The following is a 57671-nucleotide window of genomic DNA, read 5'->3' on the forward strand; positions in this document are numbered from 1 at the left end:
TCCGACCGTCTTCGCCCGGATCGGTTTCCCCTTGTTCGTCGTGAAAACGACGCGGCCATAATGTTCGAGCAGTTCTTCCCCTTTGCCGATCTTAATATGTTGGATGACACTGATCGCATCGCCCTCGTTCAACCGTGCACCTTGTTTAACGAGTTGTTGCAACGTTCTGATCACACTTTTCGTCAATTCGAGCGTCTCCACGCTATCGGCTTGGATGATCAGCTCTTCGCCACGAGGCGTAAGCGCGACGGCAAGCTCGGCCTCGATCGCATGGAACACCTCGTCTTTCGGTCCGAGGAGTGCCTGCGCTTCGCTCGCATGTTCCATGACGAACGGTATCTTATCTGTCGTAATCAATGGACGTTTCTCCCCCTCATCTATAGATTGTTCCTTCTTTACTTTAGCACTATCATGCCGTTCGTGAAAGAAAGACCGTTATCTCAAGCCACAAAAAAAGCAGTGACATCGAGTCACTGCTAAAAAATTACCGACGGCGGCGTTTCGAGACCGGCGGCTGAAGAATCTCACTCCAGACGATGGCTTGACGCGCTTCCTTCATCGAAATGCGCGTTTGCGCTTTCTGTCGTGAATCGGTCGCTTCCGATATCGGAGGGATTTTGACTGCCTGTTCGAACGCAGCGCTCACTTTCGGGAGCGGCTCACGTGACTTTGGTGCGTGTCGATTTGGGTCAAACTCGTGCCGGTCTGAATTTTCGACCGGAATCGCGACACGACGACGAACTTTTTGCGGTACTTTGCTCTGCCGCTCATCTCGCGGATCGTTCAGTTGCCCATCGACTTCTTTCATCATGTCACCGACCGTATCAAGATACCGCTTCAAATCCGTGCTCGGCGGCTTTTCTCCGGTAGATGACGATTTCTCGAGTCGCTTCATGACCGCAGAAGCGATCCCGAAGGCGGCTAATAGTAAGATCCATAATCCATCCATATCGATTACTCTCTATCAGATTCGACTGGATGACCGATCGCATTACGCATTTGCGTATCCGCTTGGACGTTCAAGTAGTTGACGTAATCCATGACCCCAAGCTTGCCGTTACGGAGCGCATCTGCCATCGCGAGCGGTACTTCCGCCTCGGCCGCGACGACTTTGGCGCGCATTTCTTCGACCGACGACTTCATCTCTTGCTCGCGGGCGATCGCCATTGCGCGACGTTCCTCGGCTTTCGCCTGCGCAATTTTCTTATCTGCCTCGGCTTGGTCGGTTTGGAGCACCGCGCCGATGTTTTTACCGATATCAATGTCGGCGATGTCGATCGACAAGATTTCAAACGCCGTCCCTGAATCGAGACCTTTCGTCAATACGGTACGTGAAATCATATCCGGGTTCTCAAGCACGTGCTTATGATTATGTTGCGAACCGATCGTCGAAACGACCCCTTCACCGACACGGGCGATGATCGTTTCTTCACCGGCACCCCCGACGAGGCGGTCGATGTTGGCACGAACCGTGATCCGGGCTTTCGCTTTCACTTCAATCCCATCCATCGCCACACCCGCGATGAACGGTGTCTCGATGACTTTCGGGTTAACCGACATCTGAACGGCTTCTAACACGTTCCGGCCGGCAAGGTCGATAGCAGCGGCACGTTCGAACGATAACTCAATATCGGCACGGTGCGCCGCGATCAAAGCGTTGACGACACGATCGACGTTACCACCGGCTAAAAAGTGACTCTCGAGCTGGTTCGTGTTCAAACCGATACCCGCTTTGACGGCTTTGATGAGTGGGTTGATAATTTTAGACGGGACGACACGACGAAGTCGCATCCCGATCAATGTGAAGATGGAGACGTGGACGCCTGAAGCAAACGAGCTAATCCACAGGCCGACCGGTACAAACGTGAAGAACACGGCGAGCGCGATCAATCCCCCACCTGTGATGAGTAACGTGCTTAATAGTTCTGGTGTCATTCTGTTACATCCTCCTTCGGTTCTACAAAGCGTCGGACGACAACGCGTCCTGAGTCGACTTTATACACCTCAATTTTTGTTTGTTCATCGAGATAGCTACCTTCTGCCACGACGTCGATTCGTTCGCCTTCAATCTCAGCAGTACCTGCTGGACGAAGCGGCGTCAATGTGACACCGACTTTCCCAAGCAACCGTTTCCGGTCGTCATGAGACAAATACCCCTTATCAGTCGACGTCGAATCAGTCAAAATCAAGCCTTTATACATGAGTGAGCGATTCGACTGCAGTCGACGGTACGCCCAAAACCCGAGTCCCGCAACAAGCGCCGTCGCTAAACCAAGTGACAGCCAAAGCTGCCCGATCGTGGCACCTGCCATAATCAAACTCGCCACGACGGCGCCTATCCCGAGGACCCCGAACAATCCAAAACCGGCAACGAACACTTCAATTCCAAGAAGGACAATCCCGACGAAAAACACCGTCAGAATCACTCCGAGACCAAATGTCATCGTATTGCTACCCCCTTCCAAATCCAAAGCTACCTCTTATCTCTAGTGTATACGAAACAAGATTGAATGTGGTTTCATAATACGCAAAAAAAGGCAGAAACTTTTGGATTTCTCCAAAGTTCCCTGCCTTTTATCATTAATTCGTCAATTGTTGTTTGACAATTCGGTTCACAAGACCACCGTCAGCCTTGCCTTTAACTTGTGGCATGACGACGCCCATCACCTTACCCATATCGGACGGACCCGCAGCGTTCGTCTCGGCAATTGCCGCCTCGACGATTGCTGTGACTTCATCTTCAGAGAGTTGCTTAGGCATGTAGACCTCTAGTACGACAATTTCATCAGCTACTTTAGAAGCAAGGTCTTCACGACCAGCGCTTTCGAATTCTCGGAGGGAGTCTCTGCGCTGTTTCATCTCTCGGTTGAGCACCGTGAGCTCCTCTTCCTCAGTAAGATCTTGTCGACCAAGTTTGATGGCCTCGTTCTGGAGCGACGCTTTGACCATCCGGATCGTCGTGAGACGATCTTTCTGTTTAGCGCGCATGGCTTGCTTCATGTCGTCCGTCAAGCGTTCTTGTAGACTCATGAGCCAACACCCTCTCTACAAAAGAAACTTCAATCAGAATTTCTTGTTCTTGCGAGCAGCTTCTGATTTCAATTTACGTTTTACGCTTGGCTTTTCGTAGTGACGACGTTTGCGAACTTCGGCAAGAGTGCCATCTTTCGCAACACCGCGTTTGAAACGACGAAGAGCGTCTTCAAGCGATTCGTTTTTACGGACACGAGTTTCCACTAGTTTTCCCTCCCTCCGAATTACACGACTAAGGAAACGTGTTTCACACGTCATACCACATTATAGTGAAATTAAGTCGTGTGGTCAACTACTACTTCAATTAATAATCGCTGTCCGAACGCCCGCCTGTGACGATGGCAATTCCTGCAGAAGCGCCAATGCGCGTTGCACCCGCATCGATCATCGCTTGTGCGCCTGCGAAATCACGGACGCCGCCCGATGCTTTGACGCCAAGATCCGGTCCGACCGTCTCACGCATGAGTCGGATGTCTTCGACGGTAGCGCCGCCAGTTGAGAATCCAGTCGACGTTTTCACGAAGTCTGCACCCGCTTTGACTGACAGCTCAGCCGCTTTTTTGATTTCTTCTTTAGTAAGCAAGCACGTTTCAAAGATGACTTTGACGAGCGTCCCGTTCGCTGCTTCGACGACGGCACGGATGTCGCGTTCGACGAGATCGAAATCGCCGTCTTTCATCGCGCTGATGTTGATGACCATGTCGACTTCGTCTGCGCCGTTAGCAATCGCATCTTTCGTTTCGAACGCTTTCACTTCAGGTGTGTTCGCACCGAGCGGGAATCCGATGACCGTACAAACTTTGACGTCCTCATCTAATTTAAGTTGCTCGGCAGCGTAAGCGACCCATGTCGGGTTGACACAAACGCTCGCGAATTTGTACTCAAGTGCCTCTGCACATAGTTTTGTGACTTGATCTTTCGTTGTTTCTGCCTTCAAGGCCGTGTGGTCGATATAACGTGCTAATTCCATAATAAATTCCTCCTCTGACATATAGGTCTGACATCTAACATATTATCATGTTTTTGAGAAATGTAACAGCTTTCACTTCATGCAAGTTGACGGCGTTTTCGCGTTTGGACCCAGCTGTTCCAACTGAAGAAAAAGATGGCGATCCAGATGCACGTGAACGCGAAGATATGATACGTCGTGAACGGTTCGTCGTACAAGATGACACCGATCGCCAGACTGAGCGTCGGGGCGATGAACTGTAAAAAACCGACGAGCGTGAACGGGATATGTTGCGCCCCGTAACCGAACAACAGGAGCGGCAACGCCGTCATGACGCCCGTGCCTAAGAGCGCGGCCCAAACAATCGGTTCGCCCGTCATCGTGAGCCCGCCGCGCGACGTTTCGAAAGCGAGGAAGATGACCGCGACCGGAACGACCGCGAGCGTCTCGATGCCTAGACTGACCGTCGACGCAAGCGGCCGCCGTTTTTTGACCATCCCGTAAAACCCGAACGTACTCGCCAATATGAAAGCGATCCACGGAAACGACCCATAACCGAACGTCAAGACGAGCACCCCGATCGTCGCGACACCGACCGCGAGCCATTGGACTCGATTTAATGATTCCCGAAAAACGAGGACACCTAACACCATGCTGACGAGCGGATTGATATAATATCCGAGCGATGCCTCGATGATATAGCCGTGATTGACCGCCCATATGTAGACAAACCAGTTCGCACTGACGATAAAGCCGTTCAACATAAAGGCGTTCCGCGTCGCCCGATGTCTGAGCGCATAATTGAATTCAGTCCACTGTTTCGTCCATTTCAAGACGAGTAAAATGAATAGAAACGACCAGACGATACGGTGGGCGAGGATTTGACTGCTCGGTATTTCCTGTAGAAATTTCCAATAGATCGGCAGGATGCCCCACATGACGTACGCACCGATTGTGGGCATGACTCCTTTATTCAATCCGTTCACCCGCTCTCTTCATCAATTATCGTCAGTTTAGTCGATGCGTTTCGGACATTCAAGCGATTTTTTCTAGCACCCTACACGACAAAAGAGGCGCGCTCTGAGAGCGCACCTCGTGTCACACGTTCATTCAGCTCGTGATTGTCGTCAAGGCCGCAAGTGCTTGCTCCAAGTCTTCAATCAAATCGTTCACGTCTTCAAGTCCGACAGAGATACGGACGAGCCCGTCCGTGATGCCGAGTTCTGCCCGACGTTCGGCCGGAATCGAGGCATGTGTCATCCGTGCCGGCACGCTGATCAAGCTCTCGACCGCACCGAGACTTTCAGCGAGCGTGAAGTAGTTCGTTTTCGCAACGACTGTCTCTGCCGCTTCGGCCGATCCGACGTCAAAAGCGATCATCCCGCCAAACCCACGGGCTTGCGACAGATGGACTTGTTTCGCCGTCTCGCTGGCAATGCTCGGGTGCAACACCCGGCTGATCGCCTCGTGAGACGTCAAGAACTCGACGAGTGCGAGCGCGTTCGTCTCGATCTCTTCCATCCGAACGGCGAGTGTCTTGATGCCGCGCACGACGAGGAAGCTGTCTTGCGGCCCGAGCACGGCTCCGACCGAGTTTTGCAGGAACGCCAAGCGTTCCCCAAGTTCTTCGGTCCGGGCGACGACAAGACCGGCGACGACGTCACTGTGTCCACCTAAATATTTCGTGGCGCTATGCAAGACGTAGTCCGCACCGAACTCAATCGGATTTTGGAAATATGGTGTCATGAACGTGTTGTCAACGACGAACAAGACGTCGGCCTCGGTCGCAATGTCACGCACACTGCGCATGTCCGTGACGTTCAAGAGCGGATTCGTCGGCGTTTCGACGTAAATCATTTTCGTGTTCGGTTGAACGGCTTCGCGGACTGCCGCCGCGTCAGACGTATCGACAAAAGATGCTTCCAAGCCAAGTGATTGAAATACTCGATTGAATACACGGTACGTTCCCCCATATACGTCAGAACCGACGATGACGTGGTCCCCTGATTTCATTAACATGAGAATCGTCGAGATGGCCGCCATCCCTGAAGCGAACGCAAAACCACGCGCCCCGCCTTCGATGTCGGCGATCAGCGTCTCAAGCGCCGTCCGCGTCGGATTGGCCGTCCGCGAATACTCATACCCGTCCCGCAAATTGCCGATTCCATCTTGTTTATAAGTACTCGTTTGGTAGATGGCCGGTGTCACGGCACCGGTCAATGGATCTGTTGTCTTACCGCCGTGAATGAGTGCTGTTTTTGTACGCATGGTCTGCCTCCTTGACTATTCCTTGACTTAAATAACGTTCGACACTGTCTGGTAAAATCGTGACGATGACACCTTCGGTCATCCGATTTGCTTCTTGCACACAGGCGGCGATGGCCGCGCCTGATGAACTTCCGACGAGCAGTCCTTCTTGCTTCGCCAAATGAGCGACGTAGTAAAACGCGTCATCGTCAGAGATCGTATAGATCCCGTCGACAAGTTCGCGATCTAAAAACGGAGGCCACTTCTCGACACCGATTCCTTCTGTTTTATGGGGACCTGGTTGCCCGCCATTCAAGATGGACCCTTCAGGCTCGACAACGACGTTGCGTGTGCCGTGTTTTTTTAAAACCGCGGCGACCCCGGTGAACGTGCCACCCGAGCCCGCGCCGGCGATGAAGACATCGATGTTCGGCACGTCGCGGAGCAACTCTTGCGCGAGTGAGTCCACGTACGTACCAGGATTATCGGGGTTTGAAAACTGTTCAGGTAAGTAGGCGTTATGTTCAACCGCCAACTCTTTGGCCCGCTCGATCGCACCATGCATCCCGAGTTCCGTCGGCGTGTTGATGACAGTCGCGCCGAGCAATGACATGAGCGCTTGCTTTTCTTGACTAAACTTTTCAGGCGTGACCGTCATCAAGTTCACCCCATATCGCTGACAGGCGAGGGCGAGTCCGATACCAGTATTTCCGGCCGTCGGCTCAACGACCGTACCGCCTCGTTCAAGTTGGCCGCGTTCAAGCGCTTGTTCAATCAAATGAAGCCCGAGCCGGTCTTTCACACTCCCGCCTGGATTCATCATCTCGAGCTTGCCGTATATTTTAACGCCTTTGGGGACAGGCAACGTCCGTAACTCAAGCAGCGGCGTGTCCCCAATCAGTTCATAGACGTTATTGACGAGCATATTACGCTTCGTCCTTAAAGATGATGTGCCACTCGTCACGTTTCGCGAGCATATCAGCCGCTAGTTTTTTAGCGCCCTCGAAGTCGTGGTGGTTGGCACTTCCGCATTGGATCGGGTTTTGCGCCGGCAACTCTTCAGCAGCGACCGCATCACGCAACGTCGCTTCGACGAGGCTGAGCATCGCTTCGTAGTCTCCATCGTTCAACATCGTCCAGTAAAAACCAGTCTGGCAACCCATCGGCGAGACGTCGACGATTTGCTCCGAGTGACTGCGGCTATTTTCAGCGATCAAGTGTTCGAGCGAGTGGACGGCCCGCATCGGCATGAGTCCCTCGTTCGGTTGGATGAAGCGAATGTCGTATTTATAGATCGTATCGGCCGTCCCTTTTTTCACACCCGCTAAACGGACGTAAGGAGCTTGTACTTTTGTATGGTCCAAATTAAAACTTTCGACTTTGTAACTTTTCATGGTTGAGTTCCTCCAGATTGTTTCGTGGCCACGACGAGCCAGACGAATTTATTTTTTTGTGTCAGCGAGACCGTATAGCCGTTCGCTTCGAGCATTGCTTGGATTGTTTGCGTGTAAGGATAAAACTCACGGTTCAAGTCTTCGATTAAATCGTCGTAACCGTTCACGCTCGCCCAGTCGAGAATGTCTCGCTTCGCCTTTTGCGAGGCGAACATCGTGTCGAGTAAGACGAATCGCGGTGAATCGAGCTGCTCGACGTAACCTTGAATCGCTGTCCGTTTCTCTTCATCCGTCAGATGGTGAAACGCGTACGACGACACGATCGTATCTATCTGCTCTGTCGTCGGGTAGTTTAAAAAGTCACCGTCGATAATATCAATCTCAAGTTTCTCGGCGGCGACTGCCCTCATCTCCGGTGACGGTTCGACCGCAACCAGCTCGTGACGTTCTAAAATCTTCATACTTAAGTTCCCGGTCCCGACTCCGAACTCCATGACCTTCCCTTCGAGATGATCCACGACTTCGCTCAACATCTCCTCATAACCTGCGAACACTTCTTTATATTGCTCGTCATGTCCGGCCACGGTCGTGTCGTATTGCGTTGCCCATTCCTTAAAAATGTCCATGAACTGTAATCCCATTGCTCCACCCCATCACTTTATTCCGACTATGTCGATAAGTTTTATATGTTTTATCTATTCAGACCATATCAACTTTTAAAAAAAATCTCAAGTGAATTGTTTCGATTGCTCGACTCTATCTCATCTCATTCAATCAAATAATTAAAATCTGAGTGGAACCGATGAGAATAGGCCCAATATGGTTCACGGAATATAGGTCAAAGGTAATTGTCAGAATTTTTAAATTTGTTCAAATTTATTACCCTTATTTTTAAAAAAACTAGGGAGTTTTACGTTAGTCTTCGTTATCATTCTCTTTAATCGTTACTTTTTTACATTTTTAAACAATCGAGGAGGAAATTTTGTCATGTCACGACTGAAACTTTATACGAACGTCTCCCTTGCCGCCTGTTTGGCACTTACCCCCGGGCTCATCGGTCTCAGTGCCGCTCCGGTGTCTGCTGAATCGCCTGCTAAACCAAAGATGGTCACGGAGAAGAAACAGAAAAAAGTCCGTGTCGTCGTCGAACTCGTCGGGGAACCGGCAATTGTGAAAGCAGAACAGAAAGGAAAAAAATTTAACGAGCTGTCTAAATCTGAGCAAGACGGGGCGCAACGACTCGTCAAGTCCGAGCAAGCCAAAGCTAAATCCGCAATCAAAGACGAAGGCGTCAGCGCCACACCAATTGAAGAGTTCACAACCGTTTACAACGGCTTCAGTACATTTTTGTCTCCGGCAGACATTCGTACAGTCGAAGCCCTCCCAGAGGTCGCTAGCGTCCATATTGTCAACGAGTATGATCGACCTGAAGTAAAACCAGATATGGTCACAAGTAATGATATGGTCCAGTCCCAACAGACATGGGGCGATTATGGATATACCGGTGAAGGGACGATCGTTGCCGTCATTGATAGCGGAATCGACGCGACACATCGTGACTTCAAATTAAGTGAACAAGACAAGGCAGAGTTGTCTAAGAGCGAAGTCGACACAGTCGTTCAAACTTTCGGCCTTCCTGGTGCATACATAAATGATAAAGTCCCATACGCATATAACTACTTTGATGAAAACTCAGACATCCGAGACGACTCACCCGGGGCCTCGATGCACGGCATGCACGTATCCGGCACGGTCGCGGCCAACGGTGACGAGACGACTGGCGGTCTAAAAGGAGTCGCCCCTGAAGCGCAAGTTCTCGGTATGAAAGTATTCAGCAACGACCCGAACTATGCGTCTACTTATGGCGACATTTATATTAAAGCAATTGACGACGCCATCAAGCTCGGCGCGGATGTCATCAATATGAGTTTGGGCTCCACTGCAGGCTTTGTCGATGCAGAATCACCTGAACAACAAGCAGTCCAACGCGCGGTCGACAACGGTATTTTCATGTCAATCTCTGCAGGAAACTCGGCTTATTTCGGGAGCGGGTTTGACTTACCGCATGCTTCGAATCCTGATACAGGTGTTGTCGGTGCGCCAAGTGTCAGTCCGGCTTCGACTTCTGTCGCTTCACTTGAAAACGACCAAATCCAATTGGACGCTTTCACACTGGGCGCAGGCGATGACGCCAAAAAAATCGGCTGGAAAAAACAAGACGGTCCCGCTTTCAAGCAAGGAGAATTTGAGATTGTGTCTGTAGGAGACGGTCAACCTGCGAACTATGAGGGCAAAGATGTGAAAGGAAAACTCGTTTTCGCGGTCCGCGATGGAGGATACTTCTATTCGAACATTCAAAAGACAGCCGAAGCAAATGGTGCCGCAGGCGTCATCGTCCGTGGCGCTGTCGGTCATGGGGATTACGTCAGTATGGCGCTTGATAATCCGTCCCTCCCGATGGCTTCGCTTAGCATTAAAGATGGCAATGATTTAAAAGAGCGGTTAGACGCTGCCACTTCGCTGTCTGTCCATTTCAAAGGTGACCGGATCAGCGTCGCCAATCGTTCAGCCGGCGCCTTATCTGCTTTCACGTCTTGGGGTGTGACACCAAACTTAGACTTCAAACCTGAACTGTCGGCCCCGGGCGGACAAATCTTCTCGACGCTCAACGACGACCAGTACGGATTGATGAGCGGGACATCGATGGCCGCCCCGCACGTCGCCGGTGGCGCGGCGCTAGTTTTGCAACGTGTCGATCAAGAGTTTAATCTGAGCGGAAAACAACGGGTGACGATGGCCAAAAACCTGTTGTTGAATACGTCTAAATCGATCACCGACATCGGACCTTACAACTTACAACTCAAACAGTCGCTTCCTTACTCGCCTCGCCGCGGCGGAGCCGGGCTCATGCAACTTCATGCGGCAGTGTCCTCGCCGGCCGTCGCCTATGAGAAGGATTCAAAAGAAGCAAAAGTCGCCTTGAAAGAACTCGATCGAAGCAAGGCCACATTTAAAATCGTCGTCGAGAATCTGTCTACTAAGCCCGTATCCTACAATGTGGCCTCATCATTGCAAACAGACTTAGCGGTCGAAAACGCGGACGGAGTCGTACAAAATGCGATGGAAGCACAAGCTCTGCAAGAGGCCATATTGACGATCAATGGGAAAAAGACAAACAAAGTTAATTTGAAGGCAAAACAGAAAATTGAATTGACCATCAAACTTGACGTCTCAAAAGCAAAAGTACTCGATCCTCAAACGTTAGAGGGGCTCGTGGCAGCGAACAGCGTCTTCACAAACGGGTACTTCGTCGATGGCTTCATTCGCTTGACTGATAGCACGAGCCAAGAGGGCAACCCTGCGCTCGTCGTTCCTTTCGTAGGATTTGAAGGCGATTGGGGACAAGCACCGATTTTTGACGAAACGATTTATGTAGACGGATCTTTCTACGACGTGGCAGGACTGGTCGATCAGACCGGTAACTATCTTGGTCTGAACTTAGATGAATCGATTGATGCGGACGCTGTCGCCTTCTCACCGGATGCGGACGGCTCAAAAGATGTCGTTGCACCTGTCTTCTCGCTATTACGCAACGCCAAAGACATCAAGTTCCGAATTGTGAATGAAAACGGTGACGTCGTCCGCACACTCCGTCTTGATGAGGAACTGCGCAAGAACTTCTTTGATGGCGGGAGCGATAACCCGTACTACTACTCTGCAGATTATGCATGGGATGGAAACATTAATGGACAACCTGCCCCTGCCGGCAAATACTTCTATGAAATCGAGGCTGGTATCGACTATGCGAAAAAACAAGCGCAAGCGCTACGAATTCCGGTCAAAGTCGATTATACGGACCCGGCGTTCAACTCACGCTGGAATGAGGATCAATTAACGGTCCAGGCGACCGACGACTTCTCTGGTATTTATTCGATCGAATACTTCCTCAATGGTAACTCAATGGGTAAACAAGGCGGTCAAGCCGCAACGTTTGCATTGGAGGCGCCGCTGAGCGATACAGATGAAGTGAGTGTTCGTGTGACCGACCAAGCAGGTAACAGCCAAACCCGTATCATCCCGACTACGAATGATGCAAACAAACCAGGTGTGTTCGTTGACGCCCCGCTCGCGCTGACGCCTTACAACACGTCAGTCATTCCGATCAACGGATCGGTTGATGATCAATCGGCGATTCAATCGTTCACTGTCGACAACATCGATGTACCGCTCACATGGAACGCGGAGACGAAGCGATACGTCTTCAACACGACGCGTACGTACACGGACGGCGTCCATAAAGTTCGGTTTGTCGCCGAAGACGCTGCCGGCAATGTTACGAACTTCCAACGGGTCATCTTCGTCGATGCGACGCCTGCCACATTGAGCATCGGGAAACTGCCTAAGAAAATCACTAAAAAGCAAAAGACAGTCTCCTTCGATGTGACCGTGAAAGATAATTTTGACGACCTTAAGTTATTCTTAAATGGTGATCTCCTCCATAGCCAAGCGCTCAAAGAGCCTTATGAGATGAGAGCATCATCAAAAACTGTAAGCGTGACAGTACCTGTCTCATCCGGCCAAAACTCGTTTACGATTGAAGCGGTTGACTTAGCAGGCAACGTCACTAAAAAAATAGTCACGTTGACTAAGCCATAAAATAAGGCCGTTACCCAAACAATCGGGTAACGGCCTTATTTTATGGCGTCAGTTCTAGTGCATAAGAGATTGCCGCTAACGCATATAGCGGCGCCGTCTCGGTGCGCAAAATCCGGGGGCCGAACGCACACGGACGCGCACCTCGATTCGTCCAGGCGTCTACTTCCTGCTCGTCAAATCCGCCTTCCGGACCGACAATCAACAAAAGACGCTGCCCGCGCTCAAGTGATTGGAAGACAGCCGCGAGGCCAGCTTGTTCCCCTTGCTTCGCCGACTCTTCATAAGCGATGACGACCGCATCGTAATTAGAAAAGTCGTCTAGCAGGTCACGCGACGAGACGTACGCGCACGTCGGGACGACGGCCCGGTACGACTGTTCGGCCGCTTCTTGCATGATTTTCTGTAGCCGTTCAACTTTCTTAGGGGCTTTTTTTGCGTCCCATTTCGCGACCGATCGTTTCGACTCGAACAACTTCAAATGATGCAACCCGAGCTCGGTCGCTTTTTGAGCGACGAGCTCGACTTTATCACCTTTCGGCAGTGCGTAGGCGAGCGTCACATCAACGGGCAGTTCAGTCGTCGCCTGCCGCGCTTCGAGTACTTTTGCCGTCCCCGATTTTTTTTCGAGCGCAATCACCTCACAGACGTACTCGACACCTGTACCGTCTAACAACACCATCTGATAACCCGGTCCCGCCCGCAACACCGTCCCGATATGATGGACGACGTCTTGCGGCAATGCGACCGTGTCTGTTTTAAACGCATCACGTTGTAAGAAATAGCGTTGCATGGCTTACCCCTTCTTCGCGATGATGGCGACCCAGTCTTCCATGACTCGCGTCTCTTCGATCGAGAATCCAGCCGCCTTGAGCGCTGCCGTCACTTCATCTCGTTTTTGGCCGATGATACCCGACGTGATGAAATAGCCGCCTGGTTTGACGCGCACGTAAGCATCGTCAACGAACAGCATGATGACGTCGGCTAAAATATTGGCGACGATCAAGTCATACTCACCGCTCATCCCTTTCAACAAATCACCCGTCTTGACGTCGACGACGTCTAGAACGCCGTTCGTCTCGACGTTTTGGCGGGCCGATTCGACCGCGACCGCATCCAAATCGAGCGCCTCGACTCGTTCCGCGCCAAGCTTCGCCGCCGCGATGGCAAGTACGCCTGAGCCCGTCCCGACATCGATCAAGCGGTCACCCGGTTGAATATAGTTCTCGATTGCTTGAATGCACAGCATCGTCGTCGGGTGCGTCCCGGTCCCGAACGCCATACCCGGGTCGAGCAAGATCACGTTCTCTTCCGGTTGTGGCACGTATTCTTCCCACAGCGGCACGATCGTGAGATGTTGCGAGATCTTGACCGGTTTATAGTACTGCTTCCACGAGTGGGCCCAGTCCTCCTCATCCATCTCGAGCGCCGTCACGGTACCAGCGCCGACTTCAAAGATATTTCGCAGCCGTTCAATTTCTTTTTTCAGTGTCGAGAGCGTGTCCGGTAGGTCGCCTGAGACAGGAACGTACGCTTTCACGTGGACACCCGACGTTGGATACGTATCGCGGCCGGATTCGTCCCAAATCTCTCCGAAATGATCTTCTGCCATCATCCGGTCGTAGTCTTCGACGTCCTCGATGACGACACCTTGTGCCCCCACTTCATGTAGTAAATTTGATACGGCTTCGACTGCCTGCTGTGTCGTGTGGACACAAATTTCAGACCATTTCATCGCTTGTACACGCTCCTTTTACTGGCTAAAAAACTTTTTCATCTTTTGGAAGAGGCCGTGCTGTTCTTCCACGCCCGCTTCTCCGCTGATCTCTTCAAACTCGCGGAGCAATTCTTTTTGACGATCTGTCATGTTCGTCGGTGTCATGATGACGATATTGACGTACTGGTCGCCGTTGCCGCCGCCGCGAACGCTCGGCATCCCTTTTCCACGCAAACGGAATTTCGATCCGGTCTGTGTTCCGGCTGGCACTTTCAAGCTGACCTTGCCGTGCACGGTCGGGACTTCGAGTTCGGCGCCGAGTGCTGCTTGCGCGAACGTGACCGGCATCTCCATCGAGATGTGCTGGTCGACACGCTCGAAGATTTCGTGCGCCCGAACGCGGACGACGATGTAAAGATCGCCGGCCGGGCCACCGTTAGCGCCAGGACCACCTTTGCCGGACATGCGGATCTGTTGGCCGTTATCGATACCGGCCGGAATTTTGACTTCGACTTGCTGTGTCTTCTTGACGTGACCAGAGCCATGGCACGTTGTACATTTCTCTTTGATCGTCTTGCCTGTCCCATGACATTGGCTACACGTCCGCTGATTGACCATGCGACCGAGCACCGTGTTCTGTTCGACCGTTTCGACACCGCTACCGCCACAACGGCCGCACGTCTCTGGTTTCGTCCCCGGCTTGGCACCACTGCCCATACACGTGTCACATTCGACTTCAATCTCAAGGTCGATCGTTTCCGTTTTACCGGTCACGCTCTCCATGAAGTCGAGGTCGACGACGTATTGATAGTCTTCTCCGCGTCGCGGTGCGTTTGGGTCTTGACGACGTCCGCCGCCGCCGAAGAACATGTCGAAGATGTCGCCGAATCCGCCTTGGAAGTCACCGCCGCCTCCGAACTGGCTCGCTCCTTCAAATCCGAAGCGGTCATACTGGGCCCGTTTCTGCTCGTCTGACAGCACTTCATACGCCTCACCGAGCTCTTTAAATTTATCGGCCGCATCCGGCTCTTGGTTGATGTCTGGGTGGTACTCTCGTGCCAATTTGCGGTAGGCCCGTTTGATGTCTTGCGCCGAGGCCGATTTGTCTAGGCCAAGCACTTCATAATAATCTCGTTTCGCCACGTTACTCTCTCCTCTTTACTGTTTCAAGTTCGATTTTACCGATTCTACCTTAACATGGAAAGAGCCAAAGCAGAAACCTGCTTTGGCGCCATCCAATCTATCGGTTGCCTTATTTACGATCGTCGAGATCTTCAAACTCCGCGTCGACGACGTTATCGTCTTTCGCTTCTGTTTGTGTCTCAGCGCCTTCAGCACCTTGCTGTTCAGCCATGTTCGCATATACTTTTTGCGTCAATTCTTGTACGACTTCAGATAGCTCATCTTTCGCCGTACGGATTGCTTCGAGGTCTGTACCTTCAAGTGCTGATTTTGCTTTTTCTTTCGCTGCTTCGGCTTTGTCTTTATCCGTTGCGTCGACTTTATCTCCAAGGTCTTTGATCGCCTTGTCCGTCGCGAAGACGAGTTGGTCCGTTTCGTTACGGAGCTCTGCTTCTTCTTTACGCTGTTTGTCTGCTTCCGCGTTCGCTTCCGCTTCTTTCACCATGCGCTCGATTTCAGCCTCGTCGATACCTGAAGACGACTGGATCGTGATCGACTGCTCTTTGTTCGTACCGAGGTCTTTCGCCGATACGTGAACGATTCCGTTCGCATCGATGTCAAACTTGACTTCGACTTGCGGGACACCGCGTGGTGCCGGCGGGATGTCCGTCAACTGGAAACGACCGAGCGTCTTGTTGTCAGGCGCCATCGGGCGTTCACCTTGCAAGACGTGGATGTCAACGGCTGGCTGGTTGTCTGCCGCTGTCGAAAAGACTTGTGATTTCGATGTCGGAATCGTCGTGTTGCGATCGATCAACTTCGTCATCACGCCACCCATCGTCTCGATACCGAGCGAAAGCGGAGTCACGTCGAGAAGGACGACGTCTTTTACGTCACCGGCAAGGACACCGCCTTGGATCGCTGCGCCGAGGGCAACGACTTCGTCCGGGTTAACGCCTTTGAACGGCTCTTTCTTCGTGAAATCGTGAATCGCTTTTTGGACCGCAGGGATACGTGTCGAACCACCGACGAGGATGATCTTGTCGAGGTCAGACGGCGTGAGGCCTGAGTCTTTCAACGCGCGGCGAGTCGGTTCCATCGTGCGCTCGACGAGGTCTGCTGTCAATTCATCGAATTTCGCACGTGTGAGTGTTGTTTCAAGGTGAAGCGGGCCAGCTGCTCCTGCTGTGATGAACGGGAGGCTGATGTGCGCGCTTGTCACGCCTGAAAGGTCTTTCTTCGCTTTCTCGGCTGCATCTTTCAAACGTTGGAGCGCCATCTTGTCTTGCGCGAGGTCGATGCCGTTCTCTTTTTTGAATTCAGACACGAGATAATCGATGACTTTCTGGTCAAAGTCGTCTCCGCCGAGTCGGTTGTCTCCTGCTGTCGCGACGACTTCAAACACACCGTCTCCGAGCTCGAGAATCGAGACGTCGAACGTACCGCCACCGAGGTCATAGATCAAGATCGTGTGGTCTTCACCTTTGTCGAGGCCGTAAGCGAGCGCCGCTGCCGTAGGTTCATTGATGATTCGTTTGACATCGAGACCGGCAATTTTCCCGGCGTCTTTCGTCGCTTGACGCTCAGCGTCGTTAAAGTAGGCAGGAACTGTGATGACCGCTTCAGTTACTGACTCACCAAGATAGTCTTCTGCATCTTTTTTAAGTTTTTGCAAAATGATGGCCGAAATTTCTTGTGGCGTGAATTTCTTACCGTCGACTTCGACCGTATGTGACGTTCCCATATGACGCTTGATCGATTGGATCGTATTCGGGTTCGTGATCGCTTGACGCTTCGCGACTTCACCGACTTGACGCTCTTCCCCTTTGAATGCGACGACAGACGGTGTCGTACGGTTCCCTTCTGCGTTTGAGATGACGACAGCTTCGCCACCCTCCATAACTGCTACACAAGAGTTCGTTGTTCCTAAGTCAATTCCGATAATTTTAGCCATTGTCTATTCCTCCATCTAGTTAAGTAATTTTATTCTGAAACTTTTACCATGCTTGGACGAATGACGCGTCCGTGCAACGTGTACCCTTTTTGAAGCTCCATCGTTACAATCCCAGACTCGAACTCATCGCTCGGTTCTTGCATGACCGCTTGATGATAATTCGGGTCGAACGGCTGACCGACCGCTTCGATCACTTCAACGTTCTCGGCGTTTAACACGTCAAGCAATTGACGGTGGATCATATCGACGCCAGCTTGAATGTTCTTCGCATCGTCTGAAGACGCTTCGACTTGAAGCGCACGCTCAAAGTTATCGATGAGCGGAATCAGTTTCTCGATAACGGCTTGCGAAGCGAACTTGACGCGTTTCGCGTTCTCTTCGTTTGTTCGGCGACGGAAGTTGTCAAAATCAGCGCGAATCCGAAGCTCGCTCGCTTTGAGCGCTTCGATTTCTTGTTGCAAATCTGGTCCCTCAGAACTTTCTTCCACTATTTCAGCATTTGAAACCTCGTCAGCGTCCGCAGTCTCTGACTGCAACGCGTCGAAATCTTTCTCTTCGAGCACTTCTTCTTGGTCTGGCCCGTTTTGATTTTCAGTAGTCATATTGAGGCTCCTTTCGTTCACTCTTCTAGTTTCGTTCGCCTTAACGCTTCAATGATCTGTCCCATCATCCGTACCCCGTGCCGATAGTCCATCCGGGTCGGACCGATCATCGCGATCGTCCCGAACGTCTTGCCATCGAGCGTATAGTCCGAGGTGATGACGCTACAATTTTGAAGCGCAAGAATCCCATTCTCGCTCCCAATGCTCACATAAATCTCGCGATTTGGCAACGATTCGAGCCAGTCGGTCAACCGTTCTTGCTCGTCGATCCACTCTAGGAACGGACGTAACGTATCGAGCGTTTGAAACTCGGGTTGGTTGAAAATATTTTTCTTTCCACCAAGATACAGCGAGGTCGGATGATGCACCCCGACGGTCGCTTGAATGAGTTGCATCATTGATTCATATTGTTGTTGATGAGCGAGGCGAAGGTTTGACACTTCTTCTCCGATACGGAACTTCAGTTGACCGAGCGGAGTTCCTTTTAGACGATCGTTTAAAAATCGGATTGTTTGTTCGACCATATCCGGCGCCATCGGCGATTCGAACACGACCGTTCGATGTTCGACGTGCCCTTGATCCGTTACAATCAAGACGACACCGCGCCGTTCATCGAGCGGCATCAAATCGATCCGTGCCAGCCGGTTCATCTGACTGCTCGGGCCGAGCGCTACCGTCGTATAATTGGTCAAGTCAGAGAGTAGGTCAGCGGCTTGACGAATGAGGACTTCTGACTCTTGGGCGGACGCCCGCAAGCGCTCTCCGAGTCGATACGTTTCCCGCTCGTCGATGAGTTTCGTCTCGACAAGGTGATCGACGTAATAACGATACCCGACTTCAGACGGGATTCGTCCTGCTGAAGTGTGCGGTTTTTCAATCAAGCCCATGTCTTCTAAATCCGCCATGTCGTTTCGGATCGTCGCCGAACTGAACGACAAATCATCCCGTTTCGAAAGCGTCCGAGAACCGACGGGCTGGGCTGTCTGAATGTAATCATCAATGATCGCTCGTAAAATGAGCAATTGTCTCTCTGTCAGCACAACATCACTCCTCTCTGAAGGATTGGCCTCACTTTTACTAGCACTCATATTTGCTGAGTGCTAATCACACTTCAAATTCTATCACGTTCTCCTTATTTGTCAATTCAAATGCATCATTTTTCCGTTGATTGAAAGTCATTCGAAATGCATCTTCCGCGCACTTTCGGTATGATACGAATTGAGGTGATCATATGTTTACAACTAAACAATTTAACGTGTTTACGCAAGACGGGCTCGACGCCCGCATGTCAGGTATTCGCGCGGATATTCAACCGCTGTTCCATCGCATCTATGACGAGGTCGGTCCACAACTTGAAGCCGACGTCGGCATCCCGCTCTATCTCCACGTCGCCAAGCACGCCCGCCGGACGGTCAATCCGCCGAAAGATACGTGGATGGCAATCTGCCACGACAAGCGCGGCTATAAAAAGCATCCCCATTTCCAAGTCGGTCTGTTTGACGACCGGGTGTTCGTCTGGCTCGCGTTCATCTACGAGATGCCAAACAAAGAAGCAATCGGCAAACGACTCATGACAATCGACTTTAAACATGAATTTCCCGACTTCCATCTCGCCGGCGATCATATGAAAAAAGAGGCGTTCTTGATCGAAGAGACGTCCTCTGCGTCAATCGATGCCATCGTCGAGCGCTTCGCGACCGTCAAAAAAGCCGACTTCTTGATCGGTCGTCAACTTTCGGCCGATGCCTCGATCCTCCAAAACGAAGCGGCGTTCCTCGCCCTTGTCGAGGACACGTTCGGACGGCTCATGCCGATCTACCGCGAGCTCGTTCTCTAACTAAAACAGGCGAATCCGACATCGGATTCGCCTGTTTTTACGTTGTCACATCATTTAATCGTGCCTCACCGATGAATGCCGCGAACGCCTCGTTGGCGAGCGGGAGTCCCGACTCGGTCAACCGGACGTGCGTGTCCGTCGTTTCAATCAACTGTTTCGCTTTCAGTTCGGACAAGACGTGCCCGAACACCGACTCCATCGAGACACCGTACTTCGTTTCGAACGTCTCGAACGACACACCGCTACGCATCCGGAGTCCGAGAAACAACTCTTCTTCCATCCGCTCGAACGTCTCGAGTGTCGTCGTACTTCGAACCGGTAAACCTTCCGCCTTGATATAGTGCGGGATCGGCGCGACGTTCGCCCGGCGCTCGCCGTTCAAGTAACTGTGAGCCCCGGCTCCGAAGCCGTAATACTCCTCGTTCCGCCAATACACTTGGTTGTGACGGCTCTCCCGTCCCTCGACACTGTAGTTCGAGATCTCGTACTGCTTGAGCCCACGGCGTTCGAGCGTCTCCATGACTTTCAAGTACATGGCGACTTCGATGTCCTCACCCGGCAGACGAAGCTTGCCTTTGCGGTCTTGGATCGCGAAGACGGTGTGCGGTTCGAGGATCAAGGAATAGGACGAGACGTGTTGGATCGGCAGTTTGAACGCCAAGTCGAGGTCCCGTTCGATCTGTTCGAGCGTTTGCTCCGGTAGTCCGAACATGAGGTCGATCGAGATGTTGTCGAACCGTTTCGCCGCCTCCGTTACCGTCGCGAACACGTCATCCGCCCGATGCGTGCGCCCGATCCGTTCAAGCCCGCCGTCGTCGAACGTCTGGACGCCGAAACTGACGCGGTTGACACCGCCTCGTTTCATCGTATCGAGCTTTTCGGCGCTCACAAAGTTCGGATTCGCCTCGACCGAGTATTCTATATTCTTTGTAGCGAGCGGGAGCAAGTGCCGCTCGACCATGTCCATGAGACGTTTCATCTGCACCTCATCGAGCGCGGTCGGCGTTCCTCCGCCGATAAAGATCGTCTCGATCTCATCTGTCGGATATTGTTCAAGCGATAGGACGATCTCTCGTTCTAACGCATCTAAATAGTCATCAACCGGTTGGTTCTTTAAGAACACCTTGTTGAAATCGCAGTAATAACAAATATGTTCACAAAATGGAATGTGAAGATATACGGCTTTAGCCATGGCGGCCACCCCTTTCTTCTCCTTCCATTTATAACGCTTTTTACGTCTTCACGCCACTGTCTGCATTCAATCGAAACGATGGATGAACAATCCGCTCTTCAGTTTCGGCTCGAACCAAGTCGATTTCGGTGGCATCTGTCCGGATTCATCGGCGACCTGCATCAACTCTCCCATCGCCGTAGCATGACATGTCAACACGACGACATCCGGTCGTTCGGCCAACCGTTCTAGTTGTTCGACGGCGTCTGAGCCGCCGACGAAGTCAATCCGTTTATCGGTCCGGACATCGTCCACTCGGAAGTACGGTTCGAGAATATCCCTTTGTAGCGTGGCAACGTCGAGAGCCGTGGTCGACTGTCGTTTCGTCAACGCATACTGTTTGCCGCGGTAAGACAATCCGAACGAACCGCGCGCTTGCGGAACGATGAGGCCGTCAGTCGACAGCACTTCGTACGAGAACGAAATCCCGTCCAATAAAGCCGCGACTTCTTCAGGCGTAACATCGGTCAACAGCCGATGGTACGGCAAGATCGTCAACTCGTCGCTCGGGAAGAGCACGCCTAAAAAGTGATCGCGTTCTAGTTTCGATTCACCTTCAGGCAGTTCTCGCGCCGCGACGACAGCCGCCGCTTTGGCCCGATGATGCCCGTCGGCGATATAGATGGACGGGATCGTCGCCCCGATCATAATGACACGCGCCTGGTCTTTCGGCGGCACCGCATAGCCTTCGTGCAAGACACCTTGACTGTCCGTGAAGGAAAACAGAGGTCGTTCGTTCGTTGCGGCTTCAAGGATGCGCCGTAACGCCTCGTCCGGCTCATGGCTCAGTAAAATCGGTCCGGTGTGCGCTTTCGTCGCCGCCACATGTTCGACCCGTTCCCGCTCTTTCACTTCTCGTGTATGTTCATGGATTTTGATCCGGCCCGCCTCATAATCTGCGACCGAAAACGTCGCCACGAGACCGGTTTGACGCCGCCCTTGACTCGTCAGCCGATACACGTAAAAGCCGTTTGCCTGTTCTGTCAGTTCAGTCTCGTACAATCGTTCCAACTCGGCCCTCGCACGACGCCCCCACGCTTCGAGTGACAGGTCAGCGACAAACAGTTCCGGCTTATCGACCGAGAGAAATGAGTTCGGACGTCGCTCGACGTCTCCTCGTGCCTGTTCGACGTTCACGACGTCGTACGGGTCGGCCGCCACAGCTTCAGGATGGGCCGGCATATACGGTTTAAACGGTTTAAATATGACCATATTGATCCCTCCTTAAAATTCACGGACGCGCATGACGCCCTCGATGTCGTACAAAGCATGCACGGACAGTTCTTCTTGTTTATGGTTATCGATGTCGATCATCGTGTAGGCCACATCGTTCCGGCTGCGATTCACCATGTTATCAATGTTGATCCCGTTCTCGGCGAGCCGGCTCGCGATTTGACCGACCATGTTCGGGACGTTCAAGTGCAGCACCGCCAAGCGTCGCTTGCCGACGTAAGGAAGTTCAGTGTCCGGGAAGTTAGCGGAATTCCGGATGTTTCCGGTCTCTAAATATAGTTTCAGCGTATCGACGGCTTGAATCGCGCAATTCACTTCGGATTCTCGTGTCGAAGCCCCAAGATGCGGAAAAGCGACGACTTGCGGGTGGCCGAGTAACGCCTGTTGCGGGAAGTCTGTAATGTACGTCGCCACTTTATCTTGTAACGCCTCAATCAAGTCAGCGTCGTTCACGAGCTCGCCGCGGGCGAAGTTCAATAACGTCACCCCAGGCTTCATCCGTTTGAACCAACTGGCGTCGATCAAGTTGCGTGTGTCGTCCGTCAGCGGCATATGGATCGAGAGCAAATCGACGTCTCTAAGCAAGTCGTCTAAATGCTTGGCTCGTTTTACTTGCTTTGATACGTTCCACGCCCCATCGACCGATAAATGCGGGTCGTACCCGACGACGTCGACACCGAGCTGGAGCAGGTCGTTCGCGAGCGACGCCCCGATCGCGCCGAGACCGACGATGCCGACCTTCTTGCCTCGTAATTCAGAGCCTACGAAACGGCGCTTCTCGTCTTCCATCGCCCGCTCAAGTAACGCTTGGCTCGGGAACGTTTGCTCGTTCACCCAACGCGCGCCTTCAAGGATCGGCCGGACCGATAAAAGCATGCTCGCGAGTACGAGTTCTTTGACCGCGTTCGCGTTCGCCCCTGGTGTATGGAACACGACGACGCCTTGACGCGCCAAGCGCTCAAGCGGGATGTTGTTCACCCCAGCCCCGGCCCGGGCGATCGCGAGCAAGTACGGGGGAATCTCGGCGTCGTGAACGTCATGGCTCCGAATGACCCAGGCATCGGCCTGCTCCACTGCGTTGACGGCGTATTCTCTCGGCTCAAAACGCTCTAGCCCAGCTGATGCGATTTGATTATATGTTTTGATGTGGAACATCGTATCCCTCCTGTTCAAATGCTTGCATCACTTCAATTAAACGAATGACCCCTTCGAGCGGCATCGCGTTGTAAAGACTGGCTCGCAGCCCTCCGACCGAGCGGTGGCCACCAAGTTCGATCAATCCACGTTCCTCGGCAAACTGTTGAAACGCTTGATCCGTCTCGTCCCGTCCCGTCGTGAACGGAATATTCGTCAATGAACGGATATCTCCTGTGACGAGCGACCGGAACAACGTTGAGCCGTCTAAATAAGCATACAATCGCGCGCTCTTCTCACGGTTGCGCCGTTCCATCTCGACGACGCCACCCGTCCGTTCGACCCAGGCGAGAACCCGTTCGGCGACATACATGCTAAACGTCGCCGGTGTGTTCAAAACGGTGTCGGTGTGACGGGCGTAGTTCAAATAACTTGGCAAATCACGGTCGACAATCAAGTCGCGACGAATGATGACGACGCTTAACCCGGCCGGTCCGATGTTTTTTTGGGCGCCTGCGTATAGCAGACCGTAGCGGCTCACGTCGATCGATTCTGCCAAAATATTGGAGGACACGTCCGCGACAAGCGGGATGCCTGTATCCGGAAGCGTCGTATAACGTGTCCCTTCGATTGTATTGTTCAACGTCAAATGGAGATAATCGGCGGTCTCGCCATCCCCTTCATAGTCAGGCAGTTCCCGATAGTTCGAACTCGCCGAACTGCCGACGACGGCGACGTCCCCATAGTGACGGGCATCAGTGATTGCTTTTTTCGACCACGTGCCGCTGTCGAGATAAGCGAAACGCCCTGTCGTACGCAAGTTCATCGGAATCATCGAGAATTGGAGCGTCGCCCCGCCTTGCAGCCAAAGGACGGCGTAATCGTCTGAGATGTCCATCAACCTCCGCAGCCTCGCTTCGAGCGCCTCGGTAATCGCAATGAAGCGCTCCGAACGGTGGCTCATCTCGACGATCGAGACACCCGTTTTTTGATAAGACAGAAACTCGTCTTGCACTTCTTGTAGTACCGATTTTGGCAAAACGCTCGGCCCTGCTGAAAAATTATAGACGGTCACCGCTACTCCTCCTCTATTTTTCTGTAAGTGGGTACTATTCCGTACCGGACGTCACGAATCCTGCCAAATGAAAAAAATCGCCCTTATCCATGGATAAGGGCGACCACTCATTCTTCGTCCATCGACAAGACGGACATGAACGCTTCTTGCGGCACTTCGACGGATCCAACCATCTTCATGCGTTTTTTACCTTCTTTTTGTTTCTCGAGAAGTTTACGTTTCCGCGAGATGTCACCGCCGTAACATTTGGCAAGGACGTTTTTACGCAACGCCTTGATCGTCGACCGGGCGACAATTTTCGTGCTGACCGCTGCTTGGATCGGCACTTCGAACTGCATCCGTGGGATGAGCGCCTTTAACTTTTCAACGATGACTTTCCCACGTTCGTAGGCGAAGTCGCGGTGAACGATAAAGCTGAGCGCATCGACGAGCTCGTTGTTGAGGAGAATATCCATCTTGACGAGGCGTGACGGACGATACCCGATCAAATCATAGTCCAGTGAGGCATAGCCTTTCGTACTTGATTTCAATTGATCAAAGAAGTCGTAGACGATTTCACTGAGCGGAATATCGTACGTGATTTTAACACGGGTCGTATCGATGTACTCCATATCGATAAAACTGCCACGTTTCTTCTGACAAAGTTCCATGATCGAGCCGACGTAATCGTTCGGTGTCATGATCGCCGCTTTGACGTATGGCTCTTCGATCAATTCAACTTTTTGTTGCTCAGGCATCTTCGACGGGTTGTCGACGTGGATGACGTCTCCTGACGTCGTCGTGACGTGATAGATAACCGACGGTGCCGTCGTGATCAAGTCGATTCCAAACTCGCGCTCGATCCGCTCTTGAATGATTTCCATATGAAGCATACCGAGGAATCCGCTACGGAAACCAAATCCGAGCGCTTGTGACGTCTCGGGCTCGAACTCGAGTGCCGCATCAGACAACTGGAGCCGTTCAAGCGCTTCACGCAAATCGTTATACTTGGCCGCATCAATCGGATAAAGACCGCAGTATACCATCGGGTTCATCTTACGGTAACCAGGAAGTTGCTCGGTCGATGGGTTTTTAGCTAGCGTGATCGTATCACCGACACGAACGTCGCCAACCGTTTTAATCGATGCCGAGAGCGTACCAACGTCTCCGACATTCAACTCTTTCACAGATAACGGTTTCGGTGTCGAGACACCAAGATCCGTCACTTCGAACGATTTACCGGTCGACATCATTTGAACTTTATCCCCGACTTTGACCGAACCGTTGACGACTCGGATCGAGGCGACGACGCCACGATACGCATCGTAATACGAGTCGAAGATCAAAGCCTGAAGCGGTGCTGACGGATCTCCCGTCGGCGGCGGCACAAGCTCTACGATCTGTTCAAGAATTTCTTCAATCCCGATTCCTGCCTTGGCAGAAGCCGGCACCGCATCACTGGCGTCCAGTCCGATCACGTCCTCGATCTCTTGACGGACGCGTTCGACGTCAGCCGACGGTAAGTCGATCTTGTTGATGACCGGGATGATCTCGAGGTCGTTGTCGAGTGCGAGGTAGACGTTTGCGAGCGTCTGCGCCTCGATCCCTTGGGCGGCATCAACGACGAGGACCGCACCTTCACACGCCGCGAGTGAGCGCGAGACTTCATACGTGAAGTCGACGTGTCCAGGCGTGTCGATCAAATGAAGGATGTACTCAACTCCATCTTTTGCGGTATAGTTCAATTTAACAGCGTTCAATTTGATCGTGATGCCACGTTCCCGTTCGAGATCCATCGCGTCAAGCGTCTGTTCTTTCATTTCACGCGCCGTAAGCGCACCAGTTCTCTCGAGAATCCGGTCAGCTAGCGTCGACTTGCCATGATCGATGTGGGCGATGATGGAAAAGTTGCGAATCTTCTTCTGACGGTTCTCTAATTCTTGTTTGTTCATATATGGGTTCACCTATCCTTCTCATGCATACCGTGTCATTATATCAAAATCCTAAGTTAATGTGTACGACCTACTACAACAATACCACATATAGTTTTCAGAATAATCATCAAGTGGTTGCTTTTCGAATAACCGTTTGCTACAATTGTGCTTGTTCTGTTGAATGATTACTTGAAGTAATGAGAACATACACTTTCTTGTTTCAGGAGGTGAAATAACATGGCAAATATCAAATCAGCAATCAAACGTGCAAAAACTTCTGAAAAACGTCGCGTCGCTAACTCGCAAGAGAAAGCAGCAATGCGTACAGCAGTAAAACGTGTCGATACTCTCGTCGTCGAAGGAAACAAAGAAGCAGCTCAAGAAGCTTTCGTCCTCGCTACGAAGAAAATCGACAAAGCTGCAGCAAAAGGTCTCATCCACCAAAACAAAGCAGGTCGTGACAAATCACGTCTCGCAGCTCGTATCGCAGCTCTCTAATTAGAGAACAAACGAAACAGCCGCCTCCGTTCAGGAGCCGGCTGTTTTTTTGTATAGCATGACGTAATGTGTCCCGATGCCTTCGATTTCGAACGGATCACCGACGATGACGAGGCCGTTGCGTTCATAAAACCGGACCGCGACCTCGCGAGCGTTACACCACCAAGAAGCGTTCAACTCACGATGGACCGCCTGTAAGAAACGAGATCCGACGCCCGTCCCGGCGATGACCGGATCGGTGGCCATGCCGCGCAGTTGAAATTGAACTTGTTCGCCAGACAGCTCTCGGTCTTGTCGCATCACCGTCGCAATCGATAAGACACGCCCGTTTTCAGCCCAGGCGTAGTGACGGGTCGTCTCGGCATCATCCCCGTCAAAATAACACGTCGAAACGGCCAATCCTGGACGTAGTACTTCATGCCGGAGCGGGATCACTTCTTCAAGCAACACTTGTTGCAACATACAACCACCTCACAGTAATGTTAATTGACAGACGAGCGTGTCAAACACGATCTGCTTGTCGCCCCGTCCTGTCTTCATCGCTTCGTCCGCATCGGCGATGAGCGTGAGCGCCTTGGCGAGCTGTGCCTCTGAAAAGTTACGGCTCGCTTGCGTCGCCAGTTTCACCGTATAAGGGTGGGCGCCAATCTTTGAGGCGATTTGCTTCTCGCCGTAACCTTTCTCGGTCAACTGCTTGGCGAGGTACATATTTCGATATTGACGGGCGAGCAGCGCCAAGAGGCCGATCAGTTCTTGACCCTGCTTTTCTAAATCACGGACGAGGCGCAGCGCCAAATCGGCCCGTCGCCCCACCAAATACTCAGACAGTTGGAATACGTTGTCCTCTAGCGTCCGGGGCACGAGATCGTTGACGATTTCAAGCGGGATATTGGCTCCGTCGCCGGCATAGAGCTGAAGCTTCTCCAGTTCCCGGACGAGCTTGCCCCAGTCGTCTTGACAAAGGAAGAGCAAACGTTCGACCGTCGTACGTTCCATCGACTGCCTGCGCCGGTTCAGCTCGTCATTGACGTAGCGCATGAGCTCGCTTTGGCTCGGTTTCTTCGCCTCGAGGACGATGGCTCGCTCTTTCAAGCGCTTGACGACTTTCTTCCGTTCATCGAGTTTTTCCGCTTCAACGATGAAGACGAGCACCGAATAAGGCGCCGGCTGCAACACGTACTCGGTCAACCGCTCGAGATTTTGCTTTTGTTTTTCTTTGGCGCCGGTTAAAAACTGGGCCTGTTTGACGATGACGGTGCGGTAGTCACTAAAGAACGGTACCGTTTCAGCCTCGTCTAACGCTGTATCGAGTGACGTTTCATGTAAATCGAGCTGCATGACGTCAAATTTGTCGCCGGACGGACTTGCCGCCTTGACGATTTCTCGTTCCCACGTCTCGAGTAAGTACTTCTCTGTCCCGTACAGGACGTATACGTTCGACAACTTGCCGTTGTGCAACCACGGTTCATTCAAACCACACACCACTTTCACAATTTATTCTTATCTAAACATAGATTATCCTTCTTTGATTCGCTATACTTAGAACGGCACCATTTTAAGGAGGGACTCACTATGCATATTAACTCGGTTCGCCCGCAAAGCGAAAACCCGTTTGAGAACGACGTGCAGTGCAAACGTAACGATGCGATCGATTCAGCAATCGGCTTCATCGTCCCGTTCGGCTTTTTCTTCACGATTTTCGCAATCGGTGTTCTTATCAAATTTTTAAGTCTTTAAGTCGTAAAGCGATTGCCCCGGGGGAGCAATCGCTTTTTAGTTTATCATAGTTTTCACGGCCTGACTGCCCTTCTCACGCTCCCCTGACACCGTCCCCGCTCACAGACGACCATCCCGTCCTCATCCGTCCGCAACAACCGCCTTCCCTGAATACGGGCGAGCGTGTCTAGATGCGGATGACCGTATCGGTTGTTGGCGCCGACGCTGACGACCACAAACTCTGGATCGATGCGAGCGATCAAGTCAGCACCGGAAGACGTTTCGGCCCCGTGATGGCCTAGTTTGAACACATCGACGTCGACAGTCGGGATCAACCGCTCGTTCGCCTCCGGTAAGTCACCCGTCAATAAATAGGACAAGTCTCCGACTTTCATAAAAACCGACACTGAATTCGCGTTCTCGTCCTCGCCCGCGTTAACCGGTGTGACGACCCACATCCATGGATAAGGCCGCTCTCCTGCTTCTAACAACCGCACGTTCACGTCATACGGTTCGAGCTCGTCGACTAACGCCCGCCGCTTCGTTTCATCGGCCACTTCAGCCGCGATCCATACTTCCTCGACCGGAATCAGATCAAGCACGCCCGTCAGCCCACCGATATGGTCATGGTCGGCATGCGTCAGCAAAATGAAATCAAGTCGGGTCTCGCCTCGTTTCCATATGTAAGGGACGACGACATCGGCACCCGGGTCGAACGTCGACCGTTTCTGCTCGTCCGGATGTTGAAACACGCCGCCGACATCGATGACACCGGTGATACCGGCTTGCTCGACGACGATGGCGTCCCCTTGCCCGACGTCTAAAAACGTCACCCGCGGCTCCTCCGACCATTCTAACCAAACGTGCAGCGCAAGCAGCGAAACTGCCGCAATGATCCATCCGACCGAACGTCTCTTATCTAACAGAATCAATCCGATCCCGAGCAACACGAACAAATAGACCGCATGCCAAAATGTGATGTCGTGCAACGGGACCCACGGACGATACGTATGATGTATCTGAAACATCCCGTTCAACCCGTCGAGAATCGGATAGAGCGTCGGTTCGAACTGCGGCATCACATAAGTGACGAGCGCAAGCGGAAGGATCGCCCAGGAAATCAACAATCCGCCAATCACGTTGTACACCGGAGCAAAGATTGAGATGATCGGCTGGATTTGCCATAAAAAAATTAAACCGAACCATTGGGCATAAAGCGCTACGCTGAACAGATTTGTCCACATCGACCGTGTCAAAAGCAAAAACAAGGTCATACCGACTGTCAATTGAAACCCGAGATTCCACAGCAAGTACGGTTGAACGGCTAACAGGGCTGCCGCACACCAACTGAGCATACGAACCGGGTCGCGAATCGTCTGACCGAATATCGACAAGACGAGCACGACGTCAGCGACAAGCACGGCTCGTGCCACCGGCGGCGAAAAACCAGTCAGCCAACCGAATGCGGTCACACAGACGATCACGAGACCAAGTTTCATCTCCCGATGAAGCGGCAACGGACGAAACACCCATCTGAGCGCAAACACGAGCAAGGCGATGTGGGACCCGGAAATGACGAGCAAATGAAGCAGACCCGTCACGCGATAGGAGAACGATGTCTCCTCGTCGAGCAGACGGCTCTCGCCAAACAGTAACGCCTCCATGTAAAGCGCAACGTCCGGACGGTGCGTCGCTTCGATCCGTTCGAGCTGACGTTCTTTCCAGCGCAGCATACGCCCATTTAATCCGTCACTCGGTCGACATCGTTCGACATGGACGTCCTCCCCTTTAAAAGACAATCCAGCCCCTTGCGCCCATTTCGCCTCGTCAAAACCTCCCGTATTTCGAAGCGGTGAAAAAGGAATTGGTTCGAACGTGACGAGACACGTCTCACCCGGACGCCCGAGCTCGACGTCGCGCCCGATCAAGACCCCAGACATCCCGTTCGATTCACCATAGAGCCGAACCGATTGGCCGTTGTCACGTCGGCTCTCGATGGCGAAGACTGCATCCCCGGCTTCATGTACAGCCGGGTCAGAACTTTGTAACAGTACTAGGAAAACGAGTGAGATCGCACCGACATGTGTATAGACCGCTTGCCGACGCCACGTCAAGAGCATGGCTAGCCCGAACAAAAGCACGACACCAAAAGCCCCAGACTTCCAAGCAATGAATAGACCAATCGGGATCAATGGATAGATCGGCATGTCACGGGACCAACAAATAGCCTTCCATGCTCTCGAGCGTTTTCTCGCCGAACCCTTTGACATTCCCGAGCTCGTCGTACGATTTAAATGGGCCGTGTTCTTTCAAATAGTTCAAAATAGCGTCCGCTTTGGCCGGACCGATCCCGGGGACGGTCATCAACTCTTCTTTCGTCGCACTGTTGACGTGAATGCCGTTCGTCGTATCGGTTTCCGGCACTGCAACGGCCTCTCCTTGTTTCGGTACCATGATTTTCGTGCCGTCTACGAGCAATTGGGCTAAATTCAGCTGTTCAGGGTCAGCTTCGTTCGTCAACACGGCGAGAGACAAGACGTCCCCGACTCTAGCCCCTTGCGGCATCGTATACGTGTCGGGCGCTTCAACCGCTCCCGTGACATAGACGACAACTTCTGTCACCGGCACCGCCTCTGCTTCCTCCACCGTCGTAAACTCCTCGACCATCGTCGTTTCTGGCTCTTTCGAATAGAACATATAACCGACACCGACGAACAAGATGACGAGCAACGCGACGACATACCGTTTCCACTTCTCCATACCGTTCCCCCCACATAAACGAATGTCTCTTCATTAGTATGCGAGAAATAGCCGGCTCACGCTCAAGTCCTAGTTGTTAGATGCGGTCGCAATGCTTGATCGTTCACCCACGGATCGATGGCGTATCGGAACGCAAAAAAGAGACAAGCCGAAACTTGTCTCATTGCTCTTCAACTTGTCTCATTGCTCTTCAAAATGTTGAACTTGGCTCGCCAGTGAGGCGGCTTGTCCTTCTAGCTCTTGCATCAAGGCAAAGATTTGATCAAAGCTTGCCTGTTGCTCTTTCATCGAGGCGGCGACTTCTTCGTTACCGGCTGCTAATTCTTCGGTCACACCACTCACTTCTTCGACGCGTTTCAACACGTTCGTGACTTCACGGCTCGAAGCGACCATTTCTTGTTCGATCGTGCCCACGAACGAGGCCACGTGATCGGTCCGATCATGGATGCGTGTGAATGCTTGCTTCGTCAGTCCGAACGCTTGAAGTTGCGCCGTTTGCTCGTGGCTCGACTCTTCGACCATGTCTGTCAAATTGCCGACCTCGTCCCTAATCGTTTGGACGACCCCGAAGATTGAGCGCGTCGCCACATTACTCTCCTCAGCCAATTTCTTCACTTCACTCGCGACGACAGCAAAACCTCGCCCGGCCTCACCGGCTCGTGCGGCTTCAATCGCGGCGTTCAAGGCAAGTAAATTCGTTTGGGCGGCAACGTCTTCGACAAGTTTTGCCATCTTCTCGATTTCTTCTGTTTTTCTCGCGAACTGGTCCATCCGTTCGACGAGCGATTGATTCCGCTCGCTCGAGCGCCGTAGAATATGTTCTTGATCCGTCAACGTCTCGATTCCGGCCGCCACTTCACGCGTCATCTCGGTCGTCTCTTCGGTCGTTTGTTTCGTCTGGTTCAAGCTCGTCTCGAACGACGTCGCCATGATCCCGACCGACTCGAGCGTCTCTTGAAGTTCAGTCGCGATCGATTGGGCCCCGTTCGCCATCTCATCGACCGCGTTCGTGATGTTCGACGTCGTACTCACGACCGCTTCATTTTCAGCGGCGGCCGTCTCCGTCATCTCATTCACTTTAACAGACGTGACCCGGATCGAGCCGATCACGGTTTGAAGCGACGCCGTCATATCTCGCATGGCGCGTTCTAGTCGGCCGATCTCATCGCGTCGCGTTGAATCCGGCAACGTGATCAAGTGCCCGGCCGCGATCGCCTCGGCTGCTTTCACGTTCCGTTCGAGCGGGCGTGTGATTGAGCGGGCGAAGAAGAAGTTGTACAAGCTTAACACCGTGACGACGAACACCGTCAACAAGATTGAGACGAGGAACAGGCGTTTCGTCTCGTCGGCCGCTTCTTTTTGCAACGCCTCGTAAAACGTTCCGTTTTTTAACAACAACGTGTTCACGTCGTTCAAGACCCCTTCTAGTTTCGCCGCTTGAATCCGGGCAGCAATACCGCCTGCTTGAGCCGTTTCAATATTTGCTTCAATACGCTCATATTTGGCTGTGGCTCGATCAAGGTGAGTTGAAAACTCATCGATCAAATAGGTTTGATTCATCTCTTGAAACGTCTCCGTGTTCGTGGCACGAATCCGCTCGAGCTGCGTCAGTGTCGATTGACTCATCTGTTCACCGAGCGACGTCCAAAGGGATTGTTCTTGCAAAAGTGACGTCTCGAGTTGAGATAACTCGATCATCTGGGTGCCGTATTGCTCATTGTACGTCTGCAACCGGTTCAACGTCGTCAATACATAACTCATCATCAAGACGATGAGTAAGACCGTGAATACGGTCGAGAAGATAAAGCGTTTGCGTAAAGTCATTGTAACGTCCCCTCCAGCAACCGTTTCTGAACCGCTTCAAACTGCTCTGTCTCTTCATCGGTCCATTGCACACGGCGCAGCGCTGCTAGCCCGATACCGCCCTCTTCGATTCCGAGTTTGATATGATCGTTGATTGCTTCTGTTTGAAGACTGTCCGCGATCTTGACGATGGCCAAGTCGACTTGCTTTAACATCGACGTGATGACCGCATCGGGTGCGATCATCGATTGATCGCTGTCGACGCCGATCGCCTTGATCCCGTTTCGTTCAGCCGTCTCGAGTACACCGACACCGGTCAGACCGGCCGCAGCGTAAAGCACGTCGGCCCCTGCGGCAATCTGTTTTTCCGCCAATTTCCGTCCGATCTCAGGCGAGGCGAAATCGTTCGCGTAGTCGACGATCATTTCAACGTCCTCGTTCACGCTTTTCGCCCCTAACTCGAACCCGGTTCCAAATTTCTGGATCAACTCGTTGTCGACTCCTCCGATGAATCCGATTTTATCGGACTCGGTTTCAAGTCCCGCGACCGCACCGGCCAACGCGCTGCCTTCTGTCTCTTCGAACGTGACCGAGATGACGTTTGGTAACGTCGATACCGCGTCGACTAAGGCAAATTGTTGGTCTGGGTGCTTTGAAGCAACCGTTTCTAGATCGGTTTGACTCGCGAAACCGAGACCGACGACCACATCGTGTCCACCTTCGACCAATTGCTCAAATCCTGCTTTGTATGTTTCAGTCTCGTCCAATTCTCGATAATCGACGAACCAATCTCCCGTCTCTCGTAACTGCCCCATGCCACGCATCGCAGCGTCACTGAACGATTGGTCCCCGAGACCAACGTCAGACAGGACGACACCCATCGATTGGCGAGGTTCGACCGTCTGTTCGGGCTGATCGATGACAGACTGACACCCGGATAGCCAAACGATACAAGTCGTCAATGCGCCGATTATAATTGTTTTGTTCATAACATGTACTTCCTCTCTCTAATGGTCTGACATCTCATGTATCGTCTGATTTACACCGGGTTTGAAGTCAAACCTTTTAAAACTTAGGGCAATAATTTGAACGACGTCACGACAAACAAGGCTGCAGACGATTGCCTGCAGCCTTGTTGATTCAACTTATTCTTCTGACGCCGCGACGGTCGTTTCCGTCAACTTCCGTTCAGCAGTCGGTGAGGTCGGCACATTGCCTTTTCCGGCAAAATTATCGAGCAAGTCTTTCATATCGATCCCAGACGACGCTTTGAGCGTCTGCTGCAGTGAAGCCATCAAATCAGTCGCGTAACCCGTGACTTTCCCGGCTCCCCCGTCTTTACCGCTCCCCGTATCGACGACCGTGATTTGGTCGATGTTACCGAGCGGTGCCGCAATTTGCTTCGCGTAGTCAGGAAGCATCTTGACGACCATGTCGAGAATGGCGGCTTGACCGTACTGTTCGAACGCCTCGGCGATCTTTTGTTTCGCTTCGGCTTCGGCGAGACCAGTAAGACGAATAATATCGGCATCTGCTTCCCCTTTCGCCCGTTCAGCATCGGCTTCGGCGACACCAGCGAGACGGACGCGTTCAGCATCGGCTTTCGCCTCAGCCTCGATGCGATACTTCCCGGCATCTGCTGCGGCAATTTGACGCGCTTTATCAGCTTCCGCAGCCTGTTCGATCGCATAGCGGTCGGCGTCGGCTTTTTTCTTCACTTCTGAATCATATTGCTTTTCACGACGCATGATTTCTTTCTCTTCGAGCTCGATTTGCTTTTGACGCTCGATGATTTGAACTTGCATCTGTTGCTCTGTGACTTCTTGTTTGGCCTTGGCTTCTTCAAGCTCGTACGATTGGTCGGCCCGTGCTTTAGCGACATCTTGCTCGCGGCGGTAGTCGGCGATGCGGAGTTGGTTCTCTTTTTCCGCTTCTGCGATTTCAGAGTTTCGTTCAAGCTCCGCTTTCCTCGCGTCCTTCATCGCTTCCGCTTGTTTGATGCGCGTTTCCTTATCCGCTTCAGCCGTGGCGATGTCGGCGTCACGTTTTACTTGGGCGATCCGTGGCTTCCCGAGCGACTCGAGGTATCCGTTCTTATCCCGCACGTCTTTAATCGTGAACGAGACGATGACGAGGCCCATCTTCGCTAAATCTTGCGAGGCGACACGTTGCACTTCTTGCGAGAACTTGTCGCGGTTTTTATAAATCTCTTCGACTGTCATCGAACCGAGGATTGAACGAAGGTGACCCTCGAGCACTTCTTTCGCCTCGTTCTCACGCTCGATTTTCGGTTTGCCGAGGAATTGCTCGGCCGCTGTCGCAATCTCACTGATCGAGCCACCGATTTTAATGATGGCCGTCCCGTCAGCCATGACCGGGACTCCTTGCTCGGTATACACTTCAGGCGTCGTTACTTCGAGCTTGCTCGAGAGCAAACTGAGCGGTTCCGCTTGTTGGAATACCGGCAAGACGAACGCCCCGCCGCCGCGGATGATTTTGACGCGGTTACCGGAAGCGTCACTGTGAACATTCTTTTTACCTAAGTAGCTCCCGGTGACGATGAGCGCCTCATCCGGTCCGACTGTACGATATTTCAAGACAAACACGAAGATCAAGGCGAGCAAAATCACCCCGACGATAATACTGACTAAAATGGTTGTGTCCATACATTATTGCTCCTTTCGAATAGTGGGTTCGTCATATTCCATGACGACCGCGATATTTCGTTGTACTTCGATGATGACGACTCGACGATCACTCGGAATCGCTTTCCCGTCAATACTTTGCGCCGTCTTCAAAATCGAACCGACGACCGACTCGACGAGCACTTCCCCGTAACCGCCTTCCGGGACGGGGACGGTCAACCGCCCGACCAGTCCAACGAGCGACTCGTCAGTCATACCAATCGACTCTTCCGCGTTTGACAGCGGGAGGAGGACGAACAAGTACAGTAACGTCGTGAGCGCGAATGAGCCGGCGAGCGCCACCGCGAGACCGATCATCGGCGACACATGGGCGAGCGCGTTCAAGATTAGTCCGATCCCTGCCCCAAGTGCCAGGAAAGAGAGGATGACGGCCGGATTGAACCAGCCCTCGAAGAAATCGAACGCGTCCGAGAACAGCATGTATAAAAATGTACCGAGACCGGCAATGATGAGTACCCACCAGTACAGTTGATCTAACGATTCCATTACCATCCCTCCTCGGTGCGGCGCTGTTGTTCATATGCGAGCACACGTCGCAAATGTTCGACTTCAAGTGCGAGCGCCTGTTCAATCGTATCCCATTCCGATAACGGCCGGGTCGGATACTGTACCGCCTTCCGCACGCGGCCAAGCGTCCGTTCAAGGTTTAACCGATCATACCGGTCAACCTCTTCGAGCCGTTCCTGACGCAGTAGGTGTAAATAGTGATCGACTTCGCCCTGTAACGTAATAATCTGCTCTGTCGCCGCCTCCGACGACTCTTGCATCAGCAGGCGACGCACCCTGACTTGATGGGCAACCAGTTTGGCAATCCTGGCCTCGAGCTCGAGAATATGTTTATAGAGGAACTCTGCCTCATCTTGGTCCGTGTCATCGCGCCACCACATCTCCGTCTCACCTCACTTCTTTTCTACTCACTCATTCATACGTATCAATTGAATCATTGGTTTCAAAATGTGCGAAAAAAATGTAAGATAAATTTGCGAACGTTAAGAAAGGAAGTGCTCACTTTGGGCAATCAAGTCATCAAACTATCGACCGCGGCTCAAGAACAATTAATGCAGAGCTATCGTACTCACGCGGTCAATCCACCACCACACGCCCGCTTCAGTGCCAAGACGCCCCAGTGTGTGATCACCGTGTACAATTCGGGAAAAGTCATGTTTCAAGGTCGGGCTGCGGATGAAGAGGCGGCCAAGTGGGGAGATTCTATCAAAAAGGAAACGTCCGTTCCAAAACATACGTTACCGGCCGGTTTTTCCGATTGGTCCGTCATCGGAAGCGACGAAGTCGGGAAAGGCGATTATTTCGGTCCGCTCGTCGTCGTCGCCGCCTACGTACCGAAAGAAAAGATTGCCCTCGTCAAAGAACTCGGCGTCAAAGACTCTAAATTGCTTACCGATAAAGATATTTTACGCATCGCCAAAGATTTGCACGTCACGATTCCCTACCAGAAAGCGACGCTGCACAACCCGACGTACAACAAAATGCAACGGACGATGACGCAAGGGAAGATGACCGCAATCGCCCACAACGCGGCGTTGTCGGCCCTCTTGAAAAAATTAGACGAGACGCCAGAAGCGATTCTGATCGACCAGTTCGCTGAAAAAGCCGTCTATTACAAACATTTGAGTTCTGAGGCCGATGTCGTCAAAGACGATGTCTACTTCTCGACGAAAGCGGAAGGTCTCCACGTCGCCGTCGCCGCCGCCTCGATACTCGCTCGCGCCTTTTTCTTGAAAGAGATGGACAAATTGAGCGCGACACTCGGTGTCACGTTACCGAAAGGGGCCGGAGCGAAAGTCGATCAAGTGGCTGCGACCTTGATCCTTCGCTACGGTCAAGAACGTTTGAACGATATCGCTAAAGTTCACTTCGCGAACACGAAAAAAGCGATGCGTTTAAGCGAGCTGAAACGATAGTTCTCACTTCAAAGATATGTTATATTTATTTTATGGTTCAATGAACTTAAAAACTTTTGGGGGATAGCGTTCATGTTGCATTATAAAACGTACACATTAAGCGACGACCATCCTTGGGTCATCTTCATACATGGCGCAGGCGGGAGTCTATCTCACTGGTATCGTCAAATTCGTCCATTTCGAAAGAAATATAACGTCTTGCTGCTCGACCTCCGCGGTCATGGCGGCTCATATAACGAAGAACAATCTTTGAATCAACCACTCAACGCCTACACACTCGATGTCGTCGTCGAAGACGTCGTCGAAGTTATGAACCATTTAAATATTGAAAAAGGCCATATGGTCGGCCTATCGCTCGGAACGATCGTCATCCAAGCGATGTTCGAGCATCACCCCGACCGCATCGCTTCTGTCGTCTTAGGTGGTGCGATCGTCAAGTTCAACGTCCGCTCGACATTGCTCATCCGGCTCGGCAGCCTCATGCAAAGCTTCGTGCCTTACATGTGGTTGTACCAACTATTCGCTTGGATCTTGTTGCCGAAGAAGCGGCATAAAAAATCGCGGATGATGTTCGTGCGCGATGCGGCTAATTTGTGCCAACGCGAGTTCATCCGTTGGTTCAAGATGACCGAAAACATGAATCCGTTGCTACGTCACTTCACTTCAATTCAAACATCCGTCCCCATCCTCTACATTATGGGCGACGAGGATTACATGTTCCTTGAGGCCGTCGAACGAACGGCGAAGCATCAACCGACGGCACACGTCCAAGTCGTCCACGATTCGGGGCATGTCGTCAACGTCGATCAACCCGATACGTTCAATTCCATTTCAATGGACTTCATCGATCAACAAGTCGGTTTACTTGCAGCCAGTACATCTTAAGTCTATACCGTTAAACAGAGACTCAATTCCTTAAACGGAAGCGGGTCTCTGTTTTTGTCTGTGAAAAAATATTTTTCAGAAAGTTTTCAGAAAATATTGATTATTGAAAAATATCGTGTTACTCTTAGACAAATCTTGAACAGAGGAGCTGGCGACGATGCGTACACCATTACATAACGGCCTACTGATTATTATTCGACTGAGGGACTGAAAAATCGACTCGCTGACCGAGACGAATTTTTGGGCCCTTGTTTCGATGGTTTCGGACGAGGCGCTCAATGCATGAACCGTGCGCCTATCCAATCAGGATAGGTTTTTTTATTGGATCGATACACAGAGGAGATGATGGAAGTGAAACAGTACGCAATGGATCGGATGATCAAAATATCAGCAGGGATGGCTAGCGCCGTCCTCGTCACACTTGGGGTCGGTTTGTTGATCGAAACGATCGGCAAGATGGCCGGGCTAGACACGCTCGTCTTGATCGGACAAGTCGCGAAGTCACTGCTCGCCCCGGCGCTCGGTGCCGGAGTCGCCTATCAGCTCGGCGGCAACACCCTCATCTTGTTCAGTTCGATGATTGCGGCGACCGTCGGGGGTGCGGCCCTTCAAGCGACGGAGAGCGGGCTTGTCCTCGTCCCCGGTCAACCGATCAGCGCTTTGATTGCCGCAGCGGCGGCCGTCTGGTTAGGCAAACGTGTCCTCGGTAAAACGAAGTTCGATATGATGGTCGTCCCGGTCACGGCCGTGCTCGGCGGAGGCATCGTCGGCGTCGGCGCAGCTGCCGTCACGACACCGCTCATCAACTCGATCAGCGGGAGCATCACTTCGTCGGTCAACACATCACCGATCGCAACGTCACTCGTCATCGCCCTCGTCTTCAGCGTCATGCTCATGTCACCTGCCTCATCGGCCGCGCTGGCGATCGCACTTCAGCTCGACCCGGTCGCAAGTGCCGCCGCCTTGATCGGCTGCACCGCCCAATTCGTCGGCTTCACGCTCATGGCTTACCGCCAAACCGATCCAGGTGGCTTGGTCGCATCATTTTTCGTCACACCGAAAGTCCAGTTCCCGAACGTCGTTAAAAACCCACGGGTCGTCATGCCACCGTTCATCGCCGCCATGATCAGCGCTCCGATCGCGACTCTTTGGTTCTCACTCGAGGTGCCGTATGAGATTGCCGGGCTCGGCTTGAACTCAATGATCGCCCCGCTCAATATCCTTGCCGCACAGGGTATGGAAGCGTTTCTCGTCTTCGTCGGCACCGGCGTCATCCTACCGGCTGTCATCACGTTCCTTCTTTACAAAGTGACTTGCCTCGTCGGTTGGACGAAGTTCGGTGACTTGGCGCTTGAAGTTCAATGAATTCTAAAAACAGCGATTCCCACAATAAAGGGGATCGCTGTTGTCTGTTAAGCGCGTACTTCGGCGCCGTATTTGGTTTTGACTGCTTCGATGATTGCATCATACGACGCTGTCACTTCTTCATCAAGAAGTGTCCGCGTCGGATCTTGATATTTGAGCGAGAAGGCAATCGACTTCTCAGCTTCACCGACGTTATCGCCCGTGTAGACGTCGAACAGAGCAAGCTCGATCAAGAGCGGACCCGCCGCTTGTCTGATCGTCGTCTCGACTTGACCGGCCGGAATGTCACGCTTCAATACGAGCGCAAGATCTCGCGAAATCGATGGGTAACGTGGTACGTCTTGATAGACGAGCATCGCTTCAGACTTCAATGCGCCAAGGTCGAGCTCGAAGACGTACACTTCTTTCAAGCCGTATACGTCTTTCGATACGGCCGGATGGACTTGCCCGACGTATCCGATGACGTCCCCCGCGACGAGAACGTTCGCCGTGCGGCCAGGGTGCATGTCTGAAATGACGGCCGCTTCGTACGTCACGTCGATGCGCTGCGAACGCATCAGTGTATCGACGATGCCTTTCGCAACGAAGTAGTCGACAGGGATGCGTGTTCCTTGCGAACGGTGATCGTACCAAAGTCCTGTCACTACGCCTGCGACGCGTTCCGTTTCGCGTGGCAACGTCTCTCCGTGCTCTATATACACCCGTCCTGTCTCAAATAGACGGACGTTTGCTTGTTGACGCGCCGTGTTATAACGGGCCGCTTCAAGCAACCCAGGAACGAGTGATGTCCGTAACACCGCACGCTCTTCACTCATCGGCATGGCGAGTCGGACTGTCGTCGCTCCCTCGCCGTCGAACCGTGACGCATGAAGCTCGCTCGTGAGCGAGTACGTGATCGCTTGTGACAAGCCCGTTCCTTGAAGGACGCGGCGCACTTGACGACGGAGTACGTTGTCTTTTGGCAGGTAGCCTTTCGACTTCGATGCCGGGAGCGTCGATGGAAGGCTGTCGTACCCGTATAGTCTCGCCACTTCCTCCGTAATATCAGCCGGCACTTCTAGGTCCGGACGCCGCGATGGGACGTGAACCGTCAACGTTTCGTCTCCTGTCACGTCTAATCCAAGCCGTTTTAGAATATGTTTGATCGTCGTTTGATCGAGGTCCATCCCGAGTCGATGGTTAATATAATCGATCGACACGTCAATCGTGCGGGCGTCGGACGCTTTGCTTCCAGCGATGACCGGCTCACTGATTGTCCCGCCGCTCACGTTGACAATCAGTGCAGCGGCACGGTCAAGCGCGAGGAGTAAACGTTCCGGATCGACTCCTTTTTCGAAACGGGCGCTTGAATCAGAACGAAGACCGAGCGTGCGGCTCGTCTTCCGGACCGAGGCCGGCGTAAAGTAAGCCGACTCAAGGATGATGCTCGTCGTCGTCTCGTCGACTTCGGTATTCGCTCCGCCCATCACTCCAGCGATTGCGACCGGATGTTGTCCATCGGTAATGACCATCATCGACGAATCGAGTGTGCGCGTCGCATCGTCAAGTGTGACGATTTCTTCTCCGTCCTGTGCTTGGCGAACCAGGATAGTATGGCCGAGCTTAGACGTGTCAAACGCATGGAGCGGTTGACCGAGTTCGAGCATGACGTAGTTCGTCACATCGACCACGTTGTTGATCGGGCGCACACCTTCCGCGATCAAGACGTTTTTCAACCACTGTGGCGACTCGCCAATCGTTACCCCGTCGACACGTCGCGTCGCGTAGTATGTGCAGTTGTCTGTCTCGAGTCGAACAGACACGTCGTTCGGTGTATCCGTTTCGACATCGGCTATTGGCAACGTATACGAGCGTTCCAAAATCGCCGCGACTTCATGAATGATGCCGTATAGGCTAAGGCAGTCCGAACGGTTCGGCGTCAATCCGAGTTCAATCACTTCGTCATCGAGATCGAGCAAGCTGATGACGTCCGCTCCGACTTCAACTTCTTCCCGGAACGTATGGATGCCGTCCTGTTCGTCTTCGCGAATCTGTTTTTTCTCGAAACCGAGTTCTTCGAGCGAACAGATCATTCCTTGCGACTCGACGCCACGAAGTTTTGCTTTTTTAATTTTAAGGCCAGGCAGTCTCGCACCGACTTTTGCGACGATGACATGCTGTCCGGCCGCGACGTTCGGTGCTCCACAGACGATTTGGACAGGGCTGTCGTCACCGACGTCGACCGTTGTCACGTTCAACTTGTCCGCCTCTGGATGTTTCGCGCATGAAAGGACGTGTCCGACGACGAGACCTTTCAATCCTTCAGAGCGGTCTGTCACGCTCTCGACTTCAATCCCGTTTTTCGTGATCAAATCGCCTAACGCTTGCCCGCTCAAGTCTGAGACGTCGATATATTGGTTCAACCATTTTTTCGATAATAACATGTATGATCCTCCTTAGAATTGCTCGATGAAACGTAAGTCGTTTGTATAGAAGTGACGAATATCATCGACACCATGTTTGAGCATCGCCATCCGTTCGACACCAATCCCGAAAGCAAAGCCAGACATTTTCGTCGCGTCGTAGCCTGCCATCTCGAGGACACGCGGATGGACCATCCCGCCTCCAAGAATTTCAATCCACCCTGTCCCTTTACAAACGTTGCAGCCTTTACCGCCACACTTGAAGCATGAGATATCGACTTCAACGGACGGCTCTGTGAATGGGAAGAAGCTTGGACGAAGCCGAATTTCTCGTGTCTCGCCGAACAGTTGCTTGACGAATACTTCAAGCGTGCCTTTCAAGTCGGCCATCGAGATATGCTCATCGACGACAAGTCCTTCGATCTGCATGAACTGGTGTGAATGAGTCGCATCATCTTCATCGCGACGGTACACTTTACCCGGACAAATGATGCGAATCGGTTTTCCGTCCGCTTCGAGCATCGTCCGTGCTTGCACCGGCGACGTATGCGTCCGCAGCAGCGTCTCGTCCGTGATGTAGAATGAGTCCTGCATGTCACGTGCCGGATGATCTTTCGGCAAGTTCAACATTTCAAAGTTGTACAGATCGGTTTCGACTTCTGGGCCTTCGGCAATCGTGTACCCGAGACCTACGAACAAGTCTTCCATCTCGTCGACGATTTGTTGCAGCAAGTGGCTATGTCCCGGAAGTGCCGTTCGACCAGGGAGCGTGACATCGATCGTCTCGGCTGCGAGTTTCGCTTCGAGCTCGACCGCCTTCACGTCCTCGATCCGTGCCTCTAACACCTCTTGAATCGTCGTCCGTACCGTGTTGGCGAGTTCACCGACGACCGGGCGCTCTTCGGCAGACAACTTGCCCATCCCACGCAATACTTCGGTCATCGGGCCTTTTTTGCCTAAATATTTAATCCGGACGTCGTTCAACGTTTTTTGTGATGACGCCGTTTCAATTTCTTGAAGGGCCTCACGTTGTAATTGTTCTAACTGTTCTTTCATCAATGTTTCCTCCTCTACAAAAAAAGTCCCTTCAGTCGATGACTGAAGGGACGAATAAACGCGGTACCACCCTACTTGGCCGATCAGGCCCACTTGAGAGCATCGGTATCGGGATGCCAGTTCGGTGTTGTCTCCAACACGACTCCAGAGTGAATTCAGCGCCGACCTCGGCATCGGCTCTCAATCTAGGCCGATGCTCCCTGTGCTCGTTCGGGGGTTCGCGTACTATGCTCTTTCAACGTCTTACCTATATTGTTCGATGTTTCTAAACTATCACGATTCTCAAGCGCTGACAAGGTTATTGTAGCGCGATGCGATACATGAGAATGCCGGCGGCGACTGCCGCGTTCAATGATTCGGCTTCTCCGATTACAGGAATGTGGACACGTGTGTCACAAAGGGCAAGCACGTCGTCATGGACGCCTTGCGCTTCATTCCCGATGACAAGTGCGACTTGATCGTTGAACGCGACTTGGTCGTATGACTTCGCTTTCGAGAGTGCCGTACCATAGACGTGAAACCCTAAACTTTTCAGTTCCGGCAACGTTTCGAGCAAGTCGACCGATTGAATGTTCACATGGAACAACGATCCTTGCGTCGCCCGGACGACTTTGGCGTTGAACGGGTCGACCGTACCTTTGCCGAGAAACACGGTATCAAAGCCGGCCGCATCTGCTGTCCGAATCATCGTACCGAGGTTACCCGGATCTTGAATGCGGTCAAGGACGAGCACATGCTTCATCTTGCGTTCGACCGGCGTCATCTTGACGACAGCGAACACCCCTTGCGTCTTCTCTGTTTCTGATAACAGATCGGCGACATGGTCGGACAGTTCGAGCACAGGCATCTCATCTAGACGCCATGAACTTTTCGGACGATAGGATTCGCCCATAATCAATTGGACGAGTCGTCCGGCCCGGATTGCTTCGTCGACCAAGTGTTCACCCTCGACTAAAAACTGCCCAGACTCTTGTCTGCCTTTTTTCGTCATCAAGCGCTTCAAACGCTTAATCGTCTCGCTTTTCGTAGACGTGATTTTCGTCATATTATCCCTCTTTCAACCATTGAACCGTTTCGTTATCTAACCGTTTTGTGAGCGCCACGACCAGATCGATGGCCGCTTCATAATCGGCTTTATGAATGATTGACACGTTTGTATGCAAATAACGGACTGGAACTGTGAGCGCGACAGCCGGCATCCCGACTCCTGATAAATGGAACCGTCCGGCGTCGGTGCCGCCACCTGGTGTCAAATCTAACTGATACTTGATGTCTTCTGCTTTCGCGACTTCGACGATCAAATCGATGAGGCGTGGATTCGTGACAGTCGTCGCATCAAAGAAGATGACTTGAACGCCTTCACCAAGTTTTGACAAGCCTTCTGCCGGTGTCATACCTGGCGTATCACCTGGGACACCCGTATCCACAGCAATCGCGACGTCAGGTTTGATCAAGTTTGCCGCCGTGACGGCTCCACGCAATCCGACTTCCTCTTGAACCGTGGCCCCTGAGAAGATGGTGCCTGGCGCATCATTTTTCAGACGTTTGGCCGCTTCAATCGCGATCGCACATCCGATTCGGTTATCCCATGCCTTCGCCATCAAGAAGTCTTCATTTTTCATGACCGTGAACTCGCAATGCGGCACGACCGTGTCACCTGGACGGATTCCCCACTCGGCGACTTGTTCTTTTGACGTCGCTCCGATATCCAAGAACATGTCTTTGATCTCGACCGGTTTTTTACGAGCTTCGATTGGAAGGACGTGCGGCGGCTTCGCCCCGATCACGCCTGGGATTTTCTCTCCAGAGCGTGTGACGACGTCCATGCGTTGAGCGAGCAATACTTGGTTCCACCAGCCACCGAGTGCTTGGAAGCGCAGGAAACCACTATCTTCGATGCGTGTGACCATAAAGCCGACTTCGTCCATATGACCGGCAATCATGACACGCGGTCCTTCACCGTTCCCCGTCACACGGCCGAACAGACTGCCGAGACCATCTTGCTCGAACGATTCGACGTGGGGCTCGAGATACTCGCGCATGAGTGAACGGACTTCCCCTTCGTTTCCCGGGACGCCAGTCGCATCCGTCAGTCGTTTTAGCATATGTAAAGTTTCATTCATCTCGTATCGCTCCCTTTCGACTCCATTAGTAGCCTTGATTTTGTCGCTCATGGTTGACTTCATTCTTCGATAAATACGCCATCAGAATCAACTCTTCATTGAAACCTAGCGTATAGCCTAGTTCGAGATATGCCGCCATCAGCGTCTCGTACATCGCTTCTGTCTTCGACAAACCAAAATTTGTCACTTTTCGAAAGATATCTAAAAAAGCATCAGTCGCGTCAAGATACGAGCTTCCTGCCGGGAACGACTCCCGTTCGTATCCGAGGGCGAGTCCGAGCGACAGTAAGAAATGGATACCGTCAACGTACTCTTCTAAGATCACGTCTTGAGGCGACGGGCCTTTCGTTGACCAAAATTTAAAACTTCGGGTCTCATTGGCGAGTTCACCGAGTTCGACGAGTAAAGCGAGTAGCCGTTCATCGAATTGGTTGCCGGATAGTTGATGTTCTTGTTTGATCCGCTCATCTAATTCACGTTGCCGATCAAATAATGTTGTCCAGTTCACCGGTTGCTCCTCCTATTCTCCACTTAAAGCAGTACTAAAATCATTAAAGACCAGCCCACTGCTAAAATCAATACTTGTATTTGCATGCTTTTTGGGGCATGAACCGTTTTTTGGCGTGTCAAATGAAGTCCAAACAACGCTCCAATGGCTCCTCCGGCATAGGCGTACAACACGTTGAACTTCCCTTCGCCGTGCGTATACCGCTTCGCCTGGAAATACGTATAGACGTTTAAGGCGATGAGCGCCAACGCGACGATGGCCAAGATAGATTGATCCATAGCGTGTCCTCCTTATCTTTATCTTAAGAAATTTACGAGAAAAAAGAAAGCGCCGAGATAGAGTCTCGGCGCTTTCGATTGAACGATTACGCGTTCAATTTTGATTTAGCTGTGTTAGCGAGTGAAGCGAACGCTTGTGCATCCGATACTGCAAGCTCAGCAAGCATCTTACGGTTGATGTCGATCCCTGCAAGCTTGAGTCCGTGCATCATACGGCTGTATGAAAGACCGTTGATACGTGCTGCCGCGTTGATACGTGTGATCCAAATACGACGGAAATCACGTTTCTTTTGACGACGGTCACGGTATGCGTACATGAGTGACTTCATGACCTGTTGTTTTGCTACTTTAAATAGAATATGTTTCGAGCCATAATAACCTTTGGCAAGTTTGATTTGCTTTTTACGACGTTGACGAGTCGTATAACCGCCTTTTACGCGTGGCATATAGTTTCCCTCCTAAATTCCTTCTGTATTACTTCGCAATCATGTTGCGAATACGTTTGTAGTCTCCAGCTGATACGATAGCACCCTTACGGAGCTTACGTTTTGCTTTCGTCGATTTGTTACCGAACAAGTGACTTGTGAAAGCGTGTGAACGTTTGAGTTTACCTGATCCTGTACGTTTAAAACGTTTAGAAGCACCGCGGTGCGATTTCATTTTCGGCATGAGTATTTCCTCCCCACTATGACTCGATGATTAATCTTCTTTCTTCGGAGCCAGCACTAAGAACATGCTGCGTCCTTCCATCTTCGGCTTTTGTTCAACTGTTGCCAAGTCGGCACATTCCGCCGCCAATTTTTCCATAACACGTCTACCGATTTCCGAGTGTGTGATGGCACGTCCGCGGAAACGAATCGACGCCTTCACTTTGTTTCCATTTTCAAGAAACTTGCGAGCGTTACGCAATTTGGTTTGGAAATCGTTGTCCTCGATTGTAGGACTGAGACGTACTTCTTTCAATTGGATGACTTTTTGGTTTTTACGCGCTTCTTTCTCCTTTTTCTGGAGTTCGAAACGGTATTTACCGTAGTCCATAATTTTAGCGACCGGTGGGTTTGCTTTGTCAGCGACCAAGACGAGGTCAAGTTCAGCTTCTTCAGCCAAGCGTAATGCTTCACTACGCGATTGTACACCGAGTTGTGCACCGTCCGCTCCAATAAGACGAAGTTCACGGGCACGAATGTTTTCGTTGATAAATAGCTCTTTGCTAATGGTTAGCACCTCCATCGTGCGATTGCACGAGTTTTAGATTTTAAAATAAGACAACATAGTAATAGTAACAAAAAAAGCGTCGGCAGTTTCCCGCCCACACATCATTGCGTACTCAGAACGGCAAGACACCGAAACTAAATTACGTACATGATGGACCTGACCGAACCGATTCGGACGAGGTGAGAAGCGGGCGCTTCTGCTTTGTTGTATTTACTCACTAAGTCATCTTAACACTAGCAGAAAAAGATGTCAAGAATTCGCGCATGAATAATTGATAGCTCGCACTTTTATGATAATAACAGTCATTCCATCGTTTCGCAATACCTTTTCAAAGGGAATAAAATAAAAAAGGAGGCGGCGAGGATGAACTGGAGAAAAGACGTGAAACAAGATCACGATTATCATGATCAAATCAAACATATCGTTCAAGAAACGATGCGTCACCATGAAATGAACGACGCTAAACTTGAAGCTGTATTGACCGACCTGCTTGAAGAGATGAACCGCATCACGTTGAAGATCGTCGATGACCATGAATCCGCTCGGGACTATATCCATAAACGATGGTATTAAAAAACAGGGCGTAGTGCCCTGTTTTTTATAGATAGACCATTTGTCCACCCAAGTGACCTGTGTAAGCAAGTAGGATACATCCAATCAGTGCTGTGATAAAGCTGAGTATTCTCCACGCTTTTCCTTTGGCACGGAATCCTATAATGAACAAGATGATTGTCATACCAAATGCAACTAAACTAAATAGAGCAAATTGTTCATGACTTTCAATCATAGCCTCAGTAACCGAAAGGAGGTTCGTTTCAGCGTATTCTTCTGCACCCTCTCCCGAAATATAGGCCACGACACCTGACAAGAAGCCCGTAACAAGAGTGACGAGAGCGAACAATCGAAAATTCGACCATTTGAAGCTGAGCAAAATCAAAAACGTTCCGAATAACAATAAGCCAATCGGTGCATGGACGAGCAACGGATGAAGCGGTACTCCGCCAAACATGTTTTCGCCTCCTCATTTATCTTCAGTACATACGATAATATACCCGTTTTCTTGCTTATAGCATAAAACTTTAGAAGTATATTGAAGAATATTTGATGCGACTCATCGTCGTTTCTTTAGTTCGTCAACGACTTGAAGAAATTACTGAGCGACTCAAACAGCCGCGCAAAGAAACCTTGCACTTCTTTCGTCTCTAGAAACGCCTGCACGTCTTGGCCCGCTCCTTTTAATCCATCACTGATCGCTGTCCAATCCAAGTTGGCTTGCTGCATGTTCTCGAACAACGTCGTCAGCTGGTTCAATTGCGTATCGGACAATTGAACGTTGTTTTGATTCAACACTTGAATGACGATATCGCGAATTTCAATATTCGTCTCGGGCATTTGATTCGCGATTTCCGCTTTGATCTCATTCATCAGCCCGGCCACATCTTCTTGACCGACCGTCTTCCCGATCTCTGACGTGACCGCCAGTTCTTCTTGCGCAAGATTTTTTCGTTCCTCGGTCAGTTGGATCCCGGTCTCGTCAGCCGTCTGGTCGTACGCCTTCATAATACCTGTCAACGCAGACGTCCCGGTCACACGGATCGGAGACGTGATGTAAATATCGGCGTCAGTGACACCGGCCGTGACGAGCGCGTTCGCATACATATCTTCCGTCACCCACGTGACGTTCTCGGTTTGAATATCAAGACCCGTCCCGTCAGTCAGCTTGATGCGGGCCGATGAGTACATGCCGCCGCCACGTTGTGCCTGGGGTACGGCGTCACCTAGATACTTCTCTTCGTCAGCTGCAGTCGTGATAATCGGTTCGATTCCTGCCGGCGCTTCGACGCGCTCGAGCACCCAGTCTCGCTGCTCTGCTGATAATGTCTCCCCAAGGGTGACGATTGTATCGTCGACGATCGCTTCGGCGTTTACTTTAGGAATCATGCTAGTCGAGACGACCGTCCCGATCGTCAGCGCGATAATTGGTTTCATATAATTCAAACTGAATCACTCCTTTCTTCTACCATACGTGTTCTTTCATAGGTTGCGCATCCGTCTCTGGACCGAAAAGAAGACCACCCTTCCGTTGAAGGATGGCCTACCTTTACCGTGAACGATTCGCGATTTCTTCAGTGAGGGACGTCAAGAACTCATCAAGCGTTGCCGACACTTGTTCTTGTTGACCGTAGCGACGGATGTTGACCGAACGCTCATCACGTTCCTTATCACCGAGTACGAGCGTCATCGGGATCTTCTTCATCTGTGCTTCACGGATCTTATAGCCTAACTTCTCATCCCGAAGGTCTGTCTCGACACGGACACCACGTGATAACAGTTCTGCTTTCACTTCGGCCACATAAGCATCATGGACGTGAGACACCGGGATCAATTTGACTTGGACCGGCGCGAGCCATGTCGGGAAGGCACCTTTGTACTCTTCGATCAAGTAGGCGACGAACCGTTCCATCGTCGACACGACACCGCGGTGGAGGACGATTGGACGATGATCTTTACCGTCAGAACCTGTATACGTCAAATCGAAACGTTCTGGAAGCAAGAAGTCGAGTTGGACTGTCGACAACGTCTCTTCTTTCCCGAGCGCTGTCCGGACTTGGACATCGAGTTTCGGTCCGTAAAATGCCGCTTCGCCATCCGCTTCGAAGTACGGCAGGCCGAGTTCATCCATCGTTTCTTTCAATTGACGCTGTGCCGATTCCCAGATCGCATCGTTGTCGAAGTATTTCTCTTTATCGGCCGGGTCGCGATAAGACAGGCGGAACCGGTAATCTTTAATCCCGAAGTCGGCATACACTTCTTGGATTAAGTGAACGATATCTTTAAACTCTTGCTTCATCTGCTCCGGTGTCACGAACGTGTGTCCATCGTTCAATACCATATAACGGACACGTTGAAGACCTGTCAAAGCACCTGACATCTCATAGCGGTGCATGCCGCCAAGTTCGGCGATACGGAGTGGCAACTCACGGTATGAGCGTGGCTCATGCTTATAGATCGTCATATGGTGCGGACAGTTCATCGGGCGCAAGACGAGCTCTTCGTTGTCCATCTCCATTTTCGGGAACATGTCGTCTTGATAGTGATCCCAGTGACCTGACGTCTTGTACAAATCGACCGAACCGAGCACCGGCGTATAGACGTGCTGATAGCCGAGTTCGAGCTCTTTGTCGACGATGTAACGCTCGACCGTGCGACGAATCGCGGCACCTTTCGGGAGCCACATCGGCAATCCTTGGCCGACTTCTTGCGAGACGAAGAACAAATCAAGTTCTTTACCGAGTTTACGGTGGTCGCGTTCTTTCGCTTCTTCAAGCAGACGCAAGTGCTCGGCGAGCTGTTCTTTCGTCGCCCACGCCGTACCATAAATCCGTTGCAACATCTTGTTGTCAGAATCTCCGCGCCAGTAAGCACCGGCGACGCTCATCAATTTAAAGACTTTCAATTTCGACGTCGACGGGACGTGCGGTCCACGGCAAAGGTCAAAAAAGTCACCTTGATGATAAATTGTAAGTGTCTCACTTGCCGGGATATCTTCAATCAACTCGACTTTGAGCGGGTCACCAAGCTCCTTGTAACGCTCGAGCGCTTCGTCGCGCGTGACGACTTCACGTGTGATGTCGAGATTTTCGTCGACGATCCGTTTCATCATCTTCTCGATTTCCGGCAAATCTTCTTCATTGATGCGGCGGTCCATCTCGATATCGTAATAGAACCCGTTCTCAATCGTCGGTCCGATGCCGAAATGAATCGTCCCTTCTTCGCCGTACAACCGTTTGATCGCTTGAGCCATCAAGTGAGCGGATGAATGGCGCATCAAGTCGAGGCCTGCCTCCGAGTCCGGCATGACGAGCTCGATTTGACCATCGCGCTCGATCGGACGACGATAATCGATCAGTTCACCATCGATTTTTGCGGCGATGGCTTTCTTACGAAGACCCGGGCTAATCGAACCGGCTACTTCTTCTGCTGTGATACCAGCTTCAAACGCTTTGACTGCCCCATCTGGAAATGTCAATTGAATCATGTGTCAACTTCCCCTCTCTATTTGAAAAAAAATAAAAAAAGCCCATCCCTATGAAAGGGACGAGCTTTGATTCTCGTGGTACCACCCTCGTTCCCAAGCTGTAAGCTTGGCTCGAACACACGATAACGAGTGTGAATCGCCGCACGATTGACCCGTGCGGTGCTCCGAGGGAGTAAGTCGATCGGCGTGTTTAGGAAGCTCTCACCATTCTTCCTTCGCTTTGAAACCCGTGACGATGTCTCGTATCCTCTTCTATGCATCAGTTATATGGTTATTAGTATAGTCAACTCGTTCGAGAAATACAATCCTTTACCGACGACGATTTTCGCCTTTCAGCTCGATCTGTGTCGTCGTCGTCGAGATCCGTTGCATGAGCCGCTGTGCTTTCATCTTGTTTTGCGGCGAGCCGTCAATCGAGAAGTGCGTCTCGAGCTCTTCGCTGCTGAAGTTTGAGCTGTAGAGCGTCGGCAGACGATGCATCATGCGGTACTGTAAAATAATCCCGAACAGTTCGTCTCGTACCCACGGGCTGATCGCCTCGGCGCCGATATCATCAATCAACAAAATCGGCACGTGCTGGAACGAGGTCAAAAATGAATCGAACGAATCGGTACGAATTTTCCGCTTCGCTTCCGAGACGAATCCCGGAGCATGGACTAAAATCGTCTCGATATCGGCGACTTTGAGTTCGTTGGCGATCGCGGCTAGCAAGTACGTCTTCCCGACCCCGAAACTGCCGTACAAGTAAAGACCGTTCACTTTTTGACGCGTCTTCATCCCCGAGACGAATCGCATCGCCTCACGGAGTGCGATCTTTCGGGCATCATCCGAATAATCAAACGATTGAAAGCTCGCTTCCCGCACTTCTTCCGGTAAAAATAGGCTCTTGAACTTTCGATCCATCTCTTTTTGACGTCTCGCCTGGCGGTGAGCGACCGTCTCTTCATAGCGGATCGCAATTTGACCGAGATCGACATAAAGGACCGGCTGATGCCCGGGGATGACGGCTTGTTCATCGACAAGTTTCTTCCCGTCCATCTGCTCGGCATATTCGCTCAGTTTCGTAAATCCGACTTCGATCGCCGTCTCGTCGAGTTCTGGATGCGCCTTTAAAAATGTAATGACACCAGGGTGCTCGAGAGTTCGTCTGCGAATCGACTCGTACGCTTCCCGCACTTCTTTACGGTTCATCATCTGGGCGAGCGTCTGATTGATCCGTTCCATGTCGCTCATCCTTTCTCTTTCAGTTCATTCAACAATTTGACGAGTTCCGCGTCATCTGGCACCGATGATTCGAGCGCCTCTTTGCGCTTCTGATCGTAAGACCGTTGCTCTTTCGCATCGTCTTCGAGCCATTTCGGCAACTCGGTCTTGTCTTTCCTCCGTGAACCGACAGTGGTTCTCGACACGGTTTGTTCTTTTTTTTCTTCTCGAATAGTATTAAGTTCCTTACGTTTTTTTGCTGATTCTAAAGCTTCCGAAATTGTGGCGTATTCAGCCGTTTTCCAGTTAGCCGCAGCACCAAGAACGTAGTTAAGATTTATCTCTTTTTTTTCTACCTCTATAATATGATAATAGAGGGCATTAATCATTCCCGGTTTCAGCCCTACTGTATCAACCATCTCTATAATAAGTCTTTCGTCCGTCTTAGAAAGTTGTGCCGTCTTTCTTAGTTTTGACACGTACTGACTTGGATGCGTTTCTTCCATGACTTTCACGTCATGCAAGTCGCCGACTTCCGCATTCTCTGTCTCATTCGACTTCACTTTACGATGCCGTGTCTGTTTGCTCTTTAATTGCAACATCATCTGGCGGCAACCGTCGCGTTTCTCTTGTTCAGTCAGAGGCAGATATGCCTCATGAACGAAATACTCTTTCAACATCTCGGCCATCTTTTCTTCGTCAATTTGTGACACGTACGCGAGTTTTGTGATCGTTTCATCCAACTTCTTCGTGAAGAAGCCGACCGGGAAGTTCGTCAGTTTTTTGACGATATCCATATCAAACGTATAGTTGATCTCGATCTTGGCGCGGTCCGGCTTCTCATAATTTTTTTGAGTGAACGCCATCTGGTTGACCCCTTTGACGTCGAACACTTCATTAAAGTCTTTCGTCACTTCGACGATGCCTGCCGGTAACGGGTCGATGGTGAACCGTCCTTGCAACTGCTTGAATCGTACCTCTCCTACTTTATAGAAGAGAAAACTCGATAACAGCCCATCGTTTAGGAACGTGTGGGGCGCGAGCGGAACTCTCAGTTGATAGACGTATTGCGTCAGCCGTGCGTCTTTCGTCTTGTACGTCCGGACGAGGCCGATCGCTTCGAGCCGGAATAGACTGTCCGCCAGTTCGTTGATTGAATAATCGAGCATTTCACACAACGCGCTATGTGATATATAGTTCGACTTCATTTTACCCGGCTTCAATTCACTCCAAAGCGTTTGATACAACGCGAGCGCCTTCACACCGATGACGGGTTGATATAAATGATAAAGTGACTGATAAGACTCGCGATCAATGAGCCCAGTGCTCATGATCAATAGCTCATCAGTCCCGTAAAGAATCCGTTCTTTTTCCATAACGTTTCTCCCCTGAAAAAAGGCGACCAGAAGGCCGCCCCTTTAGTTGGTCGATTTTTCTTGCTTCATTAAATCCTCTAACTCTTTAAAGAACACAGAGATGTCCTTAAACTGTCGATAGACCGATGCGAAGCGGACGTACGCCACTTCATCGACGCGGGCGAGTTCGTTCATGACGAGTTCGCCGACTTGTTCACTCGGGATCTCCGACTGGCCGAGCGCCCGTAACTGTTGCTCGACTTTCGTGACCACACCCTCGAGTTGCTCGAGTGTGACCGGTCGTTTCTCACAGGCGCGAATGATCCCGCGCAGAACTTTCTCTCGACTGAACTCTTCGCGGTTCCCGTCCTTTTTGACGATGATGAGCGGCGTCTGTTCAACCGTTTCAAATGTCGTGAAGCGATAGCCGCACTTTTCACATTCGCGACGGCGTCGAATCGAATAATAATCTTGGACTGGTCGGGAGTCGAGCACCCTCGTTCCGTTATGATCACATTTAGGACAACGCATGCTCAGCCCTCCTTATCGTTCGACAGATTGATTCCCGATGGCACGGAGCGGGAACTTATTTTGTAAAGCATCATAATACGTAGCGACAACTTGTTTCAGGTCCGGACCGAGCATTTGTTCACGATTCATCGTGAAATCGACGGCGGTCCGCCCTCCGTCTACTTGAACGACTGTGGCCAACGCGTCCCAACCGTCCCCGTTAAAGGCGAGCTCGCCTCGCTCGGTGTCGATTCGGCGCACCGTCTGCCCCTCCGTTTTAATTCGTTCATCTAACCATGTCAGTACCGCGTTCGGCGACGTCGCGAAATAGCGCGTGCGCAACGCTTCATTTTTATGCTTATCATCCGTTTGGATATGTGTTTGAAACTTGTCTAGTAATCCCATTGTCCACCTCGACACCTAATTTATATACGTTAAGCATATCAAAATTAACGACTTAACAAAACAATTAAAAGGGCTGACCGAAAATCGGCCAGCCTCAAAAGGTCAATCGGATTATTTGCTGATCGCCACTTGTGCTTCTGGAACACGAATCGGTCCCATACCGCGGTCAAGTTTGACGTCTTCGCGAACTTTCGCTTCTAAGCCTTCAGCAATGTATTGTGAAGCTGTCGCTGGATCGATTCGGTCCCCACATGTGAACACATCGACTGATGCGTAACCATGCTCTGGGAAACTGTGAATCGTTAAATGTGATTCTGAAATGATAACGACTCCACTCACACCGTGCGGCGCGAATTTGTGGAAAGCGACTTCGCGGACTTCAGCGCCCGAGCGAAGTGCTGCATCGACGAACAAGCGCTCGATGTAGTCGATATCGTTCAATTTGTCGGGATTGCACTCCCAAAGTTCTGTAATAATGTGACGTCCCATAGTATCCATATTAGTGGATCCCCCTTTACATCAATGGTCTCAAAGTAGTTGATGATCACTCACTTTGTGCCTGAATCGCCCACAACCACGGGGGCAAGTTAGTCCTAAGAGGTCCTAACCCTTTAAGTTGCGTTTGTCAGACCAATTGAAGTTCACGAGATTGAGTGTATCCTGTTTGGGACGTCGATACAAGCTATTTATTTGAATTCATCAAAATATTTTTGGTGAAATATATTTTCTTAGGCGTGCGTTTCTTGCTGGCCGATTTGCAGGTAGCTCGCCACCATATCCAAAAGATCGACGACGCGGCACGAATAGCCCCATTCGTTGTCATACCAAGCGAGCACTTTGACGTGGTTGCCACCGAGCACCATCGTCGAATCCGCATCGATAATCGAGGAGCGCTCGTCTCCATTAAAGTCGATTGAGACGAGCGGTTCGTTCGAGACACCGAGAATCCCGGTCATTTCTCCGTAAGCGGCCCGTTCGAACGCTTCGTTCACTTCGGCGGCCGTGACGTCACGACGCAGCTCGACGACGAGATCGACGAGCGAGACGTTCGGCGTCGGGACGCGGAGCGCCATCCCGTTCAACTTGCCTTGCAGCTCGGGAAGCACAAGGCCGATCGCCTTGGCTGCCCCGGTCGAAGTCGGTATAATCGAACTGCCACAAGCCCGGGCCCGACGCAAATCTTTATGCGGATTGTCGATATTGTTCTGGTCGTTCGTGTAGGCGTGTACCGTCGTGACGAGTCCCGTCTCGATGCCGAACGTCGAATCGAGCACTTTGACGACAGGTGCGAGGCAGTTCGTCGTACAAGAGGCGTTTGAGATGATATGGTCTTGCTCCGGCATATACTCGCGATCATTGACCCCCATCACGATCGTCCGTAAGTCGCCTTTTCCCGGCGCCGTCAAAATGACTTTCCGCGCCCCGGCCGTCAAATGCTTGCGCGCCCCGACGTCCGAATTGAATTTCCCCGTCGCCTCGACGACGATCTCGACATCTAGTTCTTTCCATGGTAATCGTTCCGGGTCACGCTCTGCGATTAACCGAATCTGTTTCCCGTCGACAACGAGCGTATCCCCATGCGCCCGAACAGTGAGCTCAAACGGCCCATGGACCGTATCGTGTTTGATCAAGTGAGCAAGCGTCTCCGCCGGATAACTCGCATTGATCGCCACGACGTCGTGACGCCCTTCAAGCATCAATTTACGAAACACCATTCTCCCGATTCGTCCAAACCCGTTGATTGCAACTTTCGTCCCCATTCCAGTTCCCCCTTTTTTCTGCGTTACGACACCATTATAACGGAAAAATGGAAGCGTTTTCACTATATGTTGTCACATTTTTATCACTTTTTTACAGTTTCGTTTTTGAAAAAGAGGGAAATTTGGTGTAGAGCTTGGAAAGGAGCTACGTTATATGTTTGATTGGACAGACTTAGACAAATTTATCATCTCGTTTTTCATCATCTTGCCGATTGTGACAATTATCCATCAATTCGGTCATTTCTTCTTCGCAAAAATATTCGGGGGATCACTCGATATGGAGATCGGGACCGGGAAGAAGCTATTCAAGGTCGGGCGCCTGCAGTTTAACCGCGTCTACTTCTATGACGCCTGGTGCCAATTCTCGGACTTGAAATACAGTAATCGCTTGACGAGGAGTATCGTCTACGCGGGCGGGTCGATTTTCAATCTATCGAGTATCTTGATTGTGAACTGGTTTATCCTGAGACGGGAGATTGAACCGACACTCTACACGTATCAGTTCGCCTATTTCTCGTTTTATTATGTGTTCTTCTCGCTCTATCCGATTTATTACTCGAACGGACATCCAAGTGACGGACGCGCTATTTTCGACACATGGAAAAAAGGACGACCGGACGCAGATCCGCTCAACTGAACAAAAAAAAGAAGGCGTCAGTCGCCTTCTTTTTTCATGTCTTGAAACTGTTCGACGAGACGCGTCACTTGAGGCAACAAGTCCCCGAGCGCCCCGTTGTTGTTGATTAAAAAGTCAGCGTGATGCTTCTTTTCTTCGATCGGCATTTGCGAGTGGATCCTTGCGAGCGCTTCTTCTTTCGTCAAGCCGTTACGCTCCATGAGACGCATCAACTGCATCTCTTCCCGGCAATAGACGACGACCGTATAATCGACGAGGTCACGCATCGTCCCTTCGAACAAGAGCGGGATGTCAAAGATGACGACAGCTTCCCCTGCTGCCGCAAAGGAATGCATCTGCTCCTGCATTTCTTCCCGGATCGCCGGATGCATGAGCTGATTCAACAATTTCCGCTTCGTCTCATCATGGAAGATCTCACGACCGAGCGCCGGC

60 protein-coding genes (2 of these 60 cut by a window edge) are annotated in these 57671 nt (G+C 51.6%); 9 read left to right on the forward strand and 51 right to left on the reverse strand.

The window, feature by feature from the left end:
* From EVJ22_RS01810 to EVJ22_RS01865, 12 genes are all read right to left on the reverse strand, one after another.
* Positions 1-357, reverse strand: partial view of a PhoH family protein gene (locus EVJ22_RS01810; RefSeq protein ID WP_370246302.1) — the start only. Its footprint begins 606 nt before the window's first position; 357 of the gene's 963 nt are visible here — the first part of the coding sequence; its start codon is at positions 355-357; the stop codon falls past the left edge of the window.
* Positions 358-484: 127 nt separating this feature from the next.
* Positions 485-949, reverse strand: a complete 465-nt coding sequence (locus tag EVJ22_RS01815; RefSeq protein ID WP_071397775.1) for a hypothetical protein — start codon at positions 947-949, stop codon at positions 485-487.
* A gap of 5 nt (positions 950-954) precedes the next feature.
* On the reverse strand, positions 955-1935 hold the full coding sequence (floA, locus tag EVJ22_RS01820; RefSeq protein WP_016508066.1) for a flotillin-like protein FloA: 981 nt from the start codon (positions 1933-1935) through the stop codon (positions 955-957).
* On the reverse strand, positions 1932-2444 hold the full coding sequence (locus EVJ22_RS01825; RefSeq protein WP_070326992.1) for an NfeD family protein: 513 nt from the start codon (positions 2442-2444) through the stop codon (positions 1932-1934). The genes floA and EVJ22_RS01825 overlap by 4 nt, the downstream gene beginning before the upstream one ends.
* Before the next feature lie 136 nt (positions 2445-2580).
* The gene (locus EVJ22_RS01830) at positions 2581-3030 is read right to left on the reverse strand and encodes a GatB/YqeY domain-containing protein (protein WP_016508074.1); all 450 of its coding nucleotides are present in this window, start codon (positions 3028-3030) and stop codon (positions 2581-2583) included.
* Positions 3031-3063: 33 nt separating this feature from the next.
* On the reverse strand, positions 3064-3258 hold the full coding sequence (gene rpsU / locus EVJ22_RS01835; protein ID WP_286203271.1) for a 30S ribosomal protein S21: 195 nt from the start codon (positions 3256-3258) through the stop codon (positions 3064-3066).
* 79 nt (positions 3259-3337) lie between these two features.
* Complete coding sequence (gene deoC / locus EVJ22_RS01840) at positions 3338-4003, reverse strand: deoxyribose-phosphate aldolase (protein ID WP_070326989.1); 666 nt, start codon at positions 4001-4003, stop codon at positions 3338-3340.
* 77 nt (positions 4004-4080) lie between these two features.
* Entirely contained in the window at positions 4081-4944 is an 864-nt protein-coding gene (gene rarD, locus EVJ22_RS01845) for an EamA family transporter RarD (protein WP_071397785.1), read from the reverse strand.
* A 148-nt stretch (positions 4945-5092) separates the two neighbouring features.
* Positions 5093-6250, reverse strand: a complete 1158-nt coding sequence (locus tag EVJ22_RS01850; RefSeq protein WP_071397776.1) for a bifunctional cystathionine gamma-lyase/homocysteine desulfhydrase — start codon at positions 6248-6250, stop codon at positions 5093-5095.
* Complete coding sequence (locus tag EVJ22_RS01855) at positions 6216-7154, reverse strand: PLP-dependent cysteine synthase family protein (RefSeq protein WP_071397777.1); 939 nt, start codon at positions 7152-7154, stop codon at positions 6216-6218. The genes EVJ22_RS01850 and EVJ22_RS01855 overlap by 35 nt, the downstream gene beginning before the upstream one ends.
* A 1-nt stretch (position 7155) precedes the next feature.
* Positions 7156-7623 (reverse strand): S-ribosylhomocysteine lyase, encoded by a 468-nt coding sequence (locus EVJ22_RS01860; protein ID WP_016508081.1) that lies wholly within the window; start codon positions 7621-7623, stop codon positions 7156-7158.
* Positions 7620-8264, reverse strand: a complete 645-nt coding sequence (locus EVJ22_RS01865) for a class I SAM-dependent methyltransferase (RefSeq protein WP_071397778.1) — start codon at positions 8262-8264, stop codon at positions 7620-7622. The genes EVJ22_RS01860 and EVJ22_RS01865 overlap by 4 nt, the downstream gene beginning before the upstream one ends.
* 346 nt (positions 8265-8610) lie before the next feature.
* Between EVJ22_RS01865 and EVJ22_RS01870 the strand changes: the two genes are divergently transcribed.
* Positions 8611-12279, forward strand: coding sequence for a S8 family serine peptidase (locus EVJ22_RS01870; protein WP_131442995.1), 3669 nt, complete (start codon positions 8611-8613; stop codon positions 12277-12279).
* 40 nt (positions 12280-12319) lie between these two features.
* Here the strand turns inward: EVJ22_RS01870 and EVJ22_RS01875 are convergent, their stop codons facing one another.
* From EVJ22_RS01875 to hrcA, 6 genes are all read right to left on the reverse strand, one after another.
* Positions 12320-13069: a 16S rRNA (uracil(1498)-N(3))-methyltransferase gene (locus EVJ22_RS01875; RefSeq protein ID WP_131442997.1), complete on the reverse strand. Its 750-nt coding sequence runs from the start codon at positions 13067-13069 to the stop codon at positions 12320-12322.
* 3 nt (positions 13070-13072) lie between these two features.
* Entirely contained in the window at positions 13073-14011 is a 939-nt protein-coding gene (prmA, locus tag EVJ22_RS01880) for a 50S ribosomal protein L11 methyltransferase (RefSeq protein ID WP_070326982.1), read from the reverse strand.
* Positions 14012-14029: 18 nt separating this feature from the next.
* Entirely contained in the window at positions 14030-15136 is a 1107-nt protein-coding gene (gene dnaJ, locus EVJ22_RS01885) for a molecular chaperone DnaJ (protein WP_131439963.1), read from the reverse strand.
* Between the two features lie 109 nt (positions 15137-15245).
* Positions 15246-17069: a molecular chaperone DnaK gene (gene dnaK / locus EVJ22_RS01890; RefSeq protein ID WP_071397788.1), complete on the reverse strand. Its 1824-nt coding sequence runs from the start codon at positions 17067-17069 to the stop codon at positions 15246-15248.
* A gap of 29 nt (positions 17070-17098) precedes the next feature.
* Complete coding sequence (gene grpE, locus EVJ22_RS01895) at positions 17099-17671, reverse strand: nucleotide exchange factor GrpE (protein ID WP_131442999.1); 573 nt, start codon at positions 17669-17671, stop codon at positions 17099-17101.
* Positions 17672-17688: 17 nt separating this feature from the next.
* On the reverse strand, positions 17689-18711 hold the full coding sequence (hrcA, locus tag EVJ22_RS01900) for a heat-inducible transcriptional repressor HrcA (RefSeq protein ID WP_070326978.1): 1023 nt from the start codon (positions 18709-18711) through the stop codon (positions 17689-17691).
* 191 nt (positions 18712-18902) lie between these two features.
* Between hrcA and EVJ22_RS01905 the strand changes: the two genes are divergently transcribed.
* On the forward strand, positions 18903-19508 hold the full coding sequence (locus EVJ22_RS01905; RefSeq protein WP_070326977.1) for a DUF1054 domain-containing protein: 606 nt from the start codon (positions 18903-18905) through the stop codon (positions 19506-19508).
* Positions 19509-19545: 37 nt separating this feature from the next.
* On the opposite strand, the gene hemW is transcribed toward EVJ22_RS01905, so the two are convergent.
* The 5 genes from hemW to lepA all read right to left on the reverse strand — a co-directional run bounded on the left by hemW (position 19546) and on the right by lepA (position 26112).
* Positions 19546-20700, reverse strand: a complete 1155-nt coding sequence (gene hemW, locus EVJ22_RS01910; RefSeq protein ID WP_070326976.1) for a radical SAM family heme chaperone HemW — start codon at positions 20698-20700, stop codon at positions 19546-19548.
* Between the two features lie 66 nt (positions 20701-20766).
* The gene (locus tag EVJ22_RS01915) at positions 20767-21951 is read right to left on the reverse strand and encodes a DUF1015 domain-containing protein (protein WP_131443001.1); all 1185 of its coding nucleotides are present in this window, start codon (positions 21949-21951) and stop codon (positions 20767-20769) included.
* Positions 21952-21963: 12 nt separating this feature from the next.
* Positions 21964-23127, reverse strand: coding sequence for a phosphoglycerate dehydrogenase (locus EVJ22_RS01920; RefSeq protein ID WP_070326974.1), 1164 nt, complete (start codon positions 23125-23127; stop codon positions 21964-21966).
* The gene (gene serC / locus EVJ22_RS01925) at positions 23105-24181 is read right to left on the reverse strand and encodes a 3-phosphoserine/phosphohydroxythreonine transaminase (protein WP_071397791.1); all 1077 of its coding nucleotides are present in this window, start codon (positions 24179-24181) and stop codon (positions 23105-23107) included. Before serC ends, EVJ22_RS01920 begins: the two co-directional genes overlap by 23 nt.
* A gap of 107 nt (positions 24182-24288) precedes the next feature.
* Complete coding sequence (gene lepA, locus EVJ22_RS01930) at positions 24289-26112, reverse strand: translation elongation factor 4 (protein ID WP_070326972.1); 1824 nt, start codon at positions 26110-26112, stop codon at positions 24289-24291.
* 219 nt (positions 26113-26331) lie between these two features.
* Here lepA and rpsT point away from each other — a divergent pair, with 219 nt between their 5' ends.
* The gene (gene rpsT / locus EVJ22_RS01935; protein WP_034778152.1) at positions 26332-26592 is read left to right on the forward strand and encodes a 30S ribosomal protein S20; all 261 of its coding nucleotides are present in this window, start codon (positions 26332-26334) and stop codon (positions 26590-26592) included.
* Between the two features lie 30 nt (positions 26593-26622).
* Here the strand turns inward: rpsT and EVJ22_RS01940 are convergent, their stop codons facing one another.
* Positions 26623-27054 (reverse strand): GNAT family N-acetyltransferase, encoded by a 432-nt coding sequence (locus EVJ22_RS01940; protein WP_131443003.1) that lies wholly within the window; start codon positions 27052-27054, stop codon positions 26623-26625.
* A gap of 9 nt (positions 27055-27063) precedes the next feature.
* On the reverse strand, positions 27064-28074 hold the full coding sequence (gene holA / locus EVJ22_RS01945) for a DNA polymerase III subunit delta (protein WP_233589589.1): 1011 nt from the start codon (positions 28072-28074) through the stop codon (positions 27064-27066).
* Between the two features lie 90 nt (positions 28075-28164).
* On the opposite strand from holA, the gene EVJ22_RS01950 reads away from it, so the two are divergent.
* Positions 28165-28329 carry a YqzM family protein gene (locus EVJ22_RS01950; RefSeq protein WP_016508105.1) on the forward strand — a complete coding sequence of 55 codons (165 nt, stop codon included), beginning with the start codon at positions 28165-28167 and terminating at the stop codon, positions 28327-28329.
* 53 nt (positions 28330-28382) lie between these two features.
* On the opposite strand, the gene EVJ22_RS01955 is transcribed toward EVJ22_RS01950, so the two are convergent.
* From EVJ22_RS01955 to EVJ22_RS01985, 7 genes are all read right to left on the reverse strand, one after another.
* Positions 28383-30515, reverse strand: a complete 2133-nt coding sequence (locus EVJ22_RS01955) for a DNA internalization-related competence protein ComEC/Rec2 (RefSeq protein WP_158625485.1) — start codon at positions 30513-30515, stop codon at positions 28383-28385.
* Position 30516: 1 nt separating this feature from the next.
* Complete coding sequence (locus EVJ22_RS01960) at positions 30517-31068, reverse strand: helix-hairpin-helix domain-containing protein (RefSeq protein ID WP_131443007.1); 552 nt, start codon at positions 31066-31068, stop codon at positions 30517-30519.
* A 180-nt stretch (positions 31069-31248) separates the two neighbouring features.
* Positions 31249-32892, reverse strand: coding sequence for a methyl-accepting chemotaxis protein (locus EVJ22_RS01965; protein WP_131443009.1), 1644 nt, complete (start codon positions 32890-32892; stop codon positions 31249-31251).
* Positions 32889-33860, reverse strand: coding sequence for a BMP family lipoprotein (locus tag EVJ22_RS01970; RefSeq protein WP_131443011.1), 972 nt, complete (start codon positions 33858-33860; stop codon positions 32889-32891). Before EVJ22_RS01970 ends, EVJ22_RS01965 begins: the two co-directional genes overlap by 4 nt.
* Positions 33861-34016: 156 nt before the next feature.
* Positions 34017-35537, reverse strand: a complete 1521-nt coding sequence (locus EVJ22_RS01975; protein WP_131443013.1) for a flotillin lipid rafts scaffold protein FloT — start codon at positions 35535-35537, stop codon at positions 34017-34019.
* A gap of 3 nt (positions 35538-35540) precedes the next feature.
* Positions 35541-36062 (reverse strand): NfeD family membrane protein, encoded by a 522-nt coding sequence (locus EVJ22_RS01980; protein WP_083273931.1) that lies wholly within the window; start codon positions 36060-36062, stop codon positions 35541-35543.
* A complete protein-coding gene (locus EVJ22_RS01985; protein WP_071397799.1) occupies positions 36062-36463 on the reverse strand; it encodes a hypothetical protein in 402 nt (133 codons plus the stop codon). The genes EVJ22_RS01980 and EVJ22_RS01985 overlap by 1 nt, the downstream gene beginning before the upstream one ends.
* 123 nt (positions 36464-36586) lie before the next feature.
* Between EVJ22_RS01985 and rnhC the strand changes: the two genes are divergently transcribed.
* The 3 genes from rnhC to EVJ22_RS02000 all read left to right on the forward strand — a co-directional run bounded on the left by rnhC (position 36587) and on the right by EVJ22_RS02000 (position 39748).
* Positions 36587-37498: a ribonuclease HIII gene (gene rnhC / locus EVJ22_RS01990; protein WP_071397800.1), complete on the forward strand. Its 912-nt coding sequence runs from the start codon at positions 36587-36589 to the stop codon at positions 37496-37498.
* Between the two features lie 72 nt (positions 37499-37570).
* Complete coding sequence (locus EVJ22_RS01995) at positions 37571-38383, forward strand: alpha/beta fold hydrolase (protein WP_071397801.1); 813 nt, start codon at positions 37571-37573, stop codon at positions 38381-38383.
* A gap of 342 nt (positions 38384-38725) precedes the next feature.
* The gene (locus EVJ22_RS02000) at positions 38726-39748 is read left to right on the forward strand and encodes a PTS sugar transporter subunit IIC (protein WP_071397807.1); all 1023 of its coding nucleotides are present in this window, start codon (positions 38726-38728) and stop codon (positions 39746-39748) included.
* A gap of 47 nt (positions 39749-39795) precedes the next feature.
* On the opposite strand, the gene pheT is transcribed toward EVJ22_RS02000, so the two are convergent.
* The 9 genes from pheT to infC all read right to left on the reverse strand — a co-directional run bounded on the left by pheT (position 39796) and on the right by infC (position 47345).
* Positions 39796-42171, reverse strand: coding sequence for a phenylalanine--tRNA ligase subunit beta (gene pheT, locus EVJ22_RS02005; protein ID WP_131443017.1), 2376 nt, complete (start codon positions 42169-42171; stop codon positions 39796-39798).
* Between the two features lie 12 nt (positions 42172-42183).
* Complete coding sequence (gene pheS / locus EVJ22_RS02010; protein WP_070326957.1) at positions 42184-43206, reverse strand: phenylalanine--tRNA ligase subunit alpha; 1023 nt, start codon at positions 43204-43206, stop codon at positions 42184-42186.
* 298 nt (positions 43207-43504) lie between these two features.
* On the reverse strand, positions 43505-44251 hold the full coding sequence (locus EVJ22_RS02015; RefSeq protein ID WP_071397803.1) for a TrmH family RNA methyltransferase: 747 nt from the start codon (positions 44249-44251) through the stop codon (positions 43505-43507).
* 1 nt (position 44252) lies between these two features.
* Positions 44253-45329, reverse strand: coding sequence for a M42 family metallopeptidase (locus tag EVJ22_RS02020; RefSeq protein WP_071397804.1), 1077 nt, complete (start codon positions 45327-45329; stop codon positions 44253-44255).
* A gap of 25 nt (positions 45330-45354) precedes the next feature.
* Complete coding sequence (locus EVJ22_RS02025; protein WP_071397805.1) at positions 45355-45837, reverse strand: dUTP diphosphatase; 483 nt, start codon at positions 45835-45837, stop codon at positions 45355-45357.
* Positions 45838-45860: 23 nt separating this feature from the next.
* Entirely contained in the window at positions 45861-46115 is a 255-nt protein-coding gene (locus EVJ22_RS02030) for a hypothetical protein (protein WP_131443019.1), read from the reverse strand.
* A gap of 86 nt (positions 46116-46201) precedes the next feature.
* Positions 46202-46561, reverse strand: a complete 360-nt coding sequence (gene rplT, locus EVJ22_RS02035; RefSeq protein ID WP_016508086.1) for a 50S ribosomal protein L20 — start codon at positions 46559-46561, stop codon at positions 46202-46204.
* A gap of 28 nt (positions 46562-46589) precedes the next feature.
* Positions 46590-46784: a 50S ribosomal protein L35 gene (rpmI, locus tag EVJ22_RS02040; protein WP_016508031.1), complete on the reverse strand. Its 195-nt coding sequence runs from the start codon at positions 46782-46784 to the stop codon at positions 46590-46592.
* Positions 46785-46814: 30 nt separating this feature from the next.
* Positions 46815-47345 (reverse strand): translation initiation factor IF-3, encoded by a 531-nt coding sequence (gene infC / locus EVJ22_RS02045; RefSeq protein WP_016508045.1) that lies wholly within the window; start codon positions 47343-47345, stop codon positions 46815-46817.
* A gap of 348 nt (positions 47346-47693) precedes the next feature.
* Here infC and EVJ22_RS02050 point away from each other — a divergent pair, with 348 nt between their 5' ends.
* Positions 47694-47903 carry a hypothetical protein gene (locus tag EVJ22_RS02050; protein ID WP_070326951.1) on the forward strand — a complete coding sequence of 70 codons (210 nt, stop codon included), beginning with the start codon at positions 47694-47696 and terminating at the stop codon, positions 47901-47903.
* Positions 47904-47928: 25 nt separating this feature from the next.
* On the opposite strand, the gene EVJ22_RS02055 is transcribed toward EVJ22_RS02050, so the two are convergent.
* The 9 genes from EVJ22_RS02055 to EVJ22_RS02095 form a co-directional block, all read right to left on the reverse strand.
* On the reverse strand, positions 47929-48339 hold the full coding sequence (locus tag EVJ22_RS02055) for a DUF2231 domain-containing protein (protein ID WP_071397808.1): 411 nt from the start codon (positions 48337-48339) through the stop codon (positions 47929-47931).
* 116 nt (positions 48340-48455) lie between these two features.
* Positions 48456-49319, reverse strand: a complete 864-nt coding sequence (locus tag EVJ22_RS02060; RefSeq protein ID WP_071397810.1) for a DUF1002 domain-containing protein — start codon at positions 49317-49319, stop codon at positions 48456-48458.
* A gap of 112 nt (positions 49320-49431) precedes the next feature.
* Complete coding sequence (gene thrS, locus EVJ22_RS02065; RefSeq protein WP_071397809.1) at positions 49432-51369, reverse strand: threonine--tRNA ligase; 1938 nt, start codon at positions 51367-51369, stop codon at positions 49432-49434.
* A 309-nt stretch (positions 51370-51678) separates the two neighbouring features.
* Complete coding sequence (gene dnaI, locus EVJ22_RS02070; RefSeq protein WP_070326949.1) at positions 51679-52593, reverse strand: primosomal protein DnaI; 915 nt, start codon at positions 52591-52593, stop codon at positions 51679-51681.
* Positions 52594-52598: 5 nt separating this feature from the next.
* Positions 52599-53948: a DnaD domain protein gene (locus EVJ22_RS02075; protein WP_131443021.1), complete on the reverse strand. Its 1350-nt coding sequence runs from the start codon at positions 53946-53948 to the stop codon at positions 52599-52601.
* Positions 53949-53990: 42 nt separating this feature from the next.
* Positions 53991-54458 carry a transcriptional regulator NrdR gene (nrdR, locus tag EVJ22_RS02080; protein WP_035385865.1) on the reverse strand — a complete coding sequence of 156 codons (468 nt, stop codon included), beginning with the start codon at positions 54456-54458 and terminating at the stop codon, positions 53991-53993.
* Positions 54459-54470: 12 nt separating this feature from the next.
* Positions 54471-54842: a hypothetical protein gene (locus EVJ22_RS02085; protein ID WP_071397811.1), complete on the reverse strand. Its 372-nt coding sequence runs from the start codon at positions 54840-54842 to the stop codon at positions 54471-54473.
* Positions 54843-54953: 111 nt separating this feature from the next.
* A complete protein-coding gene (gene speD / locus EVJ22_RS02090) occupies positions 54954-55340 on the reverse strand; it encodes an adenosylmethionine decarboxylase (protein ID WP_029595188.1) in 387 nt (128 codons plus the stop codon).
* Positions 55341-55570: 230 nt separating this feature from the next.
* Positions 55571-56602 (reverse strand): glyceraldehyde-3-phosphate dehydrogenase, encoded by a 1032-nt coding sequence (locus EVJ22_RS02095; protein ID WP_071397812.1) that lies wholly within the window; start codon positions 56600-56602, stop codon positions 55571-55573.
* A 154-nt stretch (positions 56603-56756) separates the two neighbouring features.
* On the opposite strand from EVJ22_RS02095, the gene EVJ22_RS02100 reads away from it, so the two are divergent.
* On the forward strand, positions 56757-57239 hold the full coding sequence (locus EVJ22_RS02100; protein WP_071397813.1) for a site-2 protease family protein: 483 nt from the start codon (positions 56757-56759) through the stop codon (positions 57237-57239).
* Between the two features lie 17 nt (positions 57240-57256).
* Here EVJ22_RS02100 and coaE read toward each other — a convergent pair whose 3' ends face one another.
* Positions 57257-57671, reverse strand: partial view of a dephospho-CoA kinase gene (gene coaE, locus EVJ22_RS02105; RefSeq protein WP_071397814.1) — the 3' portion only. The gene runs 191 nt beyond the window's last position; the window shows 415 of its 606 coding nt (coding positions 192-606); the start codon falls outside the window, past its right edge — the gene reads right to left on this strand; its stop codon occupies positions 57257-57259.

The organism is Exiguobacterium sp. SH0S7 (assembly GCF_004337195.1).
GTDB classification, from domain to species: domain Bacteria; phylum Bacillota; class Bacilli; order Exiguobacteriales; family Exiguobacteriaceae; genus Exiguobacterium; species Exiguobacterium aurantiacum_A.

Coding starts and splice junctions, on each gene's coding strand:
- EVJ22_RS01815 (WP_071397775.1), bottom strand. CDS start 949: ATGGATGGATTATGGATCTTACTATTAGCCGCCTTCGGGATCGCTTCT.
- floA (WP_016508066.1), bottom strand. CDS start 1,935: ATGACACCAGAACTATTAAGCACGTTACTCATCACAGGTGGGGGATTG.
- EVJ22_RS01825 (WP_070326992.1), bottom strand. CDS start 2,444: ATGACATTTGGTCTCGGAGTGATTCTGACGGTGTTTTTCGTCGGGATT.
- EVJ22_RS01830 (WP_016508074.1), bottom strand. CDS start 3,030: ATGAGTCTACAAGAACGCTTGACGGACGACATGAAGCAAGCCATGCGC.
- deoC (WP_070326989.1), bottom strand. CDS start 4,003: ATGGAATTAGCACGTTATATCGACCACACGGCCTTGAAGGCAGAAACA.
- rarD (WP_071397785.1), bottom strand. CDS start 4,944: ATGCCCACAATCGGTGCGTACGTCATGTGGGGCATCCTGCCGATCTAT.
- EVJ22_RS01850 (WP_071397776.1), bottom strand. CDS start 6,250: ATGCGTACAAAAACAGCACTCATTCACGGCGGTAAGACAACAGATCCA.
- EVJ22_RS01855 (WP_071397777.1), bottom strand. CDS start 7,154: ATGCTCGTCAATAACGTCTATGAACTGATTGGGGACACGCCGCTGCTT.
- EVJ22_RS01860 (WP_016508081.1), bottom strand. CDS start 7,623: ATGAAAAGTTACAAAGTCGAAAGTTTTAATTTGGACCATACAAAAGTA.
- EVJ22_RS01865 (WP_071397778.1), bottom strand. CDS start 8,264: ATGGGATTACAGTTCATGGACATTTTTAAGGAATGGGCAACGCAATAC.
- EVJ22_RS01870 (WP_131442995.1), top strand. CDS start 8,611: ATGTCACGACTGAAACTTTATACGAACGTCTCCCTTGCCGCCTGTTTG.
- EVJ22_RS01875 (WP_131442997.1), bottom strand. CDS start 13,069: ATGCAACGCTATTTCTTACAACGTGATGCGTTTAAAACAGACACGGTC.
- prmA (WP_070326982.1), bottom strand. CDS start 14,011: ATGAAATGGTCTGAAATTTGTGTCCACACGACACAGCAGGCAGTCGAA.
- dnaK (WP_071397788.1), bottom strand. CDS start 17,069: ATGGCTAAAATTATCGGAATTGACTTAGGAACAACGAACTCTTGTGTA.
- grpE (WP_131442999.1), bottom strand. CDS start 17,671: ATGACTACTGAAAATCAAAACGGGCCAGACCAAGAAGAAGTGCTCGAA.
- EVJ22_RS01905 (WP_070326977.1), top strand. CDS start 18,903: ATGTTTACAACTAAACAATTTAACGTGTTTACGCAAGACGGGCTCGAC.
- hemW (WP_070326976.1), bottom strand. CDS start 20,700: ATGGCTAAAGCCGTATATCTTCACATTCCATTTTGTGAACATATTTGT.
- EVJ22_RS01915 (WP_131443001.1), bottom strand. CDS start 21,951: ATGGTCATATTTAAACCGTTTAAACCGTATATGCCGGCCCATCCTGAA.
- EVJ22_RS01920 (WP_070326974.1), bottom strand. CDS start 23,127: ATGTTCCACATCAAAACATATAATCAAATCGCATCAGCTGGGCTAGAG.
- lepA (WP_070326972.1), bottom strand. CDS start 26,112: ATGAACAAACAAGAATTAGAGAACCGTCAGAAGAAGATTCGCAACTTT.
- rpsT (WP_034778152.1), top strand. CDS start 26,332: ATGGCAAATATCAAATCAGCAATCAAACGTGCAAAAACTTCTGAAAAA.
- EVJ22_RS01940 (WP_131443003.1), bottom strand. CDS start 27,054: ATGTTGCAACAAGTGTTGCTTGAAGAAGTGATCCCGCTCCGGCATGAA.
- EVJ22_RS01950 (WP_016508105.1), top strand. CDS start 28,165: ATGCATATTAACTCGGTTCGCCCGCAAAGCGAAAACCCGTTTGAGAAC.
- EVJ22_RS01955 (WP_158625485.1), bottom strand. CDS start 30,515: ATGCCGATCTATCCATTGATCCCGATTGGTCTATTCATTGCTTGGAAG.
- EVJ22_RS01960 (WP_131443007.1), bottom strand. CDS start 31,068: ATGGAGAAGTGGAAACGGTATGTCGTCGCGTTGCTCGTCATCTTGTTC.
- EVJ22_RS01965 (WP_131443009.1), bottom strand. CDS start 32,892: ATGACTTTACGCAAACGCTTTATCTTCTCGACCGTATTCACGGTCTTA.
- EVJ22_RS01970 (WP_131443011.1), bottom strand. CDS start 33,860: ATGAACAAAACAATTATAATCGGCGCATTGACGACTTGTATCGTTTGG.
- EVJ22_RS01975 (WP_131443013.1), bottom strand. CDS start 35,537: ATGGACACAACCATTTTAGTCAGTATTATCGTCGGGGTGATTTTGCTC.
- EVJ22_RS01980 (WP_083273931.1), bottom strand. CDS start 36,062: ATGGAATCGTTAGATCAACTGTACTGGTGGGTACTCATCATTGCCGGT.
- EVJ22_RS01985 (WP_071397799.1), bottom strand. CDS start 36,463: ATGTGGTGGCGCGATGACACGGACCAAGATGAGGCAGAGTTCCTCTAT.
- EVJ22_RS01995 (WP_071397801.1), top strand. CDS start 37,571: ATGTTGCATTATAAAACGTACACATTAAGCGACGACCATCCTTGGGTC.
- EVJ22_RS02000 (WP_071397807.1), top strand. CDS start 38,726: ATGATGGAAGTGAAACAGTACGCAATGGATCGGATGATCAAAATATCA.
- pheT (WP_131443017.1), bottom strand. CDS start 42,171: ATGTTATTATCGAAAAAATGGTTGAACCAATATATCGACGTCTCAGAC.
- pheS (WP_070326957.1), bottom strand. CDS start 43,206: ATGAAAGAACAGTTAGAACAATTACAACGTGAGGCCCTTCAAGAAATT.
- EVJ22_RS02015 (WP_071397803.1), bottom strand. CDS start 44,251: ATGACGAAAATCACGTCTACGAAAAGCGAGACGATTAAGCGTTTGAAG.
- EVJ22_RS02020 (WP_071397804.1), bottom strand. CDS start 45,329: ATGAATGAAACTTTACATATGCTAAAACGACTGACGGATGCGACTGGC.
- EVJ22_RS02030 (WP_131443019.1), bottom strand. CDS start 46,115: ATGGATCAATCTATCTTGGCCATCGTCGCGTTGGCGCTCATCGCCTTA.
- rplT (WP_016508086.1), bottom strand. CDS start 46,561: ATGCCACGCGTAAAAGGCGGTTATACGACTCGTCAACGTCGTAAAAAG.
- rpmI (WP_016508031.1), bottom strand. CDS start 46,784: ATGCCGAAAATGAAATCGCACCGCGGTGCTTCTAAACGTTTTAAACGT.
- infC (WP_016508045.1), bottom strand. CDS start 47,345: ATGGAGGTGCTAACCATTAGCAAAGAGCTATTTATCAACGAAAACATT.
- EVJ22_RS02050 (WP_070326951.1), top strand. CDS start 47,694: ATGAACTGGAGAAAAGACGTGAAACAAGATCACGATTATCATGATCAA.
- EVJ22_RS02055 (WP_071397808.1), bottom strand. CDS start 48,339: ATGTTTGGCGGAGTACCGCTTCATCCGTTGCTCGTCCATGCACCGATT.
- EVJ22_RS02060 (WP_071397810.1), bottom strand. CDS start 49,319: ATGAAACCAATTATCGCGCTGACGATCGGGACGGTCGTCTCGACTAGC.
- thrS (WP_071397809.1), bottom strand. CDS start 51,369: ATGATTCAATTGACATTTCCAGATGGGGCAGTCAAAGCGTTTGAAGCT.
- dnaI (WP_070326949.1), bottom strand. CDS start 52,593: ATGGAACGGATCAATCAGACGCTCGCCCAGATGATGAACCGTAAAGAA.
- EVJ22_RS02075 (WP_131443021.1), bottom strand. CDS start 53,948: ATGGAAAAAGAACGGATTCTTTACGGGACTGATGAGCTATTGATCATG.
- nrdR (WP_035385865.1), bottom strand. CDS start 54,458: ATGCGTTGTCCTAAATGTGATCATAACGGAACGAGGGTGCTCGACTCC.
- EVJ22_RS02085 (WP_071397811.1), bottom strand. CDS start 54,842: ATGGGATTACTAGACAAGTTTCAAACACATATCCAAACGGATGATAAG.
- speD (WP_029595188.1), bottom strand. CDS start 55,340: ATGGATACTATGGGACGTCACATTATTACAGAACTTTGGGAGTGCAAT.
- EVJ22_RS02095 (WP_071397812.1), bottom strand. CDS start 56,602: ATGGGGACGAAAGTTGCAATCAACGGGTTTGGACGAATCGGGAGAATG.
- EVJ22_RS02100 (WP_071397813.1), top strand. CDS start 56,757: ATGTTTGATTGGACAGACTTAGACAAATTTATCATCTCGTTTTTCATC.